Annotated in this window: 62 protein-coding genes and 1 pseudogene (1 of these 63 cut by a window edge); 44 read left to right on the plus strand and 19 right to left on the minus strand. The window is 62.0% G+C overall.

From position 1 onward, the window contains the following. Both ACB028_RS19435 and ACB028_RS19440 read right to left on the minus strand, forming a co-directional pair. Positions 1–61, minus strand: a pseudogene (locus ACB028_RS19435) (type VI secretion system tube protein Hcp); the annotation flags it as partial. Positions 62–486: 425 nt separating this feature from the next. Beyond that, the gene (locus ACB028_RS19440) at positions 487–2,592 is read right to left on the minus strand and encodes a TonB-dependent hemoglobin/transferrin/lactoferrin family receptor (RefSeq protein ID WP_371144980.1); all 2,106 of its coding nucleotides are present in this window, start codon (positions 2,590–2,592) and stop codon (positions 487–489) included. 189 nt (positions 2,593–2,781) lie between these two features. Here ACB028_RS19440 and ACB028_RS19445 point away from each other — a divergent pair, with 189 nt between their 5' ends. Genes ACB028_RS19445 through ACB028_RS19455 form a run of 3 tightly spaced genes read left to right on the plus strand, consistent with a single transcriptional unit; the run spans position 2,782 to position 4,746 of the window. After that, positions 2,782–3,747, plus strand: a complete 966-nt coding sequence (locus ACB028_RS19445; RefSeq protein WP_371144981.1) for a ChaN family lipoprotein — start codon at positions 2,782–2,784, stop codon at positions 3,745–3,747. A 24-nt stretch (positions 3,748–3,771) separates the two neighbouring features. Further along, positions 3,772–4,326 (plus strand): cysteine hydrolase family protein, encoded by a 555-nt coding sequence (locus ACB028_RS19450; protein ID WP_371144982.1) that lies wholly within the window; start codon positions 3,772–3,774, stop codon positions 4,324–4,326. A gap of 36 nt (positions 4,327–4,362) precedes the next feature. Continuing rightward, entirely contained in the window at positions 4,363–4,746 is a 384-nt protein-coding gene (locus ACB028_RS19455; RefSeq protein ID WP_026457790.1) for a hypothetical protein, read from the plus strand. A gap of 78 nt (positions 4,747–4,824) precedes the next feature. Here ACB028_RS19455 and hutZ read toward each other — a convergent pair whose 3' ends face one another. Beyond that, positions 4,825–5,382 carry a heme utilization protein HutZ gene (gene hutZ / locus ACB028_RS19460; RefSeq protein ID WP_042025802.1) on the minus strand — a complete coding sequence of 186 codons (558 nt, stop codon included), beginning with the start codon at positions 5,380–5,382 and terminating at the stop codon, positions 4,825–4,827. Further along, entirely contained in the window at positions 5,379–5,891 is a 513-nt protein-coding gene (gene hutX, locus ACB028_RS19465) for a heme utilization cystosolic carrier protein HutX (RefSeq protein WP_026457788.1), read from the minus strand. The genes hutZ and hutX overlap by 4 nt, the downstream gene beginning before the upstream one ends. A 171-nt stretch (positions 5,892–6,062) precedes the next feature. Between hutX and ACB028_RS19470 the strand changes: the two genes are divergently transcribed. The 5 genes from ACB028_RS19470 (at position 6,063) to pepE (ending at position 11,215) form a co-directional block, all read left to right on the plus strand. Further along, positions 6,063–6,914, plus strand: coding sequence for a hemin ABC transporter substrate-binding protein (locus ACB028_RS19470; protein ID WP_061475648.1), 852 nt, complete (start codon positions 6,063–6,065; stop codon positions 6,912–6,914). Continuing rightward, on the plus strand, positions 6,911–7,942 hold the full coding sequence (locus ACB028_RS19475) for an iron ABC transporter permease (RefSeq protein WP_061475649.1): 1,032 nt from the start codon (positions 6,911–6,913) through the stop codon (positions 7,940–7,942). The genes ACB028_RS19470 and ACB028_RS19475 overlap by 4 nt, the downstream gene beginning before the upstream one ends. 11 nt (positions 7,943–7,953) lie before the next feature. Then, the gene (locus ACB028_RS19480; RefSeq protein ID WP_371144983.1) at positions 7,954–8,748 is read left to right on the plus strand and encodes a heme ABC transporter ATP-binding protein; all 795 of its coding nucleotides are present in this window, start codon (positions 7,954–7,956) and stop codon (positions 8,746–8,748) included. Positions 8,749–8,962: 214 nt separating this feature from the next. Next, complete coding sequence (locus ACB028_RS19485) at positions 8,963–10,330, plus strand: endonuclease/exonuclease/phosphatase family protein (protein ID WP_371144984.1); 1,368 nt, start codon at positions 8,963–8,965, stop codon at positions 10,328–10,330. 159 nt (positions 10,331–10,489) lie between these two features. Next, positions 10,490–11,215, plus strand: a complete 726-nt coding sequence (pepE, locus tag ACB028_RS19490) for a dipeptidase PepE (protein ID WP_371144985.1) — start codon at positions 10,490–10,492, stop codon at positions 11,213–11,215. A gap of 87 nt (positions 11,216–11,302) precedes the next feature. On the opposite strand, the gene ACB028_RS19495 is transcribed toward pepE, so the two are convergent. The 3 genes from ACB028_RS19495 to dnaB form a co-directional block, all read right to left on the minus strand. Beyond that, the gene (locus ACB028_RS19495) at positions 11,303–11,722 is read right to left on the minus strand and encodes a secondary thiamine-phosphate synthase enzyme YjbQ (RefSeq protein ID WP_371144986.1); all 420 of its coding nucleotides are present in this window, start codon (positions 11,720–11,722) and stop codon (positions 11,303–11,305) included. Further along, positions 11,722–12,795 carry an alanine racemase gene (gene alr, locus ACB028_RS19500; protein ID WP_371144987.1) on the minus strand — a complete coding sequence of 358 codons (1,074 nt, stop codon included), beginning with the start codon at positions 12,793–12,795 and terminating at the stop codon, positions 11,722–11,724. The genes ACB028_RS19495 and alr overlap by 1 nt, the downstream gene beginning before the upstream one ends. 210 nt (positions 12,796–13,005) lie before the next feature. Further along, positions 13,006–14,400 carry a replicative DNA helicase gene (gene dnaB, locus ACB028_RS19505; protein WP_123245446.1) on the minus strand — a complete coding sequence of 465 codons (1,395 nt, stop codon included), beginning with the start codon at positions 14,398–14,400 and terminating at the stop codon, positions 13,006–13,008. Positions 14,401–14,764: 364 nt separating this feature from the next. Between dnaB and ACB028_RS19510 the strand changes: the two genes are divergently transcribed. Beyond that, positions 14,765–15,622 (plus strand): Tim44 domain-containing protein, encoded by an 858-nt coding sequence (locus ACB028_RS19510; protein WP_371144988.1) that lies wholly within the window; start codon positions 14,765–14,767, stop codon positions 15,620–15,622. A 183-nt stretch (positions 15,623–15,805) separates the two neighbouring features. Here the strand turns inward: ACB028_RS19510 and ushA are convergent, their stop codons facing one another. Continuing rightward, positions 15,806–17,530 carry a bifunctional UDP-sugar hydrolase/5'-nucleotidase UshA gene (ushA, locus tag ACB028_RS19515; RefSeq protein ID WP_371144989.1) on the minus strand — a complete coding sequence of 575 codons (1,725 nt, stop codon included), beginning with the start codon at positions 17,528–17,530 and terminating at the stop codon, positions 15,806–15,808. A gap of 267 nt (positions 17,531–17,797) precedes the next feature. Between ushA and ACB028_RS19520 the strand changes: the two genes are divergently transcribed. The 3 genes from ACB028_RS19520 (at position 17,798) to ACB028_RS19530 (ending at position 19,570) form a co-directional block, all read left to right on the plus strand. After that, positions 17,798–18,142, plus strand: coding sequence for a DUF2956 domain-containing protein (locus tag ACB028_RS19520; protein ID WP_371144990.1), 345 nt, complete (start codon positions 17,798–17,800; stop codon positions 18,140–18,142). 113 nt (positions 18,143–18,255) lie between these two features. Next, positions 18,256–18,591, plus strand: a complete 336-nt coding sequence (locus ACB028_RS19525) for a hypothetical protein (RefSeq protein WP_026457698.1) — start codon at positions 18,256–18,258, stop codon at positions 18,589–18,591. Positions 18,592–18,700: 109 nt separating this feature from the next. Further along, the gene (locus ACB028_RS19530) at positions 18,701–19,570 is read left to right on the plus strand and encodes a tetratricopeptide repeat protein (protein ID WP_371144991.1); all 870 of its coding nucleotides are present in this window, start codon (positions 18,701–18,703) and stop codon (positions 19,568–19,570) included. Between the two features lie 32 nt (positions 19,571–19,602). Here the strand turns inward: ACB028_RS19530 and ACB028_RS19535 are convergent, their stop codons facing one another. After that, a complete protein-coding gene (locus ACB028_RS19535; RefSeq protein WP_371144992.1) occupies positions 19,603–21,009 on the minus strand; it encodes a sigma-54-dependent transcriptional regulator in 1,407 nt (468 codons plus the stop codon). 149 nt (positions 21,010–21,158) lie between these two features. Further along, positions 21,159–21,956 carry an FKBP-type peptidyl-prolyl cis-trans isomerase gene (gene fkpA / locus ACB028_RS19540; RefSeq protein ID WP_026457833.1) on the minus strand — a complete coding sequence of 266 codons (798 nt, stop codon included), beginning with the start codon at positions 21,954–21,956 and terminating at the stop codon, positions 21,159–21,161. 118 nt (positions 21,957–22,074) lie between these two features. Between fkpA and ACB028_RS19545 the strand changes: the two genes are divergently transcribed. Both ACB028_RS19545 and ACB028_RS19550 read left to right on the plus strand, forming a co-directional pair. Next, positions 22,075–23,043 carry a hypothetical protein gene (locus ACB028_RS19545; protein ID WP_342011119.1) on the plus strand — a complete coding sequence of 323 codons (969 nt, stop codon included), beginning with the start codon at positions 22,075–22,077 and terminating at the stop codon, positions 23,041–23,043. A gap of 14 nt (positions 23,044–23,057) precedes the next feature. Then, the gene (locus ACB028_RS19550; protein ID WP_042027198.1) at positions 23,058–23,273 is read left to right on the plus strand and encodes a SlyX family protein; all 216 of its coding nucleotides are present in this window, start codon (positions 23,058–23,060) and stop codon (positions 23,271–23,273) included. A 75-nt stretch (positions 23,274–23,348) separates the two neighbouring features. Here ACB028_RS19550 and slyD read toward each other — a convergent pair whose 3' ends face one another. Both slyD and ACB028_RS19560 read right to left on the minus strand, forming a co-directional pair. Next, a complete protein-coding gene (slyD, locus tag ACB028_RS19555) occupies positions 23,349–24,026 on the minus strand; it encodes a peptidylprolyl isomerase (RefSeq protein WP_061475664.1) in 678 nt (225 codons plus the stop codon). Positions 24,027–24,167: 141 nt separating this feature from the next. Next, complete coding sequence (locus ACB028_RS19560; protein ID WP_026458669.1) at positions 24,168–24,371, minus strand: YheV family putative zinc ribbon protein; 204 nt, start codon at positions 24,369–24,371, stop codon at positions 24,168–24,170. A gap of 39 nt (positions 24,372–24,410) precedes the next feature. Between ACB028_RS19560 and ACB028_RS19565 the strand changes: the two genes are divergently transcribed. The 6 genes from ACB028_RS19565 (at position 24,411) to ACB028_RS19590 (ending at position 28,999) form a co-directional block, all read left to right on the plus strand. Then, on the plus strand, positions 24,411–25,070 hold the full coding sequence (locus ACB028_RS19565; protein WP_371144993.1) for a hypothetical protein: 660 nt from the start codon (positions 24,411–24,413) through the stop codon (positions 25,068–25,070). 148 nt (positions 25,071–25,218) lie between these two features. Next, positions 25,219–26,118 carry a chemotaxis protein gene (locus ACB028_RS19570; protein ID WP_223380017.1) on the plus strand — a complete coding sequence of 300 codons (900 nt, stop codon included), beginning with the start codon at positions 25,219–25,221 and terminating at the stop codon, positions 26,116–26,118. Positions 26,119–26,171: 53 nt separating this feature from the next. Beyond that, on the plus strand, positions 26,172–27,158 hold the full coding sequence (locus tag ACB028_RS19575; protein ID WP_371144994.1) for a hydrolase: 987 nt from the start codon (positions 26,172–26,174) through the stop codon (positions 27,156–27,158). A gap of 145 nt (positions 27,159–27,303) precedes the next feature. After that, a complete protein-coding gene (locus tag ACB028_RS19580; protein WP_042072725.1) occupies positions 27,304–27,528 on the plus strand; it encodes a YheU family protein in 225 nt (74 codons plus the stop codon). A gap of 52 nt (positions 27,529–27,580) precedes the next feature. Next, complete coding sequence (locus tag ACB028_RS19585; protein ID WP_026456725.1) at positions 27,581–28,450, plus strand: phosphoribulokinase; 870 nt, start codon at positions 27,581–27,583, stop codon at positions 28,448–28,450. A 15-nt stretch (positions 28,451–28,465) separates the two neighbouring features. Continuing rightward, entirely contained in the window at positions 28,466–28,999 is a 534-nt protein-coding gene (locus tag ACB028_RS19590) for a DUF4136 domain-containing protein (protein ID WP_225634608.1), read from the plus strand. 116 nt (positions 29,000–29,115) lie between these two features. On the opposite strand, the gene ACB028_RS19595 is transcribed toward ACB028_RS19590, so the two are convergent. After that, positions 29,116–29,412 carry an MliC family protein gene (locus ACB028_RS19595; protein WP_026456727.1) on the minus strand — a complete coding sequence of 99 codons (297 nt, stop codon included), beginning with the start codon at positions 29,410–29,412 and terminating at the stop codon, positions 29,116–29,118. Between the two features lie 49 nt (positions 29,413–29,461). Further along, a complete protein-coding gene (locus ACB028_RS19600; protein ID WP_042028365.1) occupies positions 29,462–29,866 on the minus strand; it encodes an OsmC family protein in 405 nt (134 codons plus the stop codon). Positions 29,867–30,192: 326 nt separating this feature from the next. Here ACB028_RS19600 and crp point away from each other — a divergent pair, with 326 nt between their 5' ends. The 4 genes from crp (at position 30,193) to ACB028_RS19620 (ending at position 34,020) form a co-directional block, all read left to right on the plus strand. Further along, positions 30,193–30,831, plus strand: a complete 639-nt coding sequence (crp, locus tag ACB028_RS19605) for a cAMP-activated global transcriptional regulator CRP (protein ID WP_005335304.1) — start codon at positions 30,193–30,195, stop codon at positions 30,829–30,831. A gap of 115 nt (positions 30,832–30,946) precedes the next feature. Next, positions 30,947–31,747 (plus strand): putative RNA methyltransferase, encoded by an 801-nt coding sequence (locus ACB028_RS19610; RefSeq protein ID WP_201983307.1) that lies wholly within the window; start codon positions 30,947–30,949, stop codon positions 31,745–31,747. Between the two features lie 368 nt (positions 31,748–32,115). Beyond that, positions 32,116–33,210: a porin gene (locus tag ACB028_RS19615; protein WP_042028363.1), complete on the plus strand. Its 1,095-nt coding sequence runs from the start codon at positions 32,116–32,118 to the stop codon at positions 33,208–33,210. Positions 33,211–33,387: 177 nt separating this feature from the next. Next, positions 33,388–34,020 (plus strand): murein L,D-transpeptidase catalytic domain family protein, encoded by a 633-nt coding sequence (locus tag ACB028_RS19620; RefSeq protein WP_342011114.1) that lies wholly within the window; start codon positions 33,388–33,390, stop codon positions 34,018–34,020. A gap of 55 nt (positions 34,021–34,075) precedes the next feature. On the opposite strand, the gene ACB028_RS19625 is transcribed toward ACB028_RS19620, so the two are convergent. Further along, positions 34,076–34,507 (minus strand): universal stress protein, encoded by a 432-nt coding sequence (locus tag ACB028_RS19625; RefSeq protein WP_026457772.1) that lies wholly within the window; start codon positions 34,505–34,507, stop codon positions 34,076–34,078. Positions 34,508–34,681: 174 nt separating this feature from the next. Here ACB028_RS19625 and ACB028_RS19630 point away from each other — a divergent pair, with 174 nt between their 5' ends. Beyond that, positions 34,682–35,443, plus strand: a complete 762-nt coding sequence (locus ACB028_RS19630) for a hypothetical protein (protein WP_371144995.1) — start codon at positions 34,682–34,684, stop codon at positions 35,441–35,443. Between the two features lie 25 nt (positions 35,444–35,468). On the opposite strand, the gene ACB028_RS19635 is transcribed toward ACB028_RS19630, so the two are convergent. Next, positions 35,469–35,921 (minus strand): RNA methyltransferase, encoded by a 453-nt coding sequence (locus ACB028_RS19635; RefSeq protein ID WP_371145015.1) that lies wholly within the window; start codon positions 35,919–35,921, stop codon positions 35,469–35,471. A gap of 204 nt (positions 35,922–36,125) precedes the next feature. Between ACB028_RS19635 and ACB028_RS19640 the strand changes: the two genes are divergently transcribed. After that, positions 36,126–37,217 carry a PfkB family carbohydrate kinase gene (locus tag ACB028_RS19640; RefSeq protein WP_371144996.1) on the plus strand — a complete coding sequence of 364 codons (1,092 nt, stop codon included), beginning with the start codon at positions 36,126–36,128 and terminating at the stop codon, positions 37,215–37,217. Further along, the gene (locus tag ACB028_RS19645) at positions 37,211–38,119 is read left to right on the plus strand and encodes a pseudouridine-5'-phosphate glycosidase (RefSeq protein ID WP_371144997.1); all 909 of its coding nucleotides are present in this window, start codon (positions 37,211–37,213) and stop codon (positions 38,117–38,119) included. Before ACB028_RS19640 ends, ACB028_RS19645 begins: the two co-directional genes overlap by 7 nt. 45 nt (positions 38,120–38,164) lie before the next feature. On the opposite strand, the gene ACB028_RS19650 is transcribed toward ACB028_RS19645, so the two are convergent. Genes ACB028_RS19650 through ACB028_RS19660 form a run of 3 tightly spaced genes read right to left on the minus strand, consistent with a single transcriptional unit; the run spans position 38,165 to position 39,874 of the window. Further along, on the minus strand, positions 38,165–38,362 hold the full coding sequence (locus ACB028_RS19650) for a hypothetical protein (protein WP_042028357.1): 198 nt from the start codon (positions 38,360–38,362) through the stop codon (positions 38,165–38,167). 42 nt (positions 38,363–38,404) lie between these two features. Next, positions 38,405–39,466, minus strand: a complete 1,062-nt coding sequence (locus ACB028_RS19655) for a methyltransferase (RefSeq protein WP_371144998.1) — start codon at positions 39,464–39,466, stop codon at positions 38,405–38,407. 12 nt (positions 39,467–39,478) lie between these two features. After that, positions 39,479–39,874 (minus strand): hypothetical protein, encoded by a 396-nt coding sequence (locus ACB028_RS19660; protein WP_371144999.1) that lies wholly within the window; start codon positions 39,872–39,874, stop codon positions 39,479–39,481. Positions 39,875–40,148: 274 nt separating this feature from the next. Here ACB028_RS19660 and ACB028_RS19665 point away from each other — a divergent pair, with 274 nt between their 5' ends. The 17 genes in view from ACB028_RS19665 to ACB028_RS19745 are tightly spaced (at most 11 nt apart) and all read left to right on the plus strand, a layout consistent with a single transcriptional unit that may run on beyond the window. Further along, positions 40,149–40,853: a beta-ketoacyl synthase chain length factor gene (locus ACB028_RS19665; protein WP_371145016.1), complete on the plus strand. Its 705-nt coding sequence runs from the start codon at positions 40,149–40,151 to the stop codon at positions 40,851–40,853. Then, positions 40,838–41,632, plus strand: coding sequence for a lysophospholipid acyltransferase family protein (locus ACB028_RS19670; RefSeq protein WP_371145000.1), 795 nt, complete (start codon positions 40,838–40,840; stop codon positions 41,630–41,632). Before ACB028_RS19665 ends, ACB028_RS19670 begins: the two co-directional genes overlap by 16 nt. Next, on the plus strand, positions 41,613–41,873 hold the full coding sequence (locus tag ACB028_RS19675; RefSeq protein ID WP_026457248.1) for a phosphopantetheine-binding protein: 261 nt from the start codon (positions 41,613–41,615) through the stop codon (positions 41,871–41,873). The genes ACB028_RS19670 and ACB028_RS19675 overlap by 20 nt, the downstream gene beginning before the upstream one ends. A 4-nt stretch (positions 41,874–41,877) precedes the next feature. Continuing rightward, positions 41,878–42,123, plus strand: a complete 246-nt coding sequence (locus ACB028_RS19680; RefSeq protein ID WP_026457247.1) for an acyl carrier protein — start codon at positions 41,878–41,880, stop codon at positions 42,121–42,123. Beyond that, positions 42,123–42,689, plus strand: coding sequence for a hypothetical protein (locus ACB028_RS19685; protein ID WP_371145001.1), 567 nt, complete (start codon positions 42,123–42,125; stop codon positions 42,687–42,689). Before ACB028_RS19680 ends, ACB028_RS19685 begins: the two co-directional genes overlap by 1 nt. Beyond that, positions 42,686–44,062, plus strand: a complete 1,377-nt coding sequence (locus tag ACB028_RS19690) for an AMP-binding protein (protein WP_371145002.1) — start codon at positions 42,686–42,688, stop codon at positions 44,060–44,062. The genes ACB028_RS19685 and ACB028_RS19690 overlap by 4 nt, the downstream gene beginning before the upstream one ends. Then, on the plus strand, positions 44,062–44,427 hold the full coding sequence (locus ACB028_RS19695) for a hydroxymyristoyl-ACP dehydratase (RefSeq protein WP_371145003.1): 366 nt from the start codon (positions 44,062–44,064) through the stop codon (positions 44,425–44,427). The genes ACB028_RS19690 and ACB028_RS19695 overlap by 1 nt, the downstream gene beginning before the upstream one ends. Then, positions 44,424–46,100: a glycosyltransferase gene (locus ACB028_RS19700; RefSeq protein WP_371145004.1), complete on the plus strand. Its 1,677-nt coding sequence runs from the start codon at positions 44,424–44,426 to the stop codon at positions 46,098–46,100. Before ACB028_RS19695 ends, ACB028_RS19700 begins: the two co-directional genes overlap by 4 nt. Before the next feature lie 7 nt (positions 46,101–46,107). Beyond that, positions 46,108–47,658 (plus strand): histidine ammonia-lyase, encoded by a 1,551-nt coding sequence (gene hutH, locus ACB028_RS19705; protein WP_371145005.1) that lies wholly within the window; start codon positions 46,108–46,110, stop codon positions 47,656–47,658. Next, positions 47,651–48,073, plus strand: a complete 423-nt coding sequence (locus ACB028_RS19710; protein ID WP_156476444.1) for a thioesterase family protein — start codon at positions 47,651–47,653, stop codon at positions 48,071–48,073. The genes hutH and ACB028_RS19710 overlap by 8 nt, the downstream gene beginning before the upstream one ends. Next, positions 48,070–48,672, plus strand: a complete 603-nt coding sequence (locus ACB028_RS19715; protein WP_371145006.1) for an outer membrane lipoprotein carrier protein LolA — start codon at positions 48,070–48,072, stop codon at positions 48,670–48,672. Before ACB028_RS19710 ends, ACB028_RS19715 begins: the two co-directional genes overlap by 4 nt. Next, the gene (locus ACB028_RS19720) at positions 48,659–50,974 is read left to right on the plus strand and encodes an MMPL family transporter (protein ID WP_371145007.1); all 2,316 of its coding nucleotides are present in this window, start codon (positions 48,659–48,661) and stop codon (positions 50,972–50,974) included. The genes ACB028_RS19715 and ACB028_RS19720 overlap by 14 nt, the downstream gene beginning before the upstream one ends. Before the next feature lie 11 nt (positions 50,975–50,985). Continuing rightward, a complete protein-coding gene (locus ACB028_RS19725; protein WP_371145008.1) occupies positions 50,986–51,528 on the plus strand; it encodes a DUF3261 domain-containing protein in 543 nt (180 codons plus the stop codon). Continuing rightward, positions 51,525–52,691 carry a beta-ketoacyl-[acyl-carrier-protein] synthase family protein gene (locus ACB028_RS19730; protein WP_371145009.1) on the plus strand — a complete coding sequence of 389 codons (1,167 nt, stop codon included), beginning with the start codon at positions 51,525–51,527 and terminating at the stop codon, positions 52,689–52,691. Before ACB028_RS19725 ends, ACB028_RS19730 begins: the two co-directional genes overlap by 4 nt. After that, positions 52,688–53,149 carry a thioester dehydrase gene (locus ACB028_RS19735; RefSeq protein ID WP_371145010.1) on the plus strand — a complete coding sequence of 154 codons (462 nt, stop codon included), beginning with the start codon at positions 52,688–52,690 and terminating at the stop codon, positions 53,147–53,149. The genes ACB028_RS19730 and ACB028_RS19735 overlap by 4 nt, the downstream gene beginning before the upstream one ends. After that, the gene (locus ACB028_RS19740) at positions 53,146–53,871 is read left to right on the plus strand and encodes a 3-ketoacyl-ACP reductase FabG2 (RefSeq protein ID WP_216992969.1); all 726 of its coding nucleotides are present in this window, start codon (positions 53,146–53,148) and stop codon (positions 53,869–53,871) included. Before ACB028_RS19735 ends, ACB028_RS19740 begins: the two co-directional genes overlap by 4 nt. Continuing rightward, positions 53,868–54,349 carry the beginning of a beta-ketoacyl-ACP synthase gene (locus tag ACB028_RS19745; RefSeq protein WP_371145011.1) on the plus strand. Its footprint extends 763 nt past the window's final position, so only the first 482 of its 1,245 coding nucleotides appear in the window; its start codon is at positions 53,868–53,870; its stop codon lies beyond the right edge, outside the window. Before ACB028_RS19740 ends, ACB028_RS19745 begins: the two co-directional genes overlap by 4 nt.

A 54,349-nucleotide genomic window follows, 5' to 3' on the forward strand; every position in this document is an offset into this window, starting at 1 on the left:
CACCCGCGGTGATGTTGCCCTGGGTTTTACCTTCGATGCTGATATAACATGGAGTTGGCATGGATATGCTCCTGATAGATTAGTGAAATGAGATAGCACTCGAGCGAATCTATTAGCAGCGTCCATGCCAAACAAAAAAACTATATAAATATCATATAGATAAAAACAAACCTTCGTCCCCATCACCATTTTTTACGCAAGATTTCGCGCAAACCGGCTCCCCGAGCTACCAAATGCTGCAATGGCAGTGATAAATATCATCATGAAAGCAAGATGTTGCGCATATCAGCATTTATGACTGCCGAGATGGTCTCGATAGCTCCCCTTTACCAACATTCCCCCTGCGCGACCAAGGTGCCAGCCACTTTTCCGTGGCCTCGCGTCAATCCTTGTCACTGAAGCAGAGATAAAAAATCCCCGCCTGATCGGGCGGGGATGTATGCGGGGATCCCTGATCCCCTCATGACTGCGTGTGCTGCTTGTTATTTAGAAAACGTACTTGATCCGTGCACTCAGGTTGCGACCCGGCTCGGTCATGGCGCTATTGTCCGACCCTTCGGCGCGACCGGCGATGCGCTCATAGCTGGTGTATTCCTTGTCAAACAGGTTGAAGACACCGACGTTGAGCTGCAGATCGGCCATCGGATTGAACTGGGCATACATGTCCACTACGCCCCAGCCTGCGCTCTTGACGTATTCGTTGCCCTTGCTGTCCTTGCGAACCTTGTCCATGTCGTCGGCAAAACGCAGCGCCGTGTTGAAGTTCCACTTCTCCTGTTCGAGACGCACCCCTACGCTGCCATTGAGCGGGCTCAGGCTGTTGATGTAGTTGCCATCCCCATCCTTGCCTTCGATATAGGCCAGGTTGCCCCAGACGTTGACGATGTCGTTCAGCCAGTAATCCGCCTTGGCTTCAACCCCCTTGGTGGTAGCCTTGCTCAGGTTCTGATACTGATAGACGGAAGTTCTGCCTTCCGTGCCCACCTGCACCATCTCGATGAAATCATCGAACTTGTTGTAGAAGCCGGAGACTTCGTAGCTCAGACCGTGACTGCTGCCGCGCACGCCGAGATCGATGCCGTCGCTGCTCTCCGGATTGAGGTTCGGATTCGGCTCGATGCGATAGCCGTAGGCCTGGTGATTAAGGGTGGAGAAGGCGGTGTCATACATGGGCGCCTTGAAGCCATGGCTGTACTGGGCGAACAGGTTGGCCGCCTCATGGGCCTTGAATACCAGGCCCAGCTTGGGCGACAACTCCCCTTCGGAGAACTTGTGCAGCTTGTCTCCGGTGTACGCAGGATCATTGTCCGGCGTCATGCGGTAGTAGTCGTAGCGTGCCCCCGGCGTCAGCACCCAGCGCTCGCCAAACTTGATCTCGTCAAAAGCCCACAGTGAGCCACGCTCGCTGGTAGTTGAGGGGAAACTCAGCTCGTTGTAGCCGACAAAATCCCCCGGGGTGGTGGGCCCCTTGTAACGGGATCGCTCGTTGTCCGTGTGTTCGTACTCGGCCCCCCAGGCCAGGCGGTGATTGCCAATCGCCTTGTGGAACTGCAGCTGGGCTCCTGCGCTAGTTTGCTCAAACTCGTTGTTGTCCAGCGAGTTCTTGGTCACATAGGGGTTGCCCGGGCTGACCGGGTACTTGGAAGAGGCATATTGATCCAGGGTCTGCTTGGTGCGGGAGTAGTAGACCTTGCTGTCCATCCGATCAGCCCAGCCAAGGTTGAGCGCGATGCCGTGATCCAGCACCAGGGAGAGGTTGTCGGTCTGCTTGTCGGTGATGGGCTGCTCGAAGACGCGGGCAGTGCCGGTGCCCACCTTGTTGAGTTTGATGGCATCCGGCTCCTCGCCATCGGTCAGGTAATCGACGGTCAGCTTGAGAAACTGCTCATCGGAGAGGTTCAACTTGCTCTTGAGCAGCAGGGCGTGGCTACCGATATCGAAATCGCTCTTGCTGGAGTCGAAATTCTGGGTCACGCCACCATCTCGCCAGGTATAGCGCAGCAGGTTCTCCACCTCGCCGGTACGCAGGGCGCCGGTAAAGCCTGCCATCGTCTGGTGGCTGCCGGAGGCATAGCCGCTGGTCACGTCCAGATAGCTGTCCCTGCCTTTAAGAAAGTCGCCGGCATCCTTGGTGGTGATGGCGATGACGCCCCCCAGCGCATCTGAACCATACGCCGCAGAAGCCGGCCCCTTGGCCACTTCCACCTGCTTGATCATGTCGGTGTCGAAATAGCTCTGACCCACGCCCCCCTTGCTGTAGGCATCGTTCAGGCGCACGCCGTCACGCACCACCTTGACCCGGTTCTCCCCCATGCCACGAATGATAAAGGTCTGGGCATCCCCCTGGCCGCCCAGCACGGTCACGCCCGGCTCGTAGCGGAACAGATCGGCTGCATCTGTTACTACCTGTTCTTCAATCTGCTTGGCGGTGATCACCGAGATGGGACCGGAAACATCCTCCAGTTTTTGCTCCATCCGTGAGCCGCTGACGACCACGACTTCATCCGCCTGGTGGCTTGCGGCAAAGAGTGGGGTGGAAAGCCCTGCTGCCACGGCCATGGCAACCAGAGAGAGTGAGTTATGATGGGTCACAGCGAATCCTTGTTGAGAATAGTTATCAATCAGAGCGCATATTACTCACCATCAAACAAAGATCAATAAAAAGAATCATTATCATTTGAAAGCGAACTTCTTGCTCTTACACTGTCGGCGGCTGTTACCCTTTAATCCTGTTTTTCATCCGCGATGCCTGCGCATCCCGAACCATTTGCCGTGAGATCCATGATGAAACGACTCCCTCTGCTCGCCCTGCCCCTGTTGCTGGCGGCCTGTGCCACTCAACCCGTACCACCTGCATCGTTGCAGACCCTCTATGACTACCAACTGAGCAGCGATCGGCAGGATCCCCTCACCCTGGAGCAGGCCATCGCCCGTGTGACCGATGCCGACATCATACTGGTGGGCGAATTGCACACGCACCCCGCCATCCATCTGCTGCAATCCCGCCTGCTGGCCGGATTGAATGACAGCGCCGCACAGACAGGACGGCAGCTGACCCTCTCCATGGAGCAGTTCAGCCGGGCCGATCAGGCTACCCTGGATGCCTATCTGGCAGGGCGCATCGGCGAAACGGCGCTGATCCGCGAAGGCCATGCCTGGCCCAACTACCAAAGCGACTACCGCCCCCTGGTGGAATTTGCCAAAACCCATCGGCTGCCAGTGATCGCCGCCAATGCCCCCAAACCTCTGGTGAGCTGTGTCGGCCAGGAGGGGCCCGAGTGGCTGGACAAGCTTCCCGCCAACCGGCGCAGCCAGCTGGCTCGCGAGCTGACGCTGGGGAATGATACCTATCGCCAGAAGTTTATGGCCTCCATGCACCACGGCGATGCCGACAGCAACGCCCGCCGTTTCGCCGCCCAGACCAGCTGGGACGACACCATGGCCGAGAGCATGGTGGATTACCTCGCCAGCCACCCGGGCCGGCAGATCATGCATATCGCCGGCAACTTCCATGTGGAAGGGGGCCTGGGGCTCACCAGCCGCATCGCCAGCCGCAATCCGGCGCTCAAGGTGGCCCTGATAGTGCCGCAAACCGGTGACACGCCCGCCGCCGGGCGACCTGCCGATGTGACGGTCACCGTCATGCCGCTGCCGGCACGCTGGCAAAGCAGTACCGAGATGAAGCAAGATATGGGGGCGCTGCATCAATCCCGCAGCCGTGACTGCAGCCAGTGGCTGCAACCCTAATCATCAAGGAGACGGCGAGCATATATGGACGTGTTACTGATCATCGACGTGCAGCAGGGGTTATTCACCGAGCCCCGTTACCGCCAGGAGCAGGTGCTGGCCAATATCAACCGTGCCGCGGCCTATATAAGGCAGCACCATGGCCGGATCATCTACGTCCAGCACGATGGCCCGCCCGGTAGTGAGCTGGTACCGGGCACGCCGGGCTGGCAACTGCATCCGGCGCTGCAACCGGCCAAGGGGGACAGCCGGGTACGCAAGGAGGGCTGTGACAGCTTCCTCGATACCGAGCTCGCCTTCCTGCTGGCCGAACAACCGGTCGACAGACTCATTCTCTGCGGGTGTGCCACCGATTTTTGCGTCGATACCACGGTGCGCAGCGCGGCTTCCCACGGCTTCGAGGTGCTGGTGCTGAGCGATGGCCATACCACGGCCGATCGTCCCCACCTGGGCGCGGCGCAGATCATCGAGCATCACAACTGGATGTGGCACCACCTCAGCCTGCCGCAGGGGCGCGGTGTCACCCTGCTCAGCACGGATGAGCTGCTGGCAGTAACACCCGCTGTGCAGCCATGTTAATCTGCGAGCCTCGTTTAGTTTTCATCGGAGTCTGTCGTGCGCCTGTTGCCTGTCACCCTGTTGCTGCTGTTTCCCCTGCTCAGTGCCTGCTCCGGCTTGCCCGGGCAGGGTTATGACGGGCCTGAGCCCCTGTTCCTGACCCACATCAGCGAAGAGGGAAGCAAGCGCTTCACCTTCGAAGCCGCGCCCAACGACACCCTGCCACGCGGGCTTTCGGCCGCCCAGCACCAGCGACTGCTGGAGCAGCGGGAGGAGCTGCAACAGGATCTGCTGACCGAGACCCTGGCCCGCAAGCAATATTGCCGCGACGGTTACATAGTGCTGAGCCAGAACTCCTGGCGACTGCGGGGGGAGTGCAACGAGACGGCGACCGAGGCCGACCGTGGCGCCTTCCCGAACAGGGGCACCTGGCAGGATTGAGGCGCTGCGCGCCGGTGCGAGATATCAATGAAAACGGGCAGCCACTGGCTGCCCGTTTTGTCATGGTATGGCTGACACTCAGAGAGGTGCATCGGCCGGGCTGGTCAGCTCGGCGCCATTGTCGATGCGCTTGTGCCCTTCCACCAGATGGACGAAATCCACCAGCTCGTCGCCGGAGACGCGAAACGCCTGACCGAAGCCCTTGACAAACAGACCCTGCTCGGGCTTGAGGCGAAACAGCACGAAATCCTTGAGATTGGAGAGACCGCGGACAATCTCGCCAAAGCGCCCTTCCAGCGCACCGACCGCCTTCTCCCAGCGCACATCGTCGCGGGCCACTACTTCGGCCACCGCATCGAAGGTGAGGCGCTTGCGGGCAAACAGCTCGCGAGCACCGGTTTCATCCTCGATCAACATCAGCGACACCCTGGGCACCTGCTGCAGGTTGCGGGCGTGACGGGCGATCTCGGAGATCAGCACATAGTAACCATCTTCCTGCAGCACGAAGGGGGCATAGCTGGCATTGGGATTGCCTTCGCTGTCGACCGTGGCCAGCTGCAGGGTGCGGCAGTGGTCGCGAAACTCGCGGATCTCCGGTTGCAGGCGGTTTTGCAGACGTTCCTGACGCTCACTCATGCTTTGACTTCCTCTTGAGACGGGTGGCGCAGGGCCATGAAACGGGTCACCTGATCCGCCAGCAGCTGGCGTTTCTCGTCACGCCCCAGGTAGATCTTGAAGATGCAGCGGCCACTCTCGGCGAAAAACTGGAACGAGTGCCCCTCCTTGCCCATGAACAGCTTGCTGACCAGCGCAATCCCCACCACCCTGTCGAGCTTGAGGTGGCCGTGCAGCTCGCCATCACGCCCCATCAGGTTGTAATAGCCGCGCGCATCCTTGCCCTTCGGGAAAGGCGCCTTGACCTCGAAGATGGAGCCTTCCGATTCGACTATGGTAGTCACCGGCCCCCAGTCGGCCAGATCCTCCAGCAGACCCTGGGCACGCTCCGGTGGCAACAGGGTCACCAGCTCGGCTGGCAGATGGCGCACCACCTCCCACTCGCTGACGGCCAACTGGGCCGCCAATGTTGACGGATGAGCGCCGGGATCCTGTTCCAGCAGCGCATGAATGCGTTGTGCAATGCTCATGTTCTCTCCCTCTGCGAGGCCCGTTCGCCCCGCTATTCATCATGGCGGCTACTCTAATAAAGCACCAAACTCAATGCAATTGATAATTGCTATCATTATCAGTGCAATTTTATTGCGGCCTTGATATTCTCGGCGACACACCCGTTTCATTGATCCTTTTAGGAGGTTAGCATGGGCCGTCGTCTTGCCCTCGCACTCACCCTGTTGGGCTGCTCAGCCCTCCTTGCCCCTCTGGCGGTATCGGCTACTCCAACAGAACGTATCGTCAGCATAGGTCCGGCCACCACGGAACTCATCCTCGCGCTGGGCGGTGAACCCAGCCTGATCGCCACCGATGTCAGCAGTCCGCTGCCCAAAGGACTGCCAAGGGTGGGCTACCACCGCGCCCTCGCCGCCGAAGGGATCCTGAGCCTCTCCCCGACCCGGGTAGTCGGCAGTGACGAGATGGGCCCGGCCCCGACGCTGGATCAACTGCGCCGCGCCGGCGTCAAGGTGGACGTATTGAAGACGGCCCCCACCCTGGCCAACCTCACCGAGCGCATCGACACCCTGGCCGCTCTGCTGGGGGATAAGCAGGCCGGCACCAGACTCAAGGCCGAGATCCGGACCCAGACTGACAAGCTGGCGACCCAGGCCAAACAGAACAAGCCGCTCAAGGTTGCCTTCCTGCTGCTGCACAAGGGACAACCCACCAGCATTGCGGGTGGAGATACCACCGCCAGCGCCCTCATCGAACTGGCGGGCGGCATCAATCCGGTCGCCAGCCTGCGCAACTACAAGCCCGTCTCTGCCGAATCCCTGATCGAAATGCAACCCGACCTGGTGCTGGTGAGCGGGCGCGACTGGCAGCAGTATGCCGATCCGGCCAGCGTGCTGGCAGAAGTGCCCGCCCTGGCGGCCACTCCGGCCGGCAAACGCAAGGCCATTCACGCCATCGACGGTCACGCCCTACAAGGGGGGCTGAGCCTCAACTCACTGCAGCAGGCGAACCAGATCGCCCAGTGGATCAAGCAGGGATCATGATGCGCCTGCCCCTCCCTTGGTTGCTGGCCATCACCACGGCCTTGCTGGCCCTGCTGCTGCTCGGTTCTCTGGCAACCGGCCCCATGGCCCTTACCATGAGCGAGAGCATCAAGGCGCTGTTTGTCGGTCAGGAGAGCGGGATTGCAGCGCACAAGCTGCTGATTGTGCAGGAGATCCGTCTGCCCCGTACCCTGCTCTGTATCGCGGTGGGAGGCATACTCGGGCTCTGCGGCGCCGTGATGCAAGGGCTGTTTCGCAATCCGCTGGCCGACCCCGGCATCATAGGTGTCTCCGGCGGTGCGGCGCTTGGGGCTGCGCTTGCCATCGTGCTCCTGACTCCCCTCAGCCAGCAGTGGCAGGCCACTCTGGGGATCGGCCTGCTGCCCCTGCTTGCCTTTCTCGGCGGGGCGCTGACCACAACCCTGGTCTATCTGCTCGGCACCCGGGAGGGAGGCACCTCGGTCACCGTCATGCTGCTGGCCGGGGTCGCCATCACGGCGCTCTCCGGCGCCGTGATCGGCCTGCTCACCTATCTGGCCGACGACCAGATGCTGAGGGATTTGAGCCTGTGGCAGATGGGCACTTTGGCAGCGGGCAAACCGGCGGATGTGGCGCTGGCGCTGCTGACCCTGGCGACCCTGATCTGGCTCTTCCTGCGCGATGCCAACCCGCTCAACGCCCTGCTGCTTGGCGAAGGGGAAGCGCGCCACCTGGGAGTGGATGTGCAGGCGCTCAAGCGCCGCCTCATCCTGCTCACTGCCGCCGGCGTCGGCGTGGCGGTGGCCGTCTCCGGCATGATCGGCTTCGTCGGTCTGGTTGTGCCCCATCTGGTGCGGCTGATGGCGGGGCCCAATCACGTCAGGCTTCTGCCACTCTCGGCCCTGCTGGGGGCCGCCCTTCTGCTTGGCGCCGACATGCTGGCCCGCACCCTGCTGGCCCCGGCCGAATTGCCGGTGGGCATCATCACCGCCCTCCTCGGCGCCCCCTTCTTCATCTGGTTGCTGATCAAGGGCCGTCGCGCCCTCTAAGACGGATTGCTATGGATCATCTTGTCCCCTCTCCCCTCCTGACCTGTCAGCAGCTTGGCCTGCGCCGCGGCCAGCGCCGGATCCTCGACAGGCTGGATCTGACCCTCGAGAGCGGTACCCTGACCGCCCTGATCGGCCCCAACGGGGCGGGCAAGAGCACCCTGCTCAAGTGCCTGACCGGTGAACTGGAGCACGAAGGCAGCATCACTCTGTTTGGCCAGGATCGCAGGCTTTGGGACAGCAACCAGCTGGCCCACCGGGTCGGTGTCTTGCCGCAGAGCTCGTCGCTCAACTTTCCGTTTCTGTGTGAGGAGGTGGTGGCCATGGGGCGACTGCCCCACAGCGAACCGGCCAAACGGCGCGACGAGATAGTGCTGGCCGCCATGACCCACGCCGGGGTAGAACACCTGGCCAAGCGGCTCTATCCCGGCCTCTCTGGCGGCGAGCGGCAGCGGGTGCAGTTTGCCCGGGTGCTGGCCCAGATCTGGCAAGCCCCCGACGAGGTGCAGCAGCCGCGCCTGCTGCTGCTGGATGAGCCTACCTCGGCCCTCGATCTGAAATACCAGCACCAGTTGCTGACCATGGCCCGCGCCCTGGCGAGCCGCAACACCGCCGTGCTGGTGGTGCTGCACGATCTCAATCTGGCGGCCCGCTACGCCGATCGGCTGGTGATGCTGGAACAGGGAAAATTGATGGCGGACGGGACACCGGCCGAGGTGCTGACCCCGACGCTGATTGCCCGCCTCTACGACTATCCGGCCCAGGTGATCCACCACCCCGACAGCGGTCTGCCCATGGTGCTTTGAAGGCTGGCCACCAAACCAACTTCCCTCTATTGGGTCCCGGATTGCGTCGGGATTCGTCGCTGTGCTTATCGGCAGCGAGATATCCATCAAGGCTCAACAAACGCTGTGAATGCTTTCACACTTTTGCCAGACAAGAGGTTTCAGTTCTCAAGCGAGCACTATAATGGCGCGGCATTGAAAATGCTTAACCCATTGATGCTACGGAACAATTATAATGAAGAACAAACACAGAACCCTGCTGGCCGCGGCCATCGCCCTCGGGCTGCTCGCCGGCTGCAACAGCGACAACGACTCCAAGGCCCCCGATCCCATGGTCCGTTTTGCCACTTTCAATCTCTCGTTCGACCGCACCGCTCCCGGCATGCTGGCGGGCGAACTGGCCCTGACCCGCACGGCCCAGGATGCACTGCTGGCCCGCTACCAGGAGGGTGACACCAGCCTGAGCGAGGCGGAGAAGACCACCGCCAAGAACGTGCAGCAGATCCGCAATATCGCCGAGATAGTCCAGCGCACCCGCCCCGACGTCTTCCTGCTCAACGAGTTCGACAACGACGGTAAAGGCGAGAGCACGGCCGCCCTCAATGCCTTTAACGACAACTACCTGGCCCACGCTCAGCACTCCGACGTCACCGCCATCAGCTATCCGGTACGCCAGAGTTTTGCCACCAATACCGGCCTGATGAGCGGCTTTGACCTCAATCAGGATGGCAAGGTCAACACGGGGCCGGACGATGCCTGGGGCTTTGGCAACTACCACGGCCAGTACGCCTTCGCAGTCATGTCGAAATATCCGGTCGACACCAAACAGATCCGCACCTTCCAGACCTTCAAGTGGAAGGATATGCCCGGTGAAACCAACCCCGTCATCGATGACTGCAGCAACCCCAAGGCCCCGATCCCGGCCAGCCGTCAGTGTGGCGATGCCTGGTATGACGACGCGGCCTGGCAGCAGTTCCCGCTCTCGTCCAAGAACCACGCCGATGTGCCGGTGCGGATCAAGACGCCGCAGGGGGAAGAGGTGGTTCACTTCCTCATCTCCCACCCGACACCGCCCATTTTCGGCAATGCGGCGCGCCACAACGTCAAGCACAACCGGGCCGAAATCGCCTTCTGGAATGACTACGTCAACGGCCTCGACTACATGACGGATGACAAGGGCACCAAGGGGGGGCTGGCCAAAGATGCCAAGTTCGTCATCGCCGGGGATCTCAACGCCGATCCGCTCACCGGAGACGGCGATCTGAGCGCCATCAAGGCGCTGCTGGACAATGCGCGGATGAATCAGGCCGTCACCAATGGCTCGCTGATCCCGGTCAGCGAAGGGGGCCCGGAGTGCCTGGCCAGCGGCACCGACTGCAAGCGCAACAACAATCGTCCCTCGCCGGAGCGCATCACCAGCAGTAGCGGGTTGCAGCTGGATCACGTCATCCCCTCCGCCAACCTGGAGGTCGCAAGCAGCGGTGTGTTCTGGCCGGCAAGCTTCGAAGCCGGTTACCACCTGGTTTACGACGCCAAGCTTGGCATCGCCAAGGGGGTGAGTTCGGATCACCGCCTGGTGTGGGTCGATCTCAAGCTCGACTGATCCTGACGCATCAACCGAGGGGGCTTTGGCCCCCTCATCGTTTCTCCGGCCAAAGTCGGGAAGATCACAAAACCACGCCACCAATCGGGCTAGAATAAGCCCTCCTGTCGCCTGTGGCGGGCGATCCTCCCGTGCCTTCATTCATCGAGGACTTGTTTCATGGAACTGCTTCTTCTTAGCAACGGTAAAGCCAACGAATTTCCGGGCCTGCTCGGCTGGGCCCGCGAGCGGGTGCAGAGCCTGCTCGCCCGCAAGCAGGTCAAGCGTATCCTGCTCATTCCCTATGCGGTGATCCGCAGCGACTGGGATGAACGCGCCCGGGATCTCGGGGACAGCCTGGGGGTTGAGGCCATCAGCATCCATCACTTCGACGATCCTGTGGCCACCATCAACCAGGCCGAGGCTATCTTCATCAGCGGCGGCAACACCTGGCGTTTGAACCAGCAACTGCACGAGCAGGGGCTGGTCGTGCCAATCCAGCGCGCCGTGCGCGAGCGTGGCGTCCCTTACGTGGGCTGGAGCGCCGGCTGCAACGTGGCCACCCCGAGCATCCGCACCACCAACGACATGCCGGTGTGCAACGCCGCCGTGTTGCCGGCGCTGGGCCTGTTTCCGCTACAGATCAACCCCCACTACCTGGACGCCAGCATCAGCGGTCACATGGGAGAGACCCGCGATGAGCGCCTCGCCGAGTTCTGCGCCATCAACCCGAGTGAATACGTGGTGGCCCTGCGCGAAGCGAGCCTGCTACAGGTGAGCGGCGACACCCTGGAGTACTGGAGTGCCCGCGATCAGGACTTCAAGATCTTCAAGCACGGTCAGGAACCGCAAGCCTTTATGGATGCAACCCCGCTGGCCGAGCTGACCCCGTTCAGGGTGCGCTAGAGACCCACACTGCCAGTCACAAAAACAGAGAGGGATGGCTCAAGGCCATCCCTCTTTTTCATTCTGCCCGACACCACCGACAGCCGCTTACTCCCCCTGCAGGGTCACCAGGATCTTGCGGGCGCCGCCGTCAATGCGATGCTCGCCGAGCCAGATCCCCTGCCAGGTGCCGAGGGCCAGCCGGCCGTCACGCACAGGCAGCAGCAGGCTCACTCCAAGCAGAGAGGATTTGATGTGGGCCGGCATGTCGTCCGGTCCCTCACAGGTGTGGCGATAGTAGGGAGCATCTTCCGGCGCCAGCCGGTGCAGGTGCACCTCCATGTCGGCGCGTACGCTCGGATCGCAATTCTCGTTGAGGGTGAGTGACGCCGAGGTGTGCTGCAACAGCAGGTGCGCCATGCCAACTCGGTAATCGGCAAGCTCCGGCAGTTTGGCCACCAGCTCGTCGGTCACCAGATGAAAGCCCCGGGAGCGGGGCTTCAGGGTCAGCAGGCGCTGCTGCCACATCAGACGTACTCCATAAAGACGCGGGAGGTGAGCTTGGTGATGAGCTCGTAAGGGATGGTGCCGATCTCCTCGGCCACCCGCTCCACCGGCAGCCCCTCACCCCACAGCACAGCTTCGTCCCCCGCCTTGTCGGTGGCGTCCGGGCCCAGATCCACCGTGCTCATGTCCATGGAAACCCGGCCCACCAGCGGCACGATGCGGCCATTGACCAGCACAGGAGTGCCGTTGGGAGCCATGCGCGGATAACCGTCACCGTAGCCGATGGCGATGACACCGAGGCGGGTATCGCGATCCGCCACCCAGTTGGCGCCATACCCTACCGGCTCACCCGCCTTGTGATCCCGCACGGCGATGAGTTGAGTGCGCAGGGTCATCACGGGTTTCAGGTCGTAATCCGCCGCCACCGTGTCGGGGAACGGCGAGACGCCGTAGAGGATCACCCCTGGACGCACCCAGTCGCAGTGGGAGTCCGGCCAGGCCAGGATACCCGCCGAGTTGGCCATGGCGCGCTCGCCCAACAGCGGCGCGGTCAGCTTGCTGAACAGATCGATCTGTTCGCGGGTGGTGGGCTGCTCCAGCTCATCGGAGCGGCTGAAGTGGGTCATGATGTTGAACGGTTGCACCACGTTCTTGCACTTGCCAAGGCGCTCGATAAAGGCGGGCATCTCCTCGGCCCGTACCCCGAGCCGGTGCATGCCGGTGTCGAGCTTGAGCCAGGCCACTACGGGGGCCGGCAGCTCGGCCTGCTCCAGCGCCTCGAGCTGCTCCCAGGTATGCACCGCGGTCTGCAGATTGTTGGCCGCCAGCACCGGCAGATCGGCGGCGCTGAAGAAGCCTTCGAGCAGCACGATTGGCTTGACCACGGCGCAGGAGCGCAGCATCAGGGCCTCTTCGATGCGGGCCACCGCATAGGCGTCCGCATCCACCAGGGTGCGGGCGACCGGCAGCAGGCCATGGCCATAGGCGTTGGCCTTGACCACGGCGATGATCTTGCATTCGGGGGCGTGGCGCTTGACCACGGCGAGGTTGTGGCGCAGGGCCGCTGTATCGATTTGGGCAATTGCCGCTTTCATCTGTTTTCCCTTACGAGGGCATGATAACGCGCCAACGCGTCAGGCACCGGGTGGTGTCAGCCCTCAAATGTCATCGTCTAAGGCCGGACCGGCAGAATTGTCGAACCGGGAAAACTGTTTCTGGAGGCAGGGTTGGCCTTCTTGAGAGCACCTTCCCCGTCAAGATCGCAATGGTGACTCCAGAGTTGGCGTCACCCTGCGGATTGTTCATCAGTAGTCATCATCAAACGCAGGGCCGGCATAGTTGTCGAACCGGGAGAACTGCCCCTGGAAGGTGAGGCGCACACGACCGATGGGGCCGTTACGCTGCTTGCCGATGATGATCTCGGCGATCCCCTTGTCGGGGCTGTCGTCGTGATAGACCTCGTCGCGGTAGATGAACATGATCAAGTCCGCATCCTGCTCGATGGAGCCAGATTCACGAAGATCCGAGTTGACCGGGCGCTTGTCGGCCCGCTGTTCCAGACTTCGGTTGAGCTGGGAGAGCGCCACTACCGGGCACTGCAGCTCTTTCGCCAATGCCTTGAGGGAGCGGGAGATTTCACCGATCTCCAACGTACGGTTGTCGGAGAGGCTGGGCACCCGCATCAGCTGCAGGTAGTCCACCATGATCATGCTGATGCCGCCGTTGTCCCGCGCCACCCGGCGGGCGCGCGAGCGCACTTCGGTCGGGGTGAGGCCGGAGGAATCGTCGATGTACATCTTCCCCTTCTCGAGCAGCAGTCCCATGGTGGAAGAGAGACGGGCCCAGTCCTCGTCGTCGAGCTGACCGGTCCGCACCTTGGTCTGGTCGATGCGCCCCACCGAGGCGAGCATACGCATGATGATCTGCTCGGAGGGCATCTCGAGGGAGAAGATAAGCACCGGCTTGTCGGCGGTGAGGGCCGCGTGCTCGCACAGGTTCATGGCAAAGGTGGTCTTGCCCATGGAGGGACGGGCCGCGACGATGACCAGGTCCGAGCGCTGCAGGCCGGCGGTCATCTTGTCCAGATCGTTGTAGCCGCTGGAGACACCGGTCACCCCGTTGTGCGGGGTCTTGAACAGCTCTTCAATCTTGTCGACGGTCTGCTCGAGGATGAGCTTGAGCGGCTGGGGGCCCTCGTTGGCGCTGGTGCGCTGTTCGGCGATCTGGAACACCTTGCTCTCGGCCAGATCCAGCAGATCGTTGGAGGTGCGCCCCTGGGGCTCGTAGCCCGCTTCGACTATCTCGTTGGCGACCGAGATCATCTCCCGCACCACCGCGCGCTCACGCACGATTTCGGCGTAGGCGTTGATGTTGGCGGCACTCGGGGTGTTCTTGGCGATCTCCACCAGATAGGCGAAGCCACCGGCCTCTTCGAGCTGCTCGGAGCGCTCCAGCTCCTCCTGCAAGGTGATGAGGTCGATGGGGTTGCCCGCATTGGAGAGGCGGGTCATTGCCTGGAAGATCAGACGGTGCGGGCGGCTGTAGAAATCCTTGTCGATCACCCGTTCGGCGACCCGATCCCAGGCCTCGTTGTCCAGCATCAGGCCGCCCAGTACGGACTGTTCGGCCTCAAAAGAGTGGGGAGGTACTTTCAGCTGTTGTGTCTTGGCGTCTTTTTTCGCCGTCACTTGCTCTGCCATACACATAAAAACCGCAGCGGGAAGGGGACGGGAATTTTACAAAAGAAAGCCAGGCACGGCGAGCCCTATTCTGGCTTATTCACACCATCATGAAGGGCCAGACCAGGGTCTGCTCCCCCTTGCTGCTTCTGGTTTTGCTTCGCAGTTTGCGTTCCTTGCGACTCAATCGTCTGCTTTTCATGCTGCATGCTCCCATTCTTGACGCCTGATTCCAGGCAACTCGTTCATGAATAATTCATGCCAAAGGTGATATTGATGAATACAAGCTGCGACACATTTAGGGACAGGCAGCCTGCCATGCGTCTTGCTGAGCTAGCCAACGCGGAGCATGCCCCACCCACAGACGAGAGTGAAAAGAGTCAAAATGAAAAAGATGCTGACCCTGTTTGCCGTGATCCTGGCCATTGGCCTGGGGGCACCTCATGCCGAGGCCAAGAAGTTTGGCGGCAGCAAATCCTTTGGTAAAAGTTACAAAACTGCGCCGGCCCAGCCTGCGGCCAAACCGGTCGACAACAAGAATCCGACACTAAACGCCCAGACTCCGCCGAAGAAGAGCGGCATGATGGGGGGTCTGCTGGGCGGCCTGCTGGCCGGCGGTCTGTTTGCCTACCTGCTGGGCAGCGGTGCCTTTGAAGGCATGCAGGGCATGGACTTCCTGCTGATCGCCCTGCTGGCCCTGGGTGCTGTGTTCCTTTTCCGCGCCCTGCGCAAAGGCAAGATGGCGGCGCCACAGCAGCAACAGGCGGCCTACGCTGGATATCAGGCTCCGCAGGCTGCCCCGCAGCAGTTCGAGCAGAGCCACAGCGCGCCGCAAGCCACCGGCTTTGCCGACAGCGATGTGCCGTTCCGCCTGCCGCCCGGCTTTGACATGAACGGCTTCCTGGCCGGTGCCCGTGACCACTACCGCACCCTGCAAGAGGCCTGGAACAAGAACGATCTGGAGAAGATCCGCGAGTACGTGAGCCCGGAGCTGTTCGAGCAGCTCAAGGTCGAGCGTGCCGAGCTGACCGGTGAGCAGCACACCGAGGTGATGTATGTGGATACCCAGCTGGTGCGTGCTGACTACGGCAGCGACTGGGCCCAGGTGAGCGTACGCTTTAGCGGTCGCTACATGGATCGCCAGGAGCAGGTCGAGGCAGACATCAAGGAGGTGTGGCACCTGGAGCGCGATCTGGCCAAGAACAATGCCCCCTGGCATATCGTCGGGATCGAGCAGCTGTAAGGCATCACTGCCCGTCAGCGCAAACCGGCATCAAGAGGCGACCCTGGGGTCGCCTTTTTTATTGCTCTCTATCCCCCGGGACGCGGCCTGACACGAAAGGCGCAGACCCAACCATAACAAAGGGCAGCCACTGGCTGCCCTTTGTGCGTAACGGCGATGACTCTGCCTCGGGGTTTACGTCGATCAGTTGCAACCGTCAGTAGAGGTGGAGTTCAGGTAGCTCACCTCACCGGCAGGCTGATAGTCAGCCACATTGATGGTCTTCTTGATCTCGATGTACTCCTTCAGCACGGCCGCGTCCACCAGCCCGGCATTGATGGTGTCGATCTTGGGATAGCCATCGCCACCGGCGGCGCTGAAGCTCGGGATGGCGAAGCTGTAGGTCGCCGCCGGATCGAATGCCTTGCCACCAATGCTGGTGATGTTCACGCTCTTGGCCTGGCAATCCACCGCCATGTTGATGCCGCCAAACTGGGCATAACCGCCGGTATTGCGAGTCTTGGTGGCAACCTGTCCAAGGTAGCTGGCCAGCTCACTGCCATTCATGACGGCCTTGTTGACCGTGTTGCCGAACGGGTGCACCAGCAGCACGCTGCGATAGGTGATATCGCCAGCCGGGATGCTGTCCCGCACACCGCCGGAATTGACGATACCGAAGTCGGTGGCCAACTTGCTGGAGGTGGCGGTCGTGATCAGGCGTCCCAGATTGGTCTGCATGTTGCGCACGCTGGCGCGATCGCCGACCAGCAGGCCATCGCTGGAACCGATCACCACGCTCAGCTCCTGCTGGCCCTTCTCCTGATAGCCAAGCAGGGTGTTGTAGAGTTCGGGATCCTTGGTGATCTCGTCCTGAACGAACTGCATCTTGGCCGGATCCTTGGTGGCGGCGCCGGTCGCGTCGATGGGATCCCCCTTGGCATTGCGCTTGACGAGGTTGACCGGGATCAGCTCATAGCTGGTGAGGGTCAGCTTGCCATTCTGGTAGTCAAACTGGGCACGACCCACATACTTGCCCCACTCGTGGGCCTGCATGATCCAGGTACCGTTCTGCTGATCCGGCAGGCAGTCATCACCCGGTTTGAAGTCGGCATACTTGTTCGCCGTCCCCGGCTCCATGCAGACCGGGTTCTGGGAGTGGCCACCAATGATGGCATCCAGGGTACCTGCCGGCAGGGCGCGGGCCATCTCCACATCACCCGGGGCATTGCTGCCATGCTGGCCATCGGCATAGTGGCCCATGTGGGTGATGGCGAAGACCAGATTGGCCTGTTTACTATTACGGATCTTTTTGCCCAGTTTGGCCGCTTCGGTGGTGGGATCACGAAACTCCAGGGTCTTGACGTTGTTGGGATCGACCAGTTGGGCGGTGTCTTCCGTGGTCAGGCCGATCACCGCGACCTTGAGGCCGTTATCCAGCCTGAACACCTTGTAGGGGTCGAAGTAATGCTTGCCGCTGGCCTTGTCATAGATGTTGGCCGACAGCATGGGGAACCGGGCCCACTCACGCTGCTTCTCCAGCACATTGAGGGGGTTGTCGAACTCGTGGTTGCCCACCGCCATGGCGTCGTAGCGAATGCTGTTCATCGCGACGAAATCGGGCTCGGCATCCTGCAGATCCGACTCGGGCACCCCTGTGTTGACGTCACCTCCGGAGAGCACCAGCACCTCGCTACCCGCGTCTTTGGCTTCGGCGCGCAGTTGCTCGACCAGGGTCTTCTGGGCCGCCATGCCATATTCGTTCTCGGCGTTGTGCCAGAAACGGCCATGGGTGTCGTTGGTGTGCAAAACAGTCAGCTTGCAGACATTTTCAGTGCAGGGGGCAACGATGTCATTGCCAGAGGAATTACAGCCAGTCAGGGCAGCCAGCACGGCCAGCGCCACGGTGCCCCTGATGAAGTTCTTATTCATATCCATATCACCTTGATTATGTTGTTATTTATGACCCAATCCGGCGGGTCGGGCGCCAATATAACAAACAACAGATGACGATTTTTCATCAATGACTCACAAAATGCGTTAATTGTGATCCTTGGCTCAACATCCGGATTCCCACCATTTTTTCGTCTCTTTTTATGAGTGGTCGCGCAAAATTCGGTGCCGGGGGATAGCAAGCCGCTTCTTGCCACACCTTTGTGGCATACTCTCCCACCCCATCGGAGCCCGAGGAAAGAGTTGATGGCAAAATACGACAAGATTTCCCCAGAAACCCAGCAGGAGGCGATGAAGATTGCCCGTGCCAACCAGAAGCCGGGGCAGACCAAGGAGCAGACCCAGCTGATCGCCCAAGGGATCCAGAAGGGCATAGATGAATACAAGAAGCAGATGAAGGCGCGAGCCCGCGAAGCCAATCGCCAGAAGAAGCAGCAGGCCAAAGCCAGACAACAGCAGAGTGAAAACCAGCTCGATGAACAGGACGAGTCGATCGAACTGGTGGAAGTGACCCGCCAGCATCCCCTGCCCTGGGCGCTGCTGATATTGAGCTGGCTGGGCTTCGCCGCAGCCTGGCTCTGGCTGCGCTGACCCAGGCGCTGCAAACCTTTGCCTGGGATCTTCTTCACAGCCCTGGCCCATATGGCTGGTCATCGCCGCCCCGGGCTGATTAAATCCCGCCACTCGTTTTCAGGACATCTGCTATGAACCCGGCTCCGCTCTACCTGCTCGCCCCCTTCGTGCTGTTTCTCGTCACCATGCTGCTCTATCGCATCTCGCCACTGCGGGCGGTGGCCAGCGGCAATGTGCGCTGGTTTATTCTACCCGCCTTCACCCTGTTCATCCTGCTCATCGTGATCAATGGCGCGGCCGATCCGGCCCTGCGCAATCCAGCCTTCCACTGGTTGATGCCGGGCCTGGGATTTGCGCTCAGCCTGTTTCCGGCCCTGCCCAAGGCGCTGGTGCCCCGGCTTGCCATCAAGGAGGGAGCCTTCGCCGCTCTGGGCCTGATGCTGATGAGCCTGGCCATGGTCTACTGAGAGAGCGGCTGTGACGACATAACCCAAGGGGCGCTCTGTGACGGGCGCCCCTTGTACAAACAATGGCCGGCAGGCATCTTGGTGACAGGATCGCCAGCAAGGAGGCCGAATGGACAATCCGCCCGATTTCATGGCGCTGTGGGATTATCAGGATCCCGCCGCCAGTGCCCTGCGTTTTCATGCTCTGCTGCCCGAGGCGCGCGCCGCCGCCGACCTGCAGTATGAACTGGAGCTGCTCACCCAGATAGCCCGCACCCATTCGCTGCAACGCCAGTTTGCCGAGGCGCACCAGCTGCTCGACGAGATAGAACCCCGCCTCACTGATGCCACCCCGCGGGCGCGCCTTTGCGTCCTGCTGGAGCGAGGTCGCAGCTTCAACTCCGCCGGCGACAAGGCCAGTGCCAGGACGATGTTTGAACAGGCCTGGCAACAGGGGCTGAAACACAAGGAGCTTTATCTGGCCATTGATGCGGCCCACATGGTGGCCATCGCCGCCCCGCTGGAGGAGCAGAGCCGCTGGCATCAGCTGGCGATGGAGCTGGCGGAGCGCAGCCAGGATGAGCGGGTGCGCGGCTGGCTCGCCCCCCTCTACAACAATCAGGGCTGGACCCTGTTCGAACTGGGCCGTTTGGAAGAGGCCCGCCTGTGTCAGCAAAAATGCCTGGCCTGGCACGAGCAGCATAACAACTCGGCCAAGGCCTTTATCGCCCGCTGGAGCCTGGCCCGCCTGAGCCGGGCCCAGGGGCTGCACGAACAGGCGCAGGCCGAGCTCACGCAGTTGCAGGCCGACATGGCTGCCACTGGCGCCCCCGAGGATGGCTATGTATTCGAAGAGCTGGGGGAGAATGCGCTGGCGCTGGACGATCCGGCGGCGGCCGAATATTTCGCCCGCGCCTGGTTTTTGCTGTCGCGCGATGAGTGGTTCAAGCGCCAGGAGGGGGAGCGGCTCGCCCGTCTCAAGCGGCTCGCCAAGCTTTGACAACGCAGGGGCGGCCTGGCGCCGCCCCCGATTCAGGCGAGGTTGGCCTCTTCCCACCCCTGCTTCTTGCGATAGATGGTCGAGGGGCTGATCTCCAGCAGTGCCGCGGCCTTGGGAATGTTGCCGTCACAGCTGGCGATGGCCTGCTCTATCACCTCTTTTTCCACCAGCCAGAGCGGGCGGATCGGCCCATGGGCAGGCCGCTCCGGCGCGCTGGCCACAGCAAGCTGGGCCACAGGGGCCGCCCCATTAAGGGAACGTCCGCCATTGAGCGGGGGCGGCAAAATATCCTGGCTCACCTGATCCTTGTCGTTCAGCACCACTATGTTGCGCACCACGTTCTGCAGCTCGCGCACGTTGCCGGGCCAGGGGTAGTCGAGCAGTACCCGCGCCGCCTGGGCATCGAAATCCTTGAAGCGCTTGTTCTCTTCCTTGGCGTAGCTCTGCAGCAGGCTGCGAGCCAGCAGCAGGATGTCCTCCCCCCGCTCGCGCAGCGGTGGCAGGTAGAGGGGGATGACGTGCAACCGGTAGTAGAGATCCTCGCGAAAACGCCCCGCCTTCACCTCCACCAGCGGATCCCGGTTGGTGGCACAGACGAAGCGCACATCCACCGTCTCCAGCTTGCTGCTGCCGACGCGCTGTAGGGTACCGGTCTGGATGAAACGCAAGAGCTTGCTCTGCAGGTCGAGATCCATCTCGCAGAGCTCGTCCAGAAACAGGGTGCCGCCATCCGCGAGACTCGCAGCCCCCTTGCGATCCCCCTGGGCGCCGGTGAAGGAGCCCTTCACGTGGCCGAAGATCTCGCTCTCCATCAGATCGTGGGGGATAGCGGCGCAGTTGAGAGCAATGAAGGGCTGATCGCGGCGAGGGCTACACTGGTGAATCGCCTCGGCACACACCTCCTTGCCGGTACCGCTCTCTCCTGTGATGAACACGGTGGCCTTGCTTGGGGCCGCGCTCTCTATGATGCGATAGACAGCCTGCATCGGCATGGAAGCACCGATGAAGCCGGCGAAGGAGTGACGATCGAAGTTTTCCCGGTACTGGGCCACCAGCGAGCTCAGTTGCTGGTGTTTCAGGGCGTTGCGCGCCGTGGCGCACAGCCGCTTGCTGTCAAAAGGTTTGGTCAGGAAGTCAAAGGCGCCGAGGCGCATCGCCTCTACCGCCACGTCCACCGAACCATGGGCGGTGATCACCACCACGGCGCAGGGCAGCTGCTGTTCGGTGATCTGCTGCAGAATGTCCATGCCGGACATGTCCGGCAGCTCCAGATCGAGCAGCACCACGGGCGGGGGGCTCGCCATCAGCTGGTCCAGCGCCTGCTGGCCACAATCGGCCAACAGTACCTCATAACCATCCTGACGCAGGTACTGCTCATAGACGACCGCCAGACTCCGGGTATCTTCCACCAACAGCACACGCGGTTTGTTTTCAGCCACAGGATTCATCCTTGTCATTGATTGTGCGCTTTTATTTTGCAACCTTTCTCGGGCAAACCCAAGGTGACGCCCCTCCAGTTATCCCGCGGATCCCGAAGAGACACAAGAAAAAACGGCTCCCTAAGGAGCCGTTTTTGCGCAAGATGAACTTACTTTTTAGCGTCGTCAGCCGCCGGCTTCTCGATGTCCAGCAGTTCGACGTCAAACACCAGCACGGCATTGGCCGGGATGGTGCCTGCACCGTGCTCGCCATAGGCCAGCTTGGACGGCAGGAAGAACTTGAACTTGGAGCCAACCGGCATCAGTTGTACCCCTTCGGTCCAGCCCGGGATCACCTGGTTCAGCGGGAAGGTCGCCGGCTCGCCGCGATCGACGGAGCTGTCAAACTTGGTGCCATCGGTCAGGGTGCCGGTGTAGTGCACCTTGACGATATCGGTGGCCTTCGGCTTGGCGCCTGTGCCCATCTTCTCGACCTGATACTGCAGGCCGGATTCAGTGGTCTTCACGCCCTCTTTCTTGGCATTGTCAGCCAGGAAGGCTTCGCCCTTCTTCAGGTTCTCAACGGCATCTTTCTCGGCCTTGGCCTTGGTCAGCTCGTTGATCTTGGCGTCGTACTGCTGCAGAACCTTCTGGATCTCTTCATCGGTCATCTTGGCGTCTTTGCCCAGACCGTCAGTCACCCCTTTCAGGATCACGGCGTTGTCCAGCTTGATGCCGAGCTCTTGTTGACGCTCCAGGGTATTGGCGATGTAACGACCCATGGAGAGGCCAATCGCATAACCGGATTGCTCTTCAAAGCTCTTGGCTTCAGCCTTGGTCGCCTCTGCAGGCTTGCTGGCCTCTGCCTTCACCTCGGCGGTATTGGCCGCCGGCTTCTCGTCTTGGCAAGCAGTCAGACCCACGGCAACCGCCGCAGCCAACAGGGACACCTTCAGAAATTTATTCATCAGTTTCTCCAAACTTCAAATACCGCTCTCGGTTCCATCGTGAAATGAGAGGTTTATCGTGACAAGCGCCTTATACTAACGCCGTGATTGCAGGTAACAACAGCGTGAGACCGCAAAAATGTTAAAAAGTGCTATTTATCTGGTAAGCCTCTGCCTGATGCTGACTGGCTGCGAGCAAAGCGCCCGGCCAGACCAGCAAATTACCCTCGCCAGCACAGGCCTGCTGACCGCCGATCTCTCCAGCGATGGCAAGCAAGCCATCGTCTCCAGCTTGAGTCAGGGTATCGTGGTATGGGACCTTGAGCAAAACCGCCAACGCTGGCGCTGGACGCAATCAGACGCACCGGACAACCTGGTGTTCATTACCCGTTTTGCCGAAGGCAACGAGCACGCCGTCACCGCAACGTCAAATACCTTCGCCATCTGGGCCCTCCAGAATGGGCATTCGCAAGGCTACTACTCCCTTCCTGAATCCAGGCTGAGGGACATCGCCCTGTCGGCAAATGGCCGTCAGGTACTGATCGGTCGGGAAGATGGCAAGGCAGAGGTGGTCGACACCCAGAGCGGGCGCCGCCTGCAATTCCTGGGGCATACCGAGCAGATCAATACGGTGGATCTCTCCGCCAATGGCCGCTATGCCCTGACCGGTGGCAACGACTACAGCGCCTATCTGTGGGATACCCAGAGTGGCCAGGTAGTGTGGCGTTTCAACCACGGCGGCCGGGTGGTGATGGCCAGACTGGAGCCCAGCGGCCGCTACGCCTTCACCGCTGACAGCCGTCAGGCCAGCATCTGGGATCTGAAAACAGGTAAAGAGGTGAGCCGGCTGCAGTTTGATCACCGTTTCGAGGTGTACAGCAGCGCCCGCTTCGCCAACGACGGCAAATGGCTCATTACTGGCGCCCCGTCCCGTCAGCTCTCCCTGTGGCGGGTGAGCGATGGTACCTTGCTGCAGAGCTGGCGCGTCGCCCCCTATCCCAAGGCAAAACCGCCCAGCGCTGTGGTCTACGGCGTGGCTTTGCGCGACAATAGCCACCTTGTCAGCGCCAGCTCCAGTGGTCTGGCCGAAATCTGGACAATCAAGTAAGGACCCGAAGGCCCATGAGTCAGCAAGTAAACGATCGCATCGAAACCCTGGAAACCCGTCTTGCCTATGCGGAATACACCATAGAGCTGCTCAACGACGAGGTCACCACCCAGGGGCGCGAGCTGGATCGGCTCAAGCATCAGATCCAGCTGCTGGTGGACAAGCTCAAGAGCGTGCAGCCGAGCCAGATTGCCAGCATGTCCGAAGAGACGCCCCCCCCTCACTACTGATCCGGTAACGCCTATCACCAGTTCATAAAAAAACCCGCGTGGGCGCGGGTTTTTTTATCTCGGGTCGAACCCGGATCAGTGGTGATGGCCCTTGCCACCGCAACCGCCGCCACCGCAGCAGCCGCCGTGACCATGGTCGTCACCGTGATCATGGCCGTGGTCGTGACCGTGGCCAGCACCGCCGCAGCAACCACCATGACCATGCTCTTCTTCATGATGGTGATGACCACCACCACAGCAGCCACCGTGATCGTGGTCATGATCATGACCATGATCGTGGCCGCAACCACCGGCACCGTGAACGTGACCGTGAGCCAGCTCTTCGGCGGTGGCGGCACGCACGTCTTTGATCTCGACCTTGAAGCCCAAGGTCACGCCAGCCAGCGGATGGTTGCCATCCACCTTGACGAAGGACTCGGACACTTCAACCACGGTCACCGGGCGGTGGCCGTCATCGGTCTCGGCCACGAAAGTATCCCCTTCGGAGACTTCCATACCGTCGAACAGCTCGCCCGGCACTTCCTGCACCAGAGACTCGTCATATTCGCCGTAGGCCTGGCTCGGGGTCAGGGTCACTTCGAAGGCGTCACCTACCGCGCGACCTTCCAGCTCGGCTTCGAGGCCGGAAACCAGATAGCGGGTACCGTGCAGATATACCAGCGGCTCTTTGCCGACAGTGCTGTCGATGACTTCACCGTGCTCGTCGGTGACTGTGTATTCCAGCGTAACCACGCTCAGAGGAGCTACTTTCATGTCAGGATCCTGCGGATAGAAAAAAACGGGCTCAGAATACCCTAAAAAGCGGGCCACGCCTATGGCGGACCCTGCCAGCGGGTGTTGAAAAAAGCGACAACGGGAGCGAAGTGACGCACCTCACCCAATCCCGTTACCCCGTCAGGGGCGGAATACCCCGATCACCTCTTCGGCCTCCCGGGTCATCTGATCGACCTCGGCCGGCGTCTGCACCTGGGTATCGCCGCAGGAGACGCAGGTCACCTTCTCGACTCCATGCTCCAGATACAGCATCATGTTGTCCATCTTGCCGCACGCCGGGCAGACTGCACCGGCAATGAAGCGCTTTTTACGTCTGGTTTCCATTTTTGTTACCTCCAGGCAGCATCATATCAGGGTTTTTACATGCATCACGCCATCGAGTACCACCATTTTTCCAGCCAGGGCCTGCAAGCCGGTCATCGCAAACGTACCCCGGTCGGGCAGTTGTTGCGGATAACCAGAGGAGCCGCGCTGCTAAGACTCGGTCAGCATGAGCTGTTGCTCCCGGCCGGCCGCTGTTTCTGGCTCTGTGCCGATGCCCTGGCCGCCTTCAGCCCGCTGGCAGATTGCGATTACGACCTGCTGAGCGTCTCTCTGCGAGTGCCACAACCCGGGCAGGCCGGCTGGCTGCAAGCCTCGCCGCTGCTCGATGCCCTGCTCGATTCGCTGGCGCAATGGCAGCGGCCACAGGATTGGCAGGGGGCCTATGGCCACCGGCTGCAGGTCATTCTCGATGAGGTGCAGCAGTGCCCCATCAGTCAGCAGGGGAATGAAACCCTGCAAGCGGACTGGCAGGCCATCGCCAGCGGCCATCCCGATGCGCTGCAAACGTGGGCCGAGCGGGCCGATGCGCCAGTCCCGGGCGATGCCCTGCAACAGCAGTGGCAACTGCTGCAGGCCCTCAGACTGCTCAAGGGAGGCAGCAAGGCAGCTCAGGTTGCCGGCAAACTGGGTTATCCCGATGAAGCGGCGCTGCAACAGGCTTGTCAGCGCTGGGGCGTGACACCGGGCGAGGGGCAATAAGCGCCCTCCCCCGCCAGCGAAGAAAAACGGCCAGGCGAGTCCAGTTTTTTGGCCGCCGGTCGTTAACAAGAGAGGATCATCCCCCCTCTTATCCTTTATGCTGGAACCATAAGTGACGGCCAACGTTTCGACCAACAGGACATCTGCCATGACGAGCAAAGCCAATCAATCCCAGGGCATGTTGCTGTTTCATCTCTCAGCCAACCAATCCTTCGCCATCGGCACCCTCAAGGTAAAGGAGATAGTGCCCTATACCCAGCTGACCGCGCTGCCCCAGTCCCACCCGACCGTGCTGGGGGCAGCCAATATGCGTGGCACCACCATTCCGGTGATCGACATGGCCATGGCGGTGGGATATCGCCCCATCCAACGGGAAGAGATACAACACTGTTTCATCATCATCACCGATTGTCGCCGTACCCTGGTGGGCTTTCTGGTGCGCGGCATCGACAAGATCACCGAGTGCAACTGGCGCGATATCGCCCCGCCGCCTGCCGCCCTCGGTCACAACGTCTTCGTGACCGGAGTGACCCGGGTCAACGGCCAGCTGATCCAGCTGCTGGACGTGGAGCTGATCCTGTCACGGGTCTACCCTGACGATCCCAGCCACCTCTATCCGGTGCTGACCGACGTGCAGCGGGAGCGGATCAAGCCGATGCGGATCCTGCTGGTGGATGACTCCTCCGTCGCCCGCCGCCAGCTGATGGCGGCACTCGATTACATCAATATCCCCTACGAGGTCTGCACCAATGGCAAGGATGCGCTGACCCTGATGCAGGAGAGAGCTGGCCAGCAGACCCCCATCGATATCCTGGTGAGCGATATCGAGATGCCGGGGCTCGATGGTTATGAGCTCGCCTTCGAAGTGCAGAGCGACAGCAAGCTGGCGGGTGCCTACATCATCCTGCACACCTCCCTCTCCAGCGAGATCAGCGTGGAGCGGGCCCATCAGGTGGGGGCTCACGAAGCGCTGACCAAGTTCGAGGCCAACGAGCTGATCCAGGCCATGCTGCGCGGTGCCGAGCACCACGACCGCCTGCAGCACTGACCACAGAGGCGGGGAGGACACTTCCCGCCATTACAACCGGAACCGACAGACCCATGTTGACCGAGAGTCACTTTCAGGCCCCTTGGTGGGCCCGCAACCCCCATCTGCAAACCATATTGCCAAAATGGCTGCGCCGGACCCCGGCCCGCTTCGTGGCCGAGCGGTTTGAACTGACGGACGGGGATTTCGTCGACCTCGCCTGGAGCGGGGAAATGGCCCAGGATGCCCAGCCGCTGGTGGTGGTGTTCCATGGCCTGGAGGGAAGCATTCACTCCCACTACGCCAAGGGATTGTTTGGCCACCTGCAGCAGGAAGGGAGAGAGGCGGTGCTGATGCACTTTCGGGGTTGCAGCGGCGAGCCCAATCGCCACCTGCAGGCCTATCACTCGGGGGCCATCGGCGATGCGCAGGAAGTGATTGCCGAGCTGAGCCGACGCTTTCCGAGCAAGCCCTTGATCGCCATCGGCTTTTCGCTGGGCGGCAACATGCTGGTCAATCTGCTGGCTCGCGCCTGTCCGGCGGCACTGACAGCGGCCGTGGTGATTTCGGCCCCCCTGCAGCTGGAAAGCTGTGCCAACCGGGTCAACCAGGGCTTCTCCAAGGTCTATCAGAACTATCTGCTGCGCACCATGCGCCGCAACCTGTTAAACAAGATCCACCAGCAACAGAAAGCGGGCGAGCGCTGGCAACCACAGCAGGTGCGAAGCATTGCCACCCTGCGCGACTTTGACGAGCAGGTCACCGCCCCGCTCCATGGCTTCACCAACGCCGGCCACTACTACCAGAGCTGCTCCGGTCTGCCCCTGCTGCGACAGATCCCGATCCCGACGCTGATCATCCACGCCGCCGACGATCCCTTCATGTCGCAGGCAGTGATCCCGCGCCCCGAACAGCTCAACCCCATGGTGCGCTATGAGCTCAGCCAACGTGGCGGCCATGTGGGATTCCTGCACGGCACACCCTGGCGACCCAGATTCTGGCTGGATGAGCGGATCAGCCGCTGGATAACCGAGCAAGCACGGGCCACCACCCAGAACTGACACATCTCGGCATCTTGCCCGGCTGCACATTCTGAGCCATCGCCAGGTGACACTTAAGTGCCTGCGGGGCGTAAAAAGGAGTTGCACTCGGGCAAGCGGGCATAACAATGACCCGACAGCCCTTTTTTTGTTGTGAGACTTACCGATGATCATCCCCTGGCAAGAGCTGGATAGCGAAACCCTGACCAATCTCATCGAACATTTTGTACTGCAGGAAGGCACCGAATATGGCGAGCAGGATGTGCCCCTCGCCCGCAAGGTCGAGACCGTCAAAGCCCAGTTGCAGCAAGGCTCCGCCGTCATCGTCTACAGCGAGTTGCACGAGTCGGTCAACATAGTGCCCAAGGATCGCTTCATCGAGTCGGCTTGACCGGGCACGAAGCCTGCCTTTATAACGGAACTCCCAAGGAAGAGAACATTCTATGTCGGCCAAGCATCCCATTATTGCGGTTACCGGTTCGTCCGGAGCCGGCACCTCCACCTCCACCATCGCCTTTCGTTCCATGTTTCATCAACTGGGTTACAACGCGGCCGTGGTGGAGGGGGACAGTTTTCATCGCTACACCCGACCGGAGATGGATGTGGCGATCCGCAAGGCGCGCGAACAGGGGCGCCATATCAGCTATTTCGGCCCGGAAGCCAACGACTTCGGCCTGCTGGAGTCGTTTTTCCAGGAGTACGGCCAGCAAGGCAGCGGCCAGTATCGCCGTTATCTGCACAGCTTCGACGAGGCGGTCCCCTTCAACCAGATGCCGGGTACCTTCACCCCCTGGCAGCATCTGCCGAGCGAGACCGATCTGTTGTTTTATGAGGGGTTGCACGGCGGCGTGGTCACCGACGAGCACAACGTGGCCCGCCACGTGGACCTGCTCATCGGCGTGGTGCCCATCGTCAACCTGGAGTGGATCCAGAAGCTCATCCGCGACACTTCGGAGCGCGGGCACTCCCGCGAGGCGGTGACCGACTCCATCGTCCGTTCCATGGATGACTACATCAACTTCATCACCCCCCAGTTCTCACGCACCCACATCAACTTCCAGCGGGTGCCGACGGTGGACACCTCCAACCCCTTCAGTGCCAAGGTGATCCCGAGTCTGGACGAGAGTATGCTGGTGATACGGTTTCGTGGCATCAAGCAGGTGGATTTCCCCTACCTGCTGTCGATGATCGATGGCTCTTTCATGTCACGCATGAATACCATCGTCGTACCGGGCGGCAAGATGGGTTTTGCGATGGAGCTGATCCTGCGTCCCCTCATCCAGCAACTGATCGAAACCGGCAAGATCACCTGAGCCAAGGAGTTTATGATGCGGTTAGCGTTTATCTCTGTGGGATTGGCGGCCCTGCTGGGTGGCTGCAGCACGGGTCCGGCTGCGCCGACCGTCGAGGCGGGCACCATGGTGGTTCGGCCGGCCAGTGACTGGCCATTCGGCGCGACACCGCGCTACGCCCTGGCCGAACAGTACCAGTTTGCCGGGGCCCATGCCGAAGGGTGGCTCGATCCCCTGCAGCAGGCGGTCAGCCAGCAGCTCAATGGCAAAGGGTGGCAGAGCGTGCCCCTCGATGAGGCGGATCTCTGGGTCGCCATCGGCGTTGCGGGTGAAAAAGATGTCAGCGATGGCCAGATCTTCGCACGCCTTGGCATGACGCCGGGATTGCAGACCAAGGCCGGTGAGCGCAAAGGCACCCTGGCCATCGTACTGCTCGATCGGCGCACCCAGCAGGCCGTCTGGAGCAGCGCCATCTCCCTGGCCAGCGATGTCGCCATTGCCGATAGCCAGCGCCAACAACTGAGCCAGCAGTTGGCCGCCGAACTGCTCTCCTCGGTGCCCGGCCACTGACCCGGGTTCGGCACAGATGCAAAAGGGCGGCTTGTCTCTGGCAAGCCGCCCTTTTTTGACTCCGATATCACCACGACATCGGCAACAGACTCAGGTCATGGAACGAGACCTTATGCTTACTGCAGGGTGCAGGTCAGCTGGGTGACATTCTTCTGTACCAACGTGGCCTGTTTGTCCTGCTTCATGAAAGTGGTCACACTGTCCGAGTATTTCTCGCCTGATTGTGACTCCACCCGATCCAGCTTGTAATAGAGCCCACCATAGGGGAATTGCACCATGTCAGCCTGGGGATCATAGGTGACGGCCAGCATCACCTCCCCGCACTGGTACTGGCTGTACTGGTACTGGGTAGGTTGCGGGCTGCTGCACGCCGCCAGACCCAACAGAGGAAGCAGAACGATCATTTTTTTCATTGCACTTTCCTTATGTCGTGGCGTTATCAACGAAACAACGCTCGGGTTATCAGGCTTCAAGAATTTGATAACTGTGAGTAATTTGTACCGCTTTTTCCAACATCAGGGAAACGGAACAGTATTTTTCCATCGACAGGTCCACCGCACGAGCCACCTGCTTTTCGGCCAGCTCCTTGCCGGTGACGACAAAGTGCAGGTGGATCTTTTCAAAAACCCGTGGCACCGAATCCGCCCGCTCGCCGGCCAGTTCCACATGGCAAGCGGTCACAGACTGACGCGCCTTCTCCAGGATGGAGACCACGTCGATGGAGCTGCAACCACCGACCGCCAGCAGGATCATCTCCATCGGGCTTGCCCCTTCACCAGGGTTTGCACCATCCAGCACCACCTTGTGGCCGGACTCGCTCTCCCCTGTAAATTTCATGCCCTCTACCCAGCTGACCTTGGCTTTCATCTCACGCATCCTCATATTGTCATTATGCTCATGATGTCCATAGCATACCCCACTCCCCCTCCGTTCGGCACCCTTGTGCCCATACCGACGCCGTAACGGATGAGTTGGAATGGAAATAGATCAAAATCAACATATCCCCCGCTCATCTTCCCTAGAATGACGCGAACGGCGCAGCAGGCATGACTCCAAGGGATCCTCAAAAGCCCGCAAAGCCTTGTCAGCACAGACAAAGGCTCTTATCCTACTGCGACCACTACAAGGAATGGCAAGGTTGGCAGCTTGCCCGGACGCACAAGTCCATAAAAAGACACTACAGAGGAATTCTCATGGTTATTGGCAAACCGCAAAGCGATCCCACCCTGGAATGGTTCTTGTCGCACTGCCACATTCATAAGTATCCCGCCAAGAGCACCCTGATCCACGCGGGTGAAAAAGCGGAAACCCTCTACTACATCGTCAAGGGCACTGTGGCCGTCTTGATCAAGGACGATGAGGGCAAAGAGATGATCCTCTCCTACCTGAACCAGGGCGACTTCCTGGGCGAGATGGGGATGTTCGAGGAGAACGAGAATCCTGAGCGTTCCGCTTGGGTTCGTGCCAAGGGCTCCTGCGAAGTCGCAGAGATCTCCTACAAGAAGTTCCGCCAGCTGATCCAGGTCAACCCGGATATCCTGATGCGCCTCTCCGGCCAGATGGCCAAGCGTTTGCAACATACCAGCCAGAAAGTCGGCAACCTCGCCTTCCTGGATGTGACCGGCCGGATCGCCCAGACCCTGCTCAACCTGGCCAAACAGCCGGATGCCATGACCCACCCGGATGGCATGCAAATCAAGATCACCCGTCAGGAGATCGGACAGATCGTCGGCTGCTCCCGCGAAACCGTCGGCCGCATCCTCAAGATGCTGGAAGAGCAGGAGCTCATCTCCGCCCACGGCAAGACTATCGTGGTGTTCGGCACCCGCTGATCGACCCGATACCGGCTACCGGATAAAAAAGGCTGCCACGGCAGCCTTTTTCGATCCGCTCCCCTATAATCCCGAACGCCCTTCCCCTTTCATGGCATCAGCCAGGAGAGTTTTTATGCATCTTCAATGTCCCCGTTGCCGCAGCCCCCTGCATCTTCACGAAGCCTCTCGTGGGGTCTACTGCGCCAACAAGCACCACTTCGATCCTGCACCGGAAGGCTATCTGGATCTCATTCCCGGCAAGAAGAATCCCAAGGACAGCGACAGCCGCGCCCTGATGCGTGCCAAGCGCCATTTTCTGGAACAGGGACACCAGTTGCCACTCATCGAGGCGATGGCTGCCCTGCTCGCCCCACTCGGTGCCCATGAGCTGATCCACCTCGGCTGCGGCGAAGGCTACTACTGCCGCGCACTGGCCGAGCGGCTGCCCGGCTGGCAATTTGGCGGCGTCGATATCGCCAAGAACACCATCTTCGCCGCCAGCAAGGCCCAGCCGGAGGGCCAGTTCGTCATCGCCGATCCGGTCCGCGCGCCCCTGCAGCCCGGCACTGCCCAGGTATTGCTGGTCAACGATCTCAAGGTCAAGACGGAGCAACTGGTCAGCTGGCTGGCACCGGGCGGTTATCTGCTCTATCTGCAACCCGGACCTCGCCACCAGTGGCAGCTGAGAGTCAGTCTCAATCCGGTGAGCATGGAACATCCCCTGAGCTGGCCATCCCTCGCCGGCCTCGAGCTGGTGGGGCAGGATCGTTGCCAGTTCGCCATGACCATGGATCAGGCCCTGCGCACCTTTATTCTGGAAACCAGTCGCCTCGGCTGGCGAGCCAACGGCGAACAACGTCACGCCTTCACCCATCAGGGGCCGGATCTGCTGGAGCAGGATCTGTTGCTCACCCTGTGGCAAAAACCCTGCTGATCTTCCCGGGGGGGCGCTCCATTCGCCCCTCTGTTTTTCCCCCACCTCCCTGTTTTGCCGCGATCTCCTGTGTGATCGGCCTCACAACCTGCCACTTCCGGCTTACGGGATACTATTGGCTCACATCCACATCCCTGCTCACTCATCCTCACCAATTAACTCATTGAATAAAATTAAGTTAATTTTTTATGCTACTTTTTTAATCGCAAGAAATTAACTGTCGTAGCGGATGCCCCAAGGTTAATTAAGCATTGATGCATTCAGCGCCAGTCAAGGTTTCGACTCCTACCTTGTGGGTATCGGAGCCCCTCCGATCCAATAGAACCGAGAAACAGGTTCGGAAGTCTTATTACAGAGGAATAAGCATTATGAAAAAGTCTGCACTGACTCTTGCCATCTCCAGCCTGTTGCTGGCCGGTGGTGCCAATGCCGCAACCGTATACAACCAGAACGACACCAAACTGGACATCGGTGGTCGTGCTCAGGGCATGTACTACGGTACTGATGACGACAGTTCCGAAGGCGACGCCAGCTACTTCCGTGTAAACATGAGCGGTGAAACCAAGATTGCCCCGGAAATGAAGGCTTTCGGTTTTGTCGAGTACAACCTGCCTACCTCCGGTTCTGACAACGATGAACTGCGTTATGCCTACGCCGGCATCAAGCACGATCGTTTCGGTGCCTTCAGCTACGGCCGTCAGGACGGTCTGTTCCGCATCGTTAACGACTACACCGACGTACTGCCCGAATGGGGTGGTGACGGCCTGGGCAAAGGCACCGAAGTATTCGGTACCGGTCGTACCAACGGTCTGGCCCAGTACCTGTACACCTACAACGGTCTGACCCTGGGTGCCCAGTTCACCGGCAACAATGATCCGCAGAACTCCGGTCGTTCCGACAGCATCGGCTACGATGGCGGTGTGTGGAACAAGAAAGGCTCCGCTGAAGGCTTCGCCGTAGCGGCCTCCTACGATTTCGATATGGGTCTGGGTCTGTCTGCTGCCTACAACCAGGCTGGCAAGACTGACGAGCAGGCTCGTTACGCCACCTTCGGCGGCAATGACGATGCCAAGTTGATGGGTGTCGGCGTCAAGTACGCAACCGGCGACCTCTACCTGGCAGCTACCTATGCCCACGGTGAAGACTACATGTTCATCGGCAATGGCTATAACGGCTACGCCGAGAAGCATGACGGTTACGAAGCCGTTGCCCAGTACACCATCGGCAAGTTCAAGCCGTCTCTGGCTTACCTGCGCACCGACGTGAAAGATGATGCACGCGGTATCGATGACACCTACACCGAGTACGTTTCCATCGGTGCCTGGTACTACTTCACCGACAACTTCAACGCCTATGTTGATTACAAGCTGAACCTGCTGGACGAAGAGAACGGTTCCAGCACCAGCAAGCTGGGCCAGAACACCGACGACATCGTCGCTGTTGCCCTGCAATACAACTTCTAAGCAATTGGAAGTGTGTTACCCCCTGTGAAAGCAATGCCTATTGTATGAATTTCTTTCCGGCCGCTCTGCGGCCGGTTTTTTTATTGCGCCCTTTCAATACCTTGCATATAACTATCGAGCGGATAACGGACTATCTGCGAAAGCTTGGACGGCCGGGAATAGCGAGGTAATTCACGGATGAGAGAATACGCCCGACACAGACACTGGCTGGCGTGGCTGCTGTTGCCACTGCTGCTGGTCGCCATCAGCCTGGACAACCAGGCCCATGCAAGCTGGGATCAGACGCTCTACCGCCAGCTGGGACTGGCAGGCAAGCTGGACAGGGAGACGTTTCGCAAGGCACTTTACGGTTACCAGAGCGTACGCCACAAGCAAAAACCCATCCTTACCATCATCGATTACAGCAAACCATCCAACCTGCGCCGCCTGTTTGTCATCGATATGAAGCGGCACAAACTGCTCTATCACACCTGGGTCAGCCATGGCCGCAACTCCGGCGAGCTGGCCGCCCGTCAATTCTCCAATCAGCCCAATTCCCTGAAAAGCTCCCTCGGGGTCTACCGTACCGCGGAAACCTATCAGGGCAAGCATGGCTACTCGTTGCGCCTCGATGGCCTGACCCCGGCCCTCAATGGCAATGCCCGCAAACGGGCCATCGTAGTGCATGGCGCGGCCTACGCCAGCCCTTCCCATCTGCGCAAGCACAACAAATTGGGTCGCAGCTGGGGATGCCCCGCCCTGCCCAAGGAGCAGGCCAGAGCTATCATTGACGCTATCAAGGGGGGGAGCGTCATCTACGCCCATGGTTGAGGCAACAAAAAGGGCCGGCAAACGCCGGCCCTGATCATCCCATCAGCGCGACGCCCTATTTGCGCACCACCAGCACGGGGCAAGGGGCATGACGCACCACGGATTCAGCCACGCTGCCTACCAGCAGATGGGTGATCCCCGAGCGGCCATGGCTACCCATGACGATCAAATCCACCTCATCCTCTTTTGCCTGGATGACGATCTCGTCTGCCGCACGGCCAAAACGGATATCGAAGGTCGCGGGAATGGGCAGCGTCGCTATCAGTTCCTTGAGCTGGGTTCTGGCCTGACGCTCCATCTCATGGGTGATCTCGATGGCCGTCATGTGCAGGATCTTGTAGCTGTCGAAGCCGTGCAGTTGATCGACCACGTGGATCAGTTTGAGCTGGGCCTGATGGGTCTGGGCCATAAAGACGGCGTAGTCGAGTACCGCTTGAGACATGTGGGAAAAATCGACGGGGCAGAGCAGCGTCTTGATCGATGACATAAGCAGTCTCCTCTTCTGTTGTTGGGTCACTATTGAATCTTTAACCCCATCATAACAACTACTTGAAAAAGAACCCTCGACCCTGTCGCAAAATGAGCATCCGAGTTTTTCTGCGCATAGCCGCTACCCATACCTTGGTATAAAGTAAAGGCTCAGCATGACTCGCTTGTCACCATGGAGCCTGTTCTGACTCTACTGCGTATCGGTTTTCTGTTGCTCTGTTGCCTGTGCGCCTCTTTTGGCAGCCGCGCAGCGTCACTTCATGTCTATTGCGATGACTGGCCCGGCTTCTGCCAAGCGGATGGCAAGGGGGTCTATCTCGAGCTGGTGCGCACCATCTACCAACCCCATGGTTACCGGGTAATCCACCATATTGTGCCCTACAAGCGCTCCCTTGCATTGATCGCCAAAAAAGGGGGGGACATGGCGATGGGGGTCTATCTTGACGAAGTGCGCGGAGTGCGGCAGCCATATTTTCCCGCCTCTGCCGATGATCTGACGGTGATCATGCTCAAGCAGTGGCAACCCCAGTGGCGGGGAGAATCCAGCCTGCTGGGGCAGCATGTGTTATGGCGACGGGGCTGGGCGCTGGACAAATACATCCCGGTCACCATGAAGTGGCACGAGATAGACAGTGACGAGGTGGCCCTGCAGCTGTTGAACAAGGGGCGCTATCGCTACTTCCTGACGGCCGGAGTGCTCTATCCCGACGCTGAACTCCCCACCGGTCTGTACCGGACCTTTCTGCGCTGGATCCCCACCTACCCCATTTTTTCCGATACCGCAGAGGGGGCGAAGCTGCAGCGGATCTGGGATCAAGACATGGCCTCCCTGATCCGTCAGGGCACGCTGGCCGATATCTATCGCCACAACCATCTCTATGACTACTATCAGGGATTCATCAAGGAGCTGGAAAAGCAGGCCGCTCCCCGATGACATCAAGGCGAAACACGGTTATCCCCTAGTCAGCCCTGTGCTGCTTGGCCAGGCGGTCATAGAGGATCACGTTGACCGATGCAGCCAGATTCATGCAACCCCGGGTCGGCACATACACCACATCCCTGACCACACCATAGAGGGCGGGATCCAGGGTGCCATCCTCGGGTCCGAAGATATAGAAAGCCCGCTCGGGATGCTGGTATTCCGGAAGCGGCGTGGCCCCCTCGATAAGATCCACCACCACGGGCACATACCCCTCGGGGATAAAGGCCAGCAGATCATCGACCCCCAGTAGCGGGATCTTGTCCACCATCTGCTTGGTATCGGTGGCAAACCGGCGCGCCAGCTCAAAGCGATGGCCGGTGTAGTAGACCTCATCCACCCCGTAGCAACCCGCCGCCCGCATCACAGAGCCCACATTTTCCGGTGACTTGGGATTGACCAGCCCCACACAGCAGAACGAACGTTTCACCATCATCTCTTCTCCTCTTTGCGGCCGGCATTATAAGCAGCAATGGCGCACCCGACCCGCAAAAAGTGCGCCTTCCGACCGCGTCGGCAACGCCCGCTAACCCAATGACGATTTTTTGTGCGCTCACCGACACTTTCCACATGCCGCAATGGCGCGAAAAGAGCGAATGGAAATAATAGACAAACGTTTGTAAATGGATATTTGTCTATGACGGAGCGTGAACAAGAGATCCTCGCCCTGCTGCGCCAGGACCCCATGATCCCCCAGCAGGAGCTGGCAGATCGCCTCGGCATCAGCCGCTCGGCGCTGGCCAGCCATATCTCCAGCCTGATCCGCCAGGGATATGTGCAGGGTAGAGGCTATGTGCTGCGGGAAGGCCCTTACGTGGTGGTGGTCGGCGGTGCCAACATGGATATCTGCGGCACCAGCCATGGCCAGCTGCTCATCGGCGACTCCAACCCAGGCAAGGTGCGTACCTCAGCCGGCGGCGTGGGGCGCAATATCGCCGAAAACCTGGCCAGGCTCGGCACCGATACCCGGCTGCTGACCGCGGTGGGCAACGATCAATATGGCCATCACCTACTTGAGGTGAGCCAGAAGGCGGGGGTCGACGTGCGCCAGATCCAGGTACTGGACGGCCATGCCACCTCCTGCTATCTCAGCCTGCACGAAGGCAGTGGCGAGATGAGCTGCGCCATCAATGACATGGCGATCATCGATCAGCTCACCCCCGCAAGGCTCACCCCCCTGGCCGGTTTTCTTGCCGGCGCCCGCCTCTGGGTACTGGATACTAACCTGGCCATCCACACCCTCGACTGGCTGTTCGAGCGCCAGGGGGAGCACGCCATCTTCGTCGATACCGTCTCGGTGGCCAAGGTGGAGAAAATTCGCCCCTGGCTCGACCGGATCCACACTCTCAAACCCAATCGCAGCGAGGCGGAGAAGCTGTGCGGCATGACCATCGCCGGACCCGAGACCTGGTCCATGGCCGCCGCCTGGTTCCACCGTGCCGGGGTGCAGCGGCTGTTTCTGAGCCTGGGGGATCAGGGGATCTTCTACAGCGACGGTGAGCAGCAGGGCCATCTGCCGGTACTCGGCAGCCCGGTGCTCAATGTCACCGGCGGTGGAGATGCCTTCATGGCAGGGCTGGCCCACGCCTGGCTGCAGGGGCACGACATCGCCAGCACGGCCCGCTTCGCCCTGGGCTGCGCCGCCCTCACCGTCAATTGTTCCGATACCGTTTATTCCGGTCTCTCCAAGACCGCCGTTGACCGCATACTGGAGGAGTACTCATGCTGAACGCATACCTTGATATCCAGCCGGAAATCGCCGCTGCCCTGGCCGCAGGCAAACCTGTCGTGGCCCTCGAATCCACCATCATATCCCACGGCATGCCCTATCCACAGAACGTAGAGACGGCCCGCCGGGTCGAGCAGGTGGTACGCGACAACGGCGCCGTGCCGGCCACCATCGCCATCATGGATGGTCGCCTCAAGGTGGGACTGGATGGGGAAGCCCTGGAGGCGCTGGGTCGCGCCGGCCACGCCGTCACCAAATGCAGCCGACGCGATATTCCCTTCGTGCTGGCACGCAAGGGGATGGGGGCCACCACGGTCGCCTCGACCATGATCATCGCCGCCATGGCGGGGATCCGGGTGTTTGCCACCGGTGGCATCGGCGGGGTGCATCGCGGCGCGCCCGAGACCTTCGACATCTCGGCGGATCTGCAGGAGCTGGCGCAAACGCCGGTCGCCGTCGTCTGCGCCGGTGCCAAGTCGATTCTCGACATCGGCCTGACCCTGGAGTATCTGGAGACGCAAGGGGTGCCCGTCATCGGCTACCAGAGCGAGGAGCTGCCCGCCTTCTACACCCGCGAAAGCGGCTTCAAGGTGGATTACCGGCTCGATACTCCGGCGGCCATTGCCGAGGCGCTGCGTCTGAAATGGGAGCTGGGGCTGGCTGGTGGCGCCGTGGTGGCCAACCCCATTCCGGCCGAGCATGCCATGCCCAGGGCCGACATAGATGCGGCTATCGCTCAGGCTCTGGGTGAGGCGGAGGAGCAGGGGATCAAGGGCAAGGCCTCGACCCCCTTCCTGCTGGCCCGGGTCTGCGAACTGACCGGCGGCAATTCGCTCTCGGCCAACATCCAGCTGGTGCTCAGCAACGCCGCCCTGGGGGCGCGCATCGCCGCCGCCCTGTAAATCAGGCTCCCCCAATGAGAGAAGGACCCACGGGCCCTTCTTGTCTTACTGGTTCTGGATCTCGTTGCCAATCCCTTTGACCGCATCGCGCGTGCCATGACCGATCTCCCGGGTCACATCCCGCGTGGTATGGCCTATCTCGCGGGTCACGTCACGGGTCGTATGGCCTATGGTACGCCCCGCCCCCTTCAACTCGGCGCAGCCCGCCAGCAACACGGCGGCAATCAGCAGCAGGTATTTCATCACGGCTCCATGCAATCAGTCAGGCTCTACTGTTTACCCGCTTCACAGCGGCGTCGCAACCAGCAGCGTATGGCCCGGCCCCGAAATGTCGTGATCGGCCTCCACATGGAACTCCGCCTCCCGCAGACACTGGTACAGCTCCTTCGAGTGATAGAAGCGACTGTTGCCATTGGCCAGGCAGGTGAAGTAGAGGGAGGTGGCATTGAGACTGAAGCTCGCCGCTTCGAACGGTTGCCGATCCCAGAACAGCTCCAGGATGCACAGGCGCGCCCCCGGCTTCATGCTGCGACGGATGCGCCGCAGCAGCGCGACGATCTCGTCGTGGCCGAAGCAGTCGAGAAACTGGCTCATCCACCAGATATCCGCTTCACCGGGAAGCTGGCGCTCCTCAAGCAGGTTGACCGGATAACCCCGGACCTGACCTGCCAGCCCGGCCTCGCGGATCTGCTCGTCGGCCATGGCGATCTGCTCCGGCAGATCGAGGATGGTCACTTCCAGCTCGGGATTGCGCCGCGCGCACGAGAGGGCCCACTTGCCGGTGTTGCCGCCGAGATCGTAGAGGTGACGAGGCTCGTAACCGAAGACCAGATCCTGCACCTGCTTGAACGCCCAGTCCGAATAGAAGTGGTCGAAGCGAAACCAGCTGCCGCGCGCCGGCTCCGGCAGATCCTTGAGATGGGGATAGAGACTCTGCCAGTCGCCAAACTCCTTGATGCCGGCCGGAGTACCACTCTCGATGGCCTGTTGCAGATGGGCGAGGGGCTTGTAGCAAACGTGCTGGACAAAATCCATGTTGACCCGGGTCATGGGATCGCTCAACAGGTATTGCCCCACCTTGCCCAGATGGTAGCGCTCCTCGCGGACGTAGCAGATGCCGCCCCCCAGGCCCATGTCCAGCAAGACGCCGACCGCATACTCGGTCAGGCCGGTCTCATGGGCGAGAGTGGCCACCGTGGCCCCTTCCCGGGAGGCGGCCAGGGTGGTGAGGATACCGGTCTCGCGCAGGCTCCAGGCGGCCTGGAACAGCATGGGGGCGAAGGCAATCCGCTGGGCCTGGCTGATGGCATCCAGTGCGTTATGGCTATCGGAGTGATAGTGATTCAAGAGACACCGACCTTACTTGTAGCTGCTGGCACGATTCAGTTCGATCTGAATGGCCTGATTCAGCCCGTTGATCCAGCGGTTATAATTACGGTGAATTTTTCCGCTACCGTTGTCACTTAAATTGACGCTGCTCACATAATTAATGGAATAATTGAGAGTGTTATAGGGAATAGTGATGTTTGCCTGATGTGAGCGAACTTGAATATGGCCGCTAATTAACCCGGGACGTTCTTCACGCATTACCCATTTCTTACTGACACCCGCATTAATAATTGCTTGAGAAATTGTCTGTTCGCTGAGATTGGCCGGTACCGGGCTATTGCTCATATTCATGACCGGTTGGGTCGTGGAGCAGCCTGCGGCCAGCGTTAATGTGAGGGCTGCAAAAATAAGTTTAAATATTTTCATTTTATTAACCTTTTTAAATTGTGACACCTGCCAAAAACCGCCCCAATAAAACAATAAAAACTGCAAGCTTTCAATAAATAAAGGAAGGTGAATTAACTTTCCATTACACCTATTGGCGAGCTCACACTTTCCCTCTGGTCATAAAGAAAAATAATGGTAATATGCAGCCCTATTTCAGAATCCTTAACCGGAGCTGAACCGACTTTCTGTGGGTCCGGTCACATCTCCCCAGGTATCACAGCCGTTAGCGCATCAAGGTCGTTTCGTGCACAGAATGCCCACTTTTTCCATCGTTGAAAGCCACGCCCTGGCTCCGGGCATGTCGACCCGTGAGCAGTGGCTGGCGTGGGCTCAGGATGGCCTCTGGCTGCCTCCGGCACCCGCTGTGACGCCCCATATCCCCATGATGGTGGCAAGGCGCATGAGCCTGGGTGGACGCCTGGCGGTCGAGGTGGCGCTTGAGCTGCTCTCCCGCCATCCGGTGGATGGCGCCGTGTTTGCCAGTCGCCACGGGGAGCTGGATCGCTCTCTGGGCTTGCTCGGCGCCCTGGCCGAGCGGCGCAGCCTCTCTCCCACCGATTTTTCCCAATCGGTGCACAACACGGCCGCCGGATTGACCTCCATTCAGGGCAAGCAACCCATCCCCATGAGCTCCCTGGCTGCCGGCACCGGCAGTGTTGCCGCCGCGCTGCAGGAGGCGATGGGCATGCTTGCCGACGGCATGGAACGGGTGCTGGTGGTCAGCTTCGAAGGCGCGATCCCCGCCTTCAGCCAGCCCTGGCTGCCCGATGAAGCCCCTCCCCATGCGGTGGGCCTGGTATTGGCCAGGGGAACGCAGTGGCAAGGAGAGGTGATGACAACGCCCTCAGGCGCAACCGGCACAGGAGATGCCCTCGCCTGCTGGCGAGCACTGCTGACCGATGCGTCGCGTTTTTCTATTTTCGACGGGCGTCGGGAGTGGCTATGGCAGCGAAATTGAATCAGCTCTGGCGCTTGTTCGGCACCATGCTGGGGTTTACCCTGTTTGGCCTGGGTTGCCTGTTGCTGACACTATTCTGGTTTCCTTTGCTGTGGCTGTTTGTCCGTGGTGACATGCAGCGTCATCTTGCCCAGACCACCATCCGGGTCACCTTCCGTCTGTTTATCAATATTCTCAAACTATTGGGTGTGCTGGATTACCGTTTCCACCATATTCCGCAGCAACTAAATGGCGTGCTGGTGTTGGCCAATCACCCCAGCCTGCTCGATTACGTATTATTGGCGGCCCATATGCCGGAATGCGACTGCATCGTCAAAGAGGCGCTCTGGCATAATCCTTTTGTCGCCGGTATTGTCCGCGCCGCCGGGTATATTCCCAACGTGGCGGCCGAAAAATTGTTGCCCCTGTGCAGTGAGCGCCTGCAACGGGGTGGCGTGCTGCTGATATTTCCGGAAGGCACCCGTACCACGCCGGGTCAGCCGCTGCAACTGCAGCGGGGGGCGGCCCACCTCGCCGTGCGCTGCAATGCCAGATTGCAACCGGTACGCATTCACTGCTCGGCCCCTTTTCTGACCAAGCAGCACCCCTGGTTTCGGGTGCCCGCACACAAGCCGGTCTTTACGGTAGAATTTCTGCCCCAATGCCAGGTTCAGGAGATGTTGCCACAGGAAGAGACCCCTTCACTGGCGGCACGTCATCTGACCCATTATTTCAAACGGGTATTGAGCCCGACTCAACCCGCACCGCGATGGACTCAAGATGCAAGACACCTTAACTGAAGAAATCAAACAACTGATCATCGACAGCCTCAACCTAGAGGGCATGACGCCAGCCGACATCGACGCCGATGCCCCGCTCTTTAACGATGGCCTCGGGCTCGACTCCATCGATGCCCTGGAACTGGGCCTGGCGATCAAGGGGCGTTACGGCATAGTGCTCTCCGCCGATGACGAGAACACCCGTCGCCACTTTGCCAGTGTCACTGCCCTGGCGGCCCTCGTCGCCGCACAGCGAGGATAAGGCCATGACCAGAGACGACATCTTCAACGAGATCCGCAATGCCCTGGTCGAGCTGTTCGAGATCGATCCCGAGGCCGTGACCCTGGATGCCCAGCTCTATCAGCAACTCGAGCTCGACAGCATCGACGCCATCGATCTGGTGGTACATCTGCAGAAGCTGACCGGCAAGAAGATCAAGCCGGAAGAGTTCAAGTCGGTGCGCACCGTCGCCGACGTGGTCGACGCCGTCGAACGCCTGATCGCCGAGTAATGGTGCGGCGGTTCAACCTGCTGGCAGGCGCCCTGTTGCTGCTCTATCCCCTGCTGGTCTACTTTTGCCTGTCATCCGGGGAGAGGCAGCTGCTGACGCTCCTGCTGCTGCCACTGTTTGCCATTCGCCTCATCGCCGGCTCGGCGATGCCGGTGGCGTGGCAGTGGGCGACCCGCTGGCTCGGGGCCACCGGCCTGCTGCTGGTGCTCCTGAACCTCTGGTTTCGCGAACACGACTGGCTGCTCTATTACCCGCTGGCGGTCAACGCCACCCTGCTGGCCCTGTTTGGCGCGAGCCTGCGCCAACCCATGACCATGGTCGAGCGGCTGGCGCGCCTGACCACGCCGGACTTGCCCGAGCAGGGGGTTCGCTACACCCGCAAAGTGACGCAGGTGTGGTGCCTCTTTTTCATCGCCAATGGCGCCCTATCCGGCTGGACCATCTGGCAGGGGGACCTGGCGCTCTGGAGCCTCTACAACGGCCTTATCAGCTATCTGCTGATGGGGGCCCTGATGGGCGGCGAGTGGCTGATTAGACAACGAGTGATGAAGCGGGGTACACCATGACCCTGCTGGATGAACTGCTGCTGGCCGATGGCAAGCGCACCGTCGCGTTCGATGCCCAAGGTGAGGTCACGCTGGCCAGCTTGCGCCGCACGGCCCTGACGCTGGCCGACCAGCTGAAGAGCGGCTCTGCGACCCGCTGGGCGCTCTGCATGAACGACAGCTACCACTTCACCGTCGCCCTGCTGGCCTGCGCCATGGCTGGGCACGATGTAGTGCTACCCGGCCACCAGCGGCTTGCCGCCCTGGAGGAGCTGCTCGAACAAGATGCCTTCGAGGGAGTGATCTGCGATGAGGCGCTCTCGCTTCCCTGCCCCGTGCTGCGGGTGGATAGCGTTGCTGGCGACGACGCACAGCCCACGAGCCGCCACGCCCCCTCCCTGGCCCCGACCCTCACCCTCTACACCTCGGGCTCCAGCGGCCAGCCCAAGGCCATCGCCAAGCCCTGGTCACTGATCGAGGCAGAGGTGCGGGTGCAGGCGACCCTCTGGGGCGCCGCCCTCACGGGCGCACGGCTCTTTGCCAGCGTCAGCCACCAGCATATCTACGGCCTGCTGTTTCGCATCCTGCTGCCGCTGGCCCTCGGCGTGCCGTTTGCCCGCCGCCAGACCGATTACCCGGAGCAGCTGCTCGGCCAGCGCCAGCACTGGGCACTGGTCAGCTCGCCGGCGTTTCTCTCGCGCCTCGGCGCCAATCTGAATGCCCCCGGCTGCCGACTGGTGGTCTCCTCCGGTGGCCCCCTCGCGTATGAGGATGCGCGCCAGTGCGCCGCCCTGCTCGGTCCCTTGCCGGTAGAGATCTACGGCAGCAGCGAGACCGGCGGCATCGGCTGGCGCCAGAGCAGCGCCCCGGACTGCCCCTGGACCCCCTTCCCCGGAGTCGAGGTCGGCTGTGACGAGCAGCAGACCCTGCTGCTGAGCTCCCCCTTTATGGACGAGCTCGCCCCCTGGCGCGGGAGCGATCGCATCGCCCTGTGCGGCGAGCCGGGACAGTTTCGCCTGCTGGGCCGCCTGGATCGCATCATCAAGCTCGAGGAGAAACGCATCTCTCTCGATGAAGTGGAGCTGCGCATCCAGGCCCTCGATGGGGTGTGTGATGCAGCCGTTCTGCCCCTCGAGCAGGGGGGCCGCCAGATCCTGGGGGTCGCCCTGGTGCTGACCCCGGAGGGGATGGCAAGTTTCACCCGCCTCGGTCACGGCTCCTTCTTGCAGGCCCTGCGCCAACGGCTTCGCCCCTGGCTCGAGCCGGTGGCGCTGCCGCGCAGTATCAGACTCTTTGAGGCTTTGCCCCTCACCGGCGCCGGCAAGCGCGACGGCGTCGCGCTGCGCCGCGCCTTCGACGAGCCGGCCGCCCCCATTCCCGGAGAACACCCCTGATGGATATTTCACTGCTCCCCACGCAGCTGGCGCGTCAGGTCACCTCCGACGGCGTGCAACTGCTGCTGCGCCTTGATGCCCTCCTGCCTTGGTTTAGTGGCCACTTTCCCGGCGCCCCCCTGCTGCCCGGGGTCGCCCAGCTGCACCTGGCCATCCACTACGCCCGCGAGGAAGGGCTGCTTGCTGGTGAATTTCAGGGGATGGATCAGCTTAAATTTCAGCGCCCCCTGCGCCCGGATGAGCAGTGCTGGTTGATGCTACAGAGACAAGACGACGGCCAGCTGCGCTTCGAGTACCGGGTCGGCTGCGCCGAGTCCCTGGCCGAGCAGCCCCTGGCGAGCAGCGGAAGGGTCAAGGTATCGTGACGCCCTGCCTTATCATCCCCTGCTACAACCACGCCGCGCCCCTTGCCGGTGTGCTCGATGAACTTGCCCCCCTCGGACTGCCCTGCCTGTTGGTGGACGATGGCAGCGAACCGGTTGCCGCCGCCCGGCTGGACCAGCTGGCGGCCGAACACGCCACCTGGGTCACCCTGCTGCGCCATGAGCGCAACCGGGGCAAGGGCGGGGCGGTCAAAACGGCGCTGCTGGCGGCAAGGGGCCTGGGTTTTAGCCACGCCCTGCAGGTCGATGCGGATGGCCAGCACGATCTCGCCCGCCTGCCGGATCTGCTGGCCGAGGCGCGGCGTTACCCCGAGGCTCTCATCTCCGGCGCCCCCCAGTACGATGAGTCGGTGCCCAAGGGGCGCCTCTACGGCCGCTACCTGACCCATGTCTGGGTCTGGATAGAGACCCTCTCGTTCGAGATAAAAGACAGCATGTGCGGCCTGCGGGTCTATCCGGTGACAGCAAGCTGCGAGCTGCTCGAGCAGTGCGCCCTCGGGGAGCGGATGGATTTTGACATCGAAGTGATGGTGCGCCTGCACTGGCGCGGGGTACCGGTGCGCTTTATCCCGGTGAAGGTGCACTACCCAGAAGATGGCCTCTCCCACTTCAACCCGCTGCACGACAACCTGCGCATCTCCTGGATGCACACCCGGCTGGTGCTGACCTTGCTGCGCGACGGCGCCGCCCACCTGCTGCGCTGGCCCAAGCGGCTGCTGAACAAGGGGAAGGCGCACTGGTCTCGCACTCCGGAGCGTGGCACCCTGCTCGGCATCCGTACTCTGCTGTGGAGCTACCGGCTGCTCGGGCGCCCCGGTTTCAGAGTGATATCGCTGCCGGTTATCGCCTACTTCTGGCTGACCGGTCGCCGCCAGCGCGAGGCCTCCCGCAACTATCTGGCCCGCCTCACCGCCCGCGCCGGGCAGCTTGGCCATCCCCTGCCAGAACGGGTGGGGAGCCTGCGCCACTTCCTGCGCTTTGGCGAGGCGGCCCTCGACAAGCTGGCCGCCTGGCGCGGCGACATCCGCCTCGACGACATCGAGCTGGTCAACCGTGAGCACTACGAGGCCGCCCGCGGCCAGGGGGCGCTCATCATCGGCTCACACCTGGGCAACCTGGAGCTGTGCCGCGCCCTCGGCAGCCAGGAGCAGGGAGTGCGCATCACGGCCCTGGTCTTCACCCGCCACGCCGCCCGCTTCAACGCCCTGATGCAAGAGGTAAACCCCGATTCGGGCCTCAACCTGGTACAGGTGCAGGAGCTCGGGCCCGATACCGCCATCATGCTCAAGTCCCGCATCGAAGCGGGGGAGTGGGTGGTGATCGTGGGGGATCGCACCTCGGTGACCAAAGAGAAACGCGTGGTCTGGGCCGATTTTCTCGGGGAGAAGGCGCCCTTCCCCCTGGGACCCTTTGCCCTGTCGGCGGTGCTCGGCTGCCCCACTTATCTGATGTTCGGACTGCGGGAACAGGGGCGTTTTCGGGTTCATTTCGAGCCCTTTACCGATGGCACTCCCCTGCCCCGTGCCGAGCGCCAGCAGCGTCTCGAGGCCAGGGTGCAACACTACGCCGATCGGCTGGAATACCACTGCCTGCGGGCCCCGCTGGAGTGGTTCAACTTTTTTGACTTTTGGCATCTGACCGATGAGCAGGATTGAGCAAGGTATGCACGAGATCGTATTCGGGGCCCGTCCCCTCACCATTGAAGAGGTGGTCGCCCTGGCCGAGCGCCGCGCCACCCCGACGCTCAACCCCGAGCCCGCCTTTCGTGCCCGTATCCAGCGCGGGGCCGACTATCTGGACCGGCTGCTGGCCGACGAAGGGGTCATCTACGGCGTCACCACAGGCTACGGTGACTCTGTCACCCGCGCCGTGCCCCTGGATCTGGTCGATGCCCTGCCCCTGCACCTGACCCGTTTCCACGGCTGTGGCCTGGGCGAAAATCTCAGCCCGGCCGCCACCCGCGCCGTGCTGGCCACCCGCCTCAACTCCCTGGCGCAGGGGGTCTCCGGGGTCAGCGTCACCCTGCTCGAGCGCCTCACCTGGCTGCTGGAGCAAGATCTTCTGCCGCGCATTCCCGAGGAGGGCTCGGTCGGTGCCAGCGGCGATCTGACCCCCCTCTCCTATGTGGCCGCGGCCTTGGTGGGAGAGCGCGATCTCTATCGGGACGGCCAGCTGATGGCGGCGGCGGATCTCTACCGCGAGCTCGGCATGACACCGCTCAAGCTGCGCCCGAAAGAGGGGCTGGCGCTGATGAATGGCACTTCTGTAATGACGGCGCTCGCCTGCCTCGCCTTCGCCCGCTGCGACTACCTGATGCGCCTGTGTACCCGCATCACGGCGCTGGTGAGCGTGGCCATGGAGGGCAACGCTTTCCACTTCGACGAGCGCCTGTTTGCCGCCAAGCCCCACCCGGGCCAGCAGCAGATCGCCGCCTGGCTGCGCGCGGATCTGCAAAGCGGCGAGCTGCCCCACCACAGCAACCGGCTGCAGGATCGCTACTCCCTGCGCTGCGCCCCCCACGTCATCGGCGTGGTGGCCGACAGCCTGCCCTGGTGGCGCCAGCTCATCGAAAACGAGCTCAACAGCGCCAACGACAACCCCCTTATCGACGGTGACGGGGAGCATGTGATGCACGGCGGCCACTTCTACGGCGGCCACATCGCCATGGCCATGGACAGCATGAAGGTGGCGGTGGCCAACCTGGCTGACCTGCTCGACCGCCAGCTGGCGCAGCTGGTGGACACCAAGTTCAATCAGGGGCTGCCGAGCAACCTCTCGGGCGCGAGCGAATCGCTGCGCTTCATCAACCACGGCTTCAAGGCGGTGCAGATCGGCGCCTCCGCCTGGACCGCCGAGGCCCTCAAGCACACCATGCCCGCCAGCGTCTTCTCCCGCTCCACCGAGTGCCACAATCAGGACAAGGTGAGCATGGGCACCATAGCGGCCCGCGACGCCCTGCGGGTGCTGACCCTGACCGAGCAGGTGGCCAGTGCCAGCCTGCTGGCCGCGGTGCAGGGGGTGGAACTGCGCCTCGCCCTGCAGGGCAAGGGGCCCGACGCCCTTAGCCCGGCGCTGGCCCACACGGTGGAGGCGGTGCGCCGGGATCACCCCTTCCTGACTGAAGATCGCCCGCTGGAGGCCGAGCTGCGCGCCCTGATGGGGCGCCTGCAGGCCCGTCACTACCCGCTCTATGACGAGGTGCCCCATGGCTGAGCCCTGGCAATTGAGCGCCGAAGTCGACGTCACAGTCCCGTTTCACGACGTGGACATGATGGCCGTCGCCTGGCACGGCCACTACTTGCGCTACATCGAGCTGGCCCGCTGCGCCCTGCTCGATCGCATCGACTACAACTACCCGCAGATGGAGGCCTCCGGCTACCTCTGGCCGGTCATCGACGTGCGGATGAAGTACGTGGCGCCCCTGCGTTTTGGCCAGACGGTACGGGTGCGTGCCACCCTGGTGGAATACCAGAACCGCCTCAAGATTGACTACCTGCTCTACGATCCCGCGACCAATCAACGCACCAGCAAGGGCTACACGGTGCAGGTGGCGGTCAGCAAGGAGAGTGGCGAGATGTGCCTCGTCTCGCCCCGGGTGCTGCTCGACAAGCTGGGGGTGGCAGAGTGAGAAAGTGCCTCTGGCTGCTGCTGGCCCTGCTCCCCTGGCCCCTGCTGGCCGGTCAGATCACCCTGGTCGAGGTGCAGCGCCAGCTCACCGCCGCCGATGCCCGCAGCGCCCGCTTCGATCAGGAACGCCAGATAAGCGGCCTGAGCCAACCCTTGCGATCAGGCGGCGAGATCCTGCTGGTCAAGGGCCAGGGGCTCTGGTGGCAGCAGCAAAAACCCTTTCCCCTGACCCTGACGCTCACCCCGACCCGCATGGTGCAGCAGTTGCCGGGCCAGTCGGCCCAGACCCTGGACAACCCCCAGCTGCTGGAGTTCAGCAACCTGATGCTGGCCCTGTTTGACCCGAGCGAAGCGGCGCTGGCGAGCTATTTTCGCCACACCCTCACCAGCGAGGGGGAGGGGTGGACCCTGACCCTCGAGCCCATCCGCACTCCCCTCGACAAGGTCTTCGCCACCCTGGTGCTCAAGGGGCGCAATGAGCTCAGGTCGCTGGCCATCCACGACAGGCAGGGGGATGTCACTCTGATCCGTTTTTTTGACTGGCAGCTCAAGACCCTGCCACTGAGCGCCGAGGAGCAGTCCCGCTTTGATGCTCACTGAACGACACTGGCGCCTGCTGGGGCGGGCCTGGCTGCTGCTCTGCGTGGCGGTCTGCATCGCCCTGGCGCTGGCTCTGCCCCGCGCCCGTTTCAATACCAGCGTGATGGACCTGCTGCCCAAAGAGGAGCATCAGCAGTGGCACCCCGAACTGCGCGCCGGACTGCTCGCCAACCTGGACCGTCAGCTGGTGTGGCTGGTGAGCCTGCCCCCTGGCAAGGACGGTGAGGCAGCCGCGACCGAGTGGAGCCGACAGCTGCAAGCCATCGACGCCCTGGTGCAGGTGAAGGGGGCCCAGCCCGAGCTTGCACCCGCCTGGCAAGCCTATCTGCAGCAAATGGCCTGGCAGCACCTCACCCCGGCCGCCCGGGCGCGGCTGGAGGGGGGCGCCAGCGTCTGGAGCCAGTGGGTGCTTGGGCAGATCTACTCCCCCTTCGGCGGCGTCTCCCGGGCCGAGTGGCAAGCGGACCCCATGCTGCTGACCCGCGCCGCCGTGCTCGAGCAAAAGAGCCCGATGCAGCTTGGCGAACAGGGCTGGTTGAGCGCCCTGGGGCCCGATGGCCAGCGCTGGTATCTGGTGCGCGCCGAGCTCAACCTCTCGGCCTTCGACATGGCCCGCAACCGGCAGTTGCTGGCCGAGCTGACCCGCGCCGAAGATAAGCTGAAACAGAACTACCCCGGGGCCGAGCTGCTGCGCCGCGGCACCCTGTTTTATAGCCAGCACGCCAGTACCCTGGCCGAGCAGGATATCTCCACCATCGGTCTGGGATCGCTCTTTGGCGTGGTGCTGCTCATCTGGCTGGCGTTTCGCTCCCTGCGAGCCCTGCTGCTCTCCCTGTTGCCGCTGGCCACAGGGATGCTGTGGGGGCTCGGCGCCGTGCTGCTGGTGTTCGGGGAGATCCACGTCTTCACCCTGGTGATCAGCACCAGCCTCATCGGCATCTCCATCGACTATGCGCTCCACTTCATGAGCGAGCGGCGCCTGCACGGCCACGAAACGCCGGCCCAGACCCGCGCCCACCTGCTGCCGGGCCTGAGCCTGGCCCTGCTCACCACGCTCATCGGTTATGCCCTGCTCTGGCTCGCACCCTTCCCCGGGCTGCAACAGTTGGCGGTCTGCGCCCTGGCCGGCCTGCTGGCCGCCTTCCTGACCGTGTTGCTGCTCTTCCCGGCCTGGCTCGGGAAATTGTCACAGGGGCCGCTCCCCATCCGCCGCTGGCAGGCGCGCTGGATTGCTGCCTGGCGCGCGCCCGCTGGCCTGCGCCGCTGGCTGCCGCTGCTGGCGCTCGTCATCAGCGCCATCGGCGTGAGTCGCCTGGTGGTGGATGACGACATCCAGAAGCTGCAACCCCTGCCGCACCAGTTGCAGGCGCAGGAGCGCCAGATCCAGCAGCTGACTGGCCAGCAGGGGGGCATGACCGGCTATCTGGTGGTCGGACGCGATGACGAGCAGGCCCTCACCCGCCTCGAGACCCTGGCCGGCCACCTCGAGCAGGCCCGTCAGCGCGGACAGCTGGAGCAATTCGTCGCCATCAGCCAGTGGCTCCCCTCCCTGGCCCGCCAGCAGGCGGACCATCACGCCATCATGAAATTGCAACCGAGCGTCATCGCGGCGCTGAAGGGGGCCGGCCTGCCGGTGGAGACCAAGGGACGCCCCTTCTCGCCGCTTACCCCAGAGACCTGGCTGGCGAGCCCGGTCAGCGAGGGCAGCCGGCTGCTCTGGCATTCCTTGCCTGATGGCCGGATCGGCATCTGGGTGCCACTCGCCGGTATTCACGACGCCGCCGCCCTGGCCAACCTCGCCACCGAACTGGATGGTGTGGTGTGGCAGGATCAGCGCAGCCAGTGGAGCCAGCTCTTCGCCGACTATCGCCTCAAGCTGGCCGAGCTGCTGCTGGTAGCGGTATTGCTGGTGACCGGGCTGCTCTGGCGGCGCGTCGGCTGGCGCGTCGCGGCGCGCATCCTGCTGGTCAACGCCCTGGCCATCGCCATGGGGCTGGCCCTGCTCGGTTTCAGCCAGCAGCCGCTGACCCTCTTCGGGGTGTTGGCGCTCGGCCTCATCTTCGGTATCGGCATCGACTATGGCCTCTTCTTCGCCCACTGCGGCGAGGACCCGGGACGCCAGCAGTCGACCCTGCTGGCTATTTTGCTCGCCCACCTCACCACCCTGCTGGCCTTCGGCCTGCTGGCGCTTAGCCACACCCCGGCCATCGCCGGCTTTGGCATCGTGCTGAGCGGCGGGATCTTTACTGCGTTTTTGTTATCGCCCATGGTGCTGGCCCCGCGGCCGGCTGCGGAGTCATGATGAGATATCTGATGTGTTTGCTGTTGCTGCTGGGCGGCTGTAGCAGCCGGCAGGGGGTGGAGGCCTTTATCGCCCCGAACGTCCCCCTGTCGTTGCCGGCGCCCACCCTGGCCGAACCTCTCACCCGCCAGCAACTGCTGCTGGCCAGCGCCCAGGGCAAGCAGTACCAGCTGCTCACCGCCCTGGAGGCGGGCCCGCAAGGGATCACCCTGGTCGGCCTGATGCCCACCGGAGCGCGCCTGTTCAAGGTGCAGTACGACCAAAGCGGCATTCATAGCGAGCGCCTGCTCCCCCTGCCGGGCAGTGCCCTGCCGCCCCCCGCCCAGGTGCTGGCGGATGTCATGCTCTGCTACTGGCCCGTGGCCGACTGGCAGCCACGCCTGCCCGCCGGCTGGCAGCTCAAGGACGAGGGAGATGTCCGGCGCCTCACCGACCCCGCCGGAGAGCTGGTCACCGAGATCCACTATCAAACCTGGCAGGGCCAGCGCGAGCCGGTCAGCCTGACCCAGCACCGCTTCGGCTATGCCCTGACACTGGAGAGCCTGGCCCCATGACCCTCTACATTCATGCCTACAGCCTTATCAATGCCCTCGGCCGCGGCAAGGAGTCAGTGTGCGACGCCCTCAACGGGTGGCATAGCCGGGGTGAGAGCCCGCTTGATAAAGAGCGCTGGACTCTGGTTGATGGCCGCACCTCGCCGGTGGGGCGGGTGAGCGATCCGCTGCCCGAGGTGGCGCAGCCCCGCCACGACTCGCGCAACAACCAACTGCTGCTCGCCGCCTTGGCCGACATCGAAGCCGAGGTGAGCGCGGCCATCAGCCGGGTGGGCGCGGATCGGGTGGCCCTGGTGCTCGGCACCAGCACCTCCGGCATCGGCGAGGCCGAGGTGGCCGTGGCGGCGCAGCTAAGAGGTGAAGCGATGTCGCCCCGCTTCGACTATGCCCAGCAGGAGCTGGGATCCCCGTCGACCTTTCTTGCCGAGCATCTGGGCATACTGGGACCGGCGATGACCATCTCGACCGCCTGTTCGTCGAGCGCGCGGGCCTTTATCACGGCGCGCCGCCTGCTCGAGAGCGGCCAGGCCGATGTGGCCCTGGTCGGCGGTGCCGACTCCCTGTGCGGCCTCACCCTGAACGGTTTCGACAGCCTGGAGTCGTTGAGCGAGCGGCGCTGCCGTCCGTTTGCGGCGGGGCGCGACGGCATCAACATCGGTGAAGGGGCGGCCCTGTTTCTGGTGAGCCGCGATCCCGCCCCCCTGGCCCTGCTGGGGGATGGGGAGTCGTCGGATGCCTGGCACATCTCGGCGCCGCACCCGCAAGGGGAAGGGGCCGAGCGGGCCATGCGCATGGCGCTGGCGCGCGCCGGCCTTGAGGCCGAGCGCATCGACTACGTCAACGCCCACGGTACCGCCACCCGTCTTAACGACGATATGGAGAGCCTGGCCCTGTCGCGTCTCTTCCCCCACGGGGTAGCGGTGAGTTCCACCAAGGTGCTGACCGGCCACACCCTTGGGGCGGCCGGGGCCACCGAGGCGGCCCTTTGCTGCCTGCTCCTGGAGCGCGCCCTGCCGCTGCCCCCGCAAGGGGAAGAGCAGGACCCGAGCCTTGCCCCGCTCACGCTGGTCAGGGAGGCCGGGGCGGCCCGCATCATCATGTCCAACTCGTTTGCCTTCGGTGGCAACAACGTGAGCCTTATCTTTGGCAAAGAGGCGCCATGACTTTTCCTCCCATAGAACAACTGCTGCCCCACCAGGCGCCCATGCTGCTGCTCGATCGCGTCACGGCGTTTGCGGCGCAGAGCATCAGCTGCGAGACCCGGGTGGGCGAGCGGCACGCCCTGCTGCTCGATGCACAGGGCAACCTGCCCGGCTGGTGCGGCATCGAGCTGATGGCCCAGGCCATCGCCGCCTGGGCCGGCTTGCAGGCGCATCAGCGTAGCGAGCCGGTGCGCATCGGCATGCTGCTCGGCACCCGCAAATACGAGAGCCAGCTGCCCACGTTTGCCGCCGGCAGCCTGCTGCGCATCGAGGCGCACTGCCTGCTGCAGGACGCCGGCATGGCCAGCTTCGAATGCCGCATCCTGCAAGGTGAGACCCTGTGCGCCAAGGCGCGCCTGAGCACCTACCAGCCCACGACGGCCCAACTGACAGACTTACTGGAGACCCAATCACAATGAACTCGACCGTATTGGTAACCGGCGCCAGCAAGGGGATTGGCCGGGCCATCGCCCTGAAACTGGCCGCCGACGGCTTTGCCGTGGTGGTCCACTATCACGGGGATCAGCAGGGCGCCCAGGCGACCCTCAACGACATCGTCGCCCAGGGCGGGAGCGGGCGCCTGATCCAGTTCGATATCGGCGATCGGGAGCAGTGCCGCGCGCGCCTTGAGGCCGACATCGAGCAGCACGGCGCCTACTACGGCGTGGTCTGCAACGCCGGTATCGTGCGCGACGGCGCCTTCCCGGCCCTGACGGACGGGGAGTGGGACGACGTCATCCACACCAACCTCGACGGCTTCTACAACCTGCTCAAGCCCTGCATCATGCCGATGATCGGGCTGCGCCGCGGCGGGCGCATCGTCACCCTGTCGTCGGTCTCCGGCATCATGGGCAACCGTGGCCAGGTGAACTACAGCGCCTCCAAGGCGGGCCTCATCGGTGCCACCAAGGCGCTGGCACTGGAGCTGGCCAAGCGGCGCATTACGGTCAACTGCGTGGCCCCCGGCCTTATCGACACCGGCATGGTGAGCCCCGAGGTAGAGAGCGAGGCGCTCAAGATGATCCCCCTCAAGCGGATGGGACAGGCGGACGAAGTGGCGGGTCTGGTCTCCTACCTGATGTCCGACATCGCCGGCTACGTGACCCGGCAAGTGATTTCCATCAACGGAGGCCTGATATGAACCGACGTGTCGTCGTCACCGGCATGGCCGGTGTGACCGCCTTTGGCAACGACTGGGCCAGTGTGAAGGCACGCCTGCAGGCAGGGCGCAGCGCCGTGGTAACTATGCCGGAGTGGGCCGTCTACGACGGGCTCAACACCCGGCTGGCGGCCCCCATCACCGATTTCTCCCTGCCGGCCCACTATCCGCGCAAGAAGACCCGCGCCATGGGTCGCGTCTCCGAGATGTCCACCGTGGCCACCGAGCTCGCACTGGAGCAGGCAAGGCTGCTGGGTGATCCTGTGCTGACCGATGGCCGCACCGGCATCGCCTACGGCTCCTCCACCGGCAGTACGGCCCCCATCAGCGCCTTTGGCGCCATGCTCAACGACAAGACCACCGCCAGCATCACCGCCACTACCTATGTGCAGATGATGCCCCATACGGCGGCGGTCAATACCGGCCTCTTCTTCGGCCTGCGTGGCCGGGTCATCCCCAC

This window comes from Aeromonas sp. S9(2024) (assembly GCF_041403185.1).
Lineage (GTDB): Bacteria > Pseudomonadota > Gammaproteobacteria > Enterobacterales > Aeromonadaceae > Aeromonas > Aeromonas enteropelogenes.

Excerpts from the sequence above, each read along its gene's own strand:
- ACB028_RS19445 (WP_371144981.1), top strand. The coding sequence starts at position 2,782 with ATGATGAAACGACTCCCTCTGCTCGCCCTGCCCCTGTTGCTGGCGGCC.
- ACB028_RS19450 (WP_371144982.1), top strand. The coding sequence starts at position 3,772 with ATGGACGTGTTACTGATCATCGACGTGCAGCAGGGGTTATTCACCGAG.
- hutZ (WP_042025802.1), bottom strand. The coding sequence starts at position 5,382 with ATGAGTGAGCGTCAGGAACGTCTGCAAAACCGCCTGCAACCGGAGATC.
- hutX (WP_026457788.1), bottom strand. The coding sequence starts at position 5,891 with ATGAGCATTGCACAACGCATTCATGCGCTGCTGGAACAGGATCCCGGC.
- ACB028_RS19470 (WP_061475648.1), top strand. The coding sequence starts at position 6,063 with ATGGGCCGTCGTCTTGCCCTCGCACTCACCCTGTTGGGCTGCTCAGCC.
- ACB028_RS19475 (WP_061475649.1), top strand. The coding sequence starts at position 6,911 with ATGATGCGCCTGCCCCTCCCTTGGTTGCTGGCCATCACCACGGCCTTG.
- ACB028_RS19480 (WP_371144983.1), top strand. The coding sequence starts at position 7,954 with ATGGATCATCTTGTCCCCTCTCCCCTCCTGACCTGTCAGCAGCTTGGC.
- ACB028_RS19485 (WP_371144984.1), top strand. The coding sequence starts at position 8,963 with ATGAAGAACAAACACAGAACCCTGCTGGCCGCGGCCATCGCCCTCGGG.
- pepE (WP_371144985.1), top strand. The coding sequence starts at position 10,490 with ATGGAACTGCTTCTTCTTAGCAACGGTAAAGCCAACGAATTTCCGGGC.
- ACB028_RS19495 (WP_371144986.1), bottom strand. The coding sequence starts at position 11,722 with ATGTGGCAGCAGCGCCTGCTGACCCTGAAGCCCCGCTCCCGGGGCTTT.
- alr (WP_371144987.1), bottom strand. The coding sequence starts at position 12,795 with ATGAAAGCGGCAATTGCCCAAATCGATACAGCGGCCCTGCGCCACAAC.
- dnaB (WP_123245446.1), bottom strand. The coding sequence starts at position 14,400 with ATGGCAGAGCAAGTGACGGCGAAAAAAGACGCCAAGACACAACAGCTG.
- ACB028_RS19510 (WP_371144988.1), top strand. The coding sequence starts at position 14,765 with ATGAAAAAGATGCTGACCCTGTTTGCCGTGATCCTGGCCATTGGCCTG.
- ushA (WP_371144989.1), bottom strand. The coding sequence starts at position 17,530 with ATGAATAAGAACTTCATCAGGGGCACCGTGGCGCTGGCCGTGCTGGCT.
- ACB028_RS19520 (WP_371144990.1), top strand. The coding sequence starts at position 17,798 with ATGGCAAAATACGACAAGATTTCCCCAGAAACCCAGCAGGAGGCGATG.
- ACB028_RS19525 (WP_026457698.1), top strand. The coding sequence starts at position 18,256 with ATGAACCCGGCTCCGCTCTACCTGCTCGCCCCCTTCGTGCTGTTTCTC.
- ACB028_RS19530 (WP_371144991.1), top strand. The coding sequence starts at position 18,701 with ATGGACAATCCGCCCGATTTCATGGCGCTGTGGGATTATCAGGATCCC.
- fkpA (WP_026457833.1), bottom strand. The coding sequence starts at position 21,956 with ATGAATAAATTTCTGAAGGTGTCCCTGTTGGCTGCGGCGGTTGCCGTG.
- ACB028_RS19545 (WP_342011119.1), top strand. The coding sequence starts at position 22,075 with ATGTTAAAAAGTGCTATTTATCTGGTAAGCCTCTGCCTGATGCTGACT.
- ACB028_RS19550 (WP_042027198.1), top strand. The coding sequence starts at position 23,058 with ATGAGTCAGCAAGTAAACGATCGCATCGAAACCCTGGAAACCCGTCTT.
- slyD (WP_061475664.1), bottom strand. The coding sequence starts at position 24,026 with ATGAAAGTAGCTCCTCTGAGCGTGGTTACGCTGGAATACACAGTCACC.
- ACB028_RS19560 (WP_026458669.1), bottom strand. The coding sequence starts at position 24,371 with ATGGAAACCAGACGTAAAAAGCGCTTCATTGCCGGTGCAGTCTGCCCG.
- ACB028_RS19565 (WP_371144993.1), top strand. The coding sequence starts at position 24,411 with ATGCATCACGCCATCGAGTACCACCATTTTTCCAGCCAGGGCCTGCAA.
- ACB028_RS19570 (WP_223380017.1), top strand. The coding sequence starts at position 25,219 with ATGACGAGCAAAGCCAATCAATCCCAGGGCATGTTGCTGTTTCATCTC.
- ACB028_RS19575 (WP_371144994.1), top strand. The coding sequence starts at position 26,172 with ATGTTGACCGAGAGTCACTTTCAGGCCCCTTGGTGGGCCCGCAACCCC.
- ACB028_RS19580 (WP_042072725.1), top strand. The coding sequence starts at position 27,304 with ATGATCATCCCCTGGCAAGAGCTGGATAGCGAAACCCTGACCAATCTC.
- ACB028_RS19585 (WP_026456725.1), top strand. The coding sequence starts at position 27,581 with ATGTCGGCCAAGCATCCCATTATTGCGGTTACCGGTTCGTCCGGAGCC.
- ACB028_RS19590 (WP_225634608.1), top strand. The coding sequence starts at position 28,466 with ATGCGGTTAGCGTTTATCTCTGTGGGATTGGCGGCCCTGCTGGGTGGC.
- ACB028_RS19595 (WP_026456727.1), bottom strand. The coding sequence starts at position 29,412 with ATGAAAAAAATGATCGTTCTGCTTCCTCTGTTGGGTCTGGCGGCGTGC.
- ACB028_RS19600 (WP_042028365.1), bottom strand. The coding sequence starts at position 29,866 with ATGAAAGCCAAGGTCAGCTGGGTAGAGGGCATGAAATTTACAGGGGAG.
- crp (WP_005335304.1), top strand. The coding sequence starts at position 30,193 with ATGGTTATTGGCAAACCGCAAAGCGATCCCACCCTGGAATGGTTCTTG.
- ACB028_RS19610 (WP_201983307.1), top strand. The coding sequence starts at position 30,947 with ATGCATCTTCAATGTCCCCGTTGCCGCAGCCCCCTGCATCTTCACGAA.
- ACB028_RS19615 (WP_042028363.1), top strand. The coding sequence starts at position 32,116 with ATGAAAAAGTCTGCACTGACTCTTGCCATCTCCAGCCTGTTGCTGGCC.
- ACB028_RS19620 (WP_342011114.1), top strand. The coding sequence starts at position 33,388 with ATGAGAGAATACGCCCGACACAGACACTGGCTGGCGTGGCTGCTGTTG.
- ACB028_RS19625 (WP_026457772.1), bottom strand. The coding sequence starts at position 34,507 with ATGTCATCGATCAAGACGCTGCTCTGCCCCGTCGATTTTTCCCACATG.
- ACB028_RS19630 (WP_371144995.1), top strand. The coding sequence starts at position 34,682 with ATGGAGCCTGTTCTGACTCTACTGCGTATCGGTTTTCTGTTGCTCTGT.
- ACB028_RS19635 (WP_371145015.1), bottom strand. The coding sequence starts at position 35,921 with ATGGTGAAACGTTCGTTCTGCTGTGTGGGGCTGGTCAATCCCAAGTCA.
- ACB028_RS19640 (WP_371144996.1), top strand. The coding sequence starts at position 36,126 with ATGACGGAGCGTGAACAAGAGATCCTCGCCCTGCTGCGCCAGGACCCC.
- ACB028_RS19645 (WP_371144997.1), top strand. The coding sequence starts at position 37,211 with ATGCTGAACGCATACCTTGATATCCAGCCGGAAATCGCCGCTGCCCTG.
- ACB028_RS19650 (WP_042028357.1), bottom strand. The coding sequence starts at position 38,362 with ATGAAATACCTGCTGCTGATTGCCGCCGTGTTGCTGGCGGGCTGCGCC.
- ACB028_RS19660 (WP_371144999.1), bottom strand. The coding sequence starts at position 39,874 with ATGAAAATATTTAAACTTATTTTTGCAGCCCTCACATTAACGCTGGCC.
- ACB028_RS19665 (WP_371145016.1), top strand. The coding sequence starts at position 40,149 with ATGCCCACTTTTTCCATCGTTGAAAGCCACGCCCTGGCTCCGGGCATG.
- ACB028_RS19670 (WP_371145000.1), top strand. The coding sequence starts at position 40,838 with ATGGCAGCGAAATTGAATCAGCTCTGGCGCTTGTTCGGCACCATGCTG.
- ACB028_RS19675 (WP_026457248.1), top strand. The coding sequence starts at position 41,613 with ATGCAAGACACCTTAACTGAAGAAATCAAACAACTGATCATCGACAGC.
- ACB028_RS19680 (WP_026457247.1), top strand. The coding sequence starts at position 41,878 with ATGACCAGAGACGACATCTTCAACGAGATCCGCAATGCCCTGGTCGAG.
- ACB028_RS19685 (WP_371145001.1), top strand. The coding sequence starts at position 42,123 with ATGGTGCGGCGGTTCAACCTGCTGGCAGGCGCCCTGTTGCTGCTCTAT.
- ACB028_RS19690 (WP_371145002.1), top strand. The coding sequence starts at position 42,686 with ATGACCCTGCTGGATGAACTGCTGCTGGCCGATGGCAAGCGCACCGTC.
- ACB028_RS19695 (WP_371145003.1), top strand. The coding sequence starts at position 44,062 with ATGGATATTTCACTGCTCCCCACGCAGCTGGCGCGTCAGGTCACCTCC.
- hutH (WP_371145005.1), top strand. The coding sequence starts at position 46,108 with ATGCACGAGATCGTATTCGGGGCCCGTCCCCTCACCATTGAAGAGGTG.
- ACB028_RS19710 (WP_156476444.1), top strand. The coding sequence starts at position 47,651 with ATGGCTGAGCCCTGGCAATTGAGCGCCGAAGTCGACGTCACAGTCCCG.
- ACB028_RS19725 (WP_371145008.1), top strand. The coding sequence starts at position 50,986 with ATGTGTTTGCTGTTGCTGCTGGGCGGCTGTAGCAGCCGGCAGGGGGTG.
- ACB028_RS19730 (WP_371145009.1), top strand. The coding sequence starts at position 51,525 with ATGACCCTCTACATTCATGCCTACAGCCTTATCAATGCCCTCGGCCGC.
- ACB028_RS19735 (WP_371145010.1), top strand. The coding sequence starts at position 52,688 with ATGACTTTTCCTCCCATAGAACAACTGCTGCCCCACCAGGCGCCCATG.
- ACB028_RS19740 (WP_216992969.1), top strand. The coding sequence starts at position 53,146 with ATGAACTCGACCGTATTGGTAACCGGCGCCAGCAAGGGGATTGGCCGG.